The 57671-nt window shown below is 39.2% G+C and carries 59 protein-coding genes and 3 pseudogenes (2 of these 62 only partly in view); 22 read left to right on the top strand and 40 right to left on the bottom strand.

Going from position 1 to position 57671, the window contains the following annotated elements; all coding sequences use genetic code 11:
* Both GLW08_RS12370 and GLW08_RS12365 read right to left on the bottom strand, forming a co-directional pair.
* Positions 1 to 14 carry the 5' portion of a class I SAM-dependent DNA methyltransferase gene (locus GLW08_RS12370; RefSeq protein WP_160848949.1) on the bottom strand. 709 nt of this gene lie to the left of the window's left edge, so 14 of the gene's 723 nt are visible here — the first part of the coding sequence; the start codon lies at positions 12 to 14; the stop codon falls past the left edge of the window.
* Positions 4 to 468 (bottom strand): GNAT family N-acetyltransferase, encoded by a 465-nt coding sequence (locus tag GLW08_RS12365; protein WP_160848948.1) that lies wholly within the window; start codon positions 466 to 468, stop codon positions 4 to 6. The genes GLW08_RS12370 and GLW08_RS12365 overlap by 11 nt, the downstream gene beginning before the upstream one ends.
* 143 nt (positions 469 to 611) lie before the next feature.
* Here GLW08_RS12365 and GLW08_RS12360 point away from each other — a divergent pair, with 143 nt between their 5' ends.
* Positions 612 to 1049, top strand: coding sequence for an SRPBCC family protein (locus GLW08_RS12360; protein WP_160848947.1), 438 nt, complete (start codon positions 612 to 614; stop codon positions 1047 to 1049).
* A gap of 940 nt (positions 1050 to 1989) precedes the next feature.
* On the opposite strand, the gene nhaC is transcribed toward GLW08_RS12360, so the two are convergent.
* Both nhaC and GLW08_RS12350 read right to left on the bottom strand, forming a co-directional pair.
* Positions 1990 to 3417 carry a Na+/H+ antiporter NhaC gene (gene nhaC / locus GLW08_RS12355; protein ID WP_160848946.1) on the bottom strand — a complete coding sequence of 476 codons (1428 nt, stop codon included), beginning with the start codon at positions 3415 to 3417 and terminating at the stop codon, positions 1990 to 1992.
* 305 nt (positions 3418 to 3722) lie between these two features.
* Positions 3723 to 3956 (bottom strand): S-layer homology domain-containing protein, encoded by a 234-nt coding sequence (locus GLW08_RS12350; protein WP_160848945.1) that lies wholly within the window; start codon positions 3954 to 3956, stop codon positions 3723 to 3725.
* Positions 3957 to 4018: 62 nt separating this feature from the next.
* Here GLW08_RS12350 and GLW08_RS12345 point away from each other — a divergent pair, with 62 nt between their 5' ends.
* Together GLW08_RS12345 and GLW08_RS12340 are read left to right on the top strand one after the other, a co-directional pair.
* Positions 4019 to 4327, top strand: coding sequence for a hypothetical protein (locus GLW08_RS12345; protein WP_160848944.1), 309 nt, complete (start codon positions 4019 to 4021; stop codon positions 4325 to 4327).
* Positions 4328 to 4352: 25 nt separating this feature from the next.
* Positions 4353 to 4871, top strand: a complete 519-nt coding sequence (locus GLW08_RS12340; protein WP_160848943.1) for an MFS transporter — start codon at positions 4353 to 4355, stop codon at positions 4869 to 4871.
* Positions 4872 to 4968: 97 nt separating this feature from the next.
* On the opposite strand, the gene GLW08_RS12335 is transcribed toward GLW08_RS12340, so the two are convergent.
* From GLW08_RS12335 to GLW08_RS12320, 4 genes are all read right to left on the bottom strand, one after another.
* Positions 4969 to 5517: a thioredoxin family protein gene (locus tag GLW08_RS12335; protein ID WP_160848942.1), complete on the bottom strand. Its 549-nt coding sequence runs from the start codon at positions 5515 to 5517 to the stop codon at positions 4969 to 4971.
* Positions 5518 to 5527: 10 nt separating this feature from the next.
* On the bottom strand, positions 5528 to 6160 hold the full coding sequence (locus GLW08_RS12330) for an SDR family NAD(P)-dependent oxidoreductase (protein ID WP_337193935.1): 633 nt from the start codon (positions 6158 to 6160) through the stop codon (positions 5528 to 5530).
* A 177-nt stretch (positions 6161 to 6337) separates the two neighbouring features.
* Positions 6338 to 8269 (bottom strand): endonuclease MutS2, encoded by a 1932-nt coding sequence (locus GLW08_RS12325; protein WP_160848941.1) that lies wholly within the window; start codon positions 8267 to 8269, stop codon positions 6338 to 6340.
* A 710-nt stretch (positions 8270 to 8979) separates the two neighbouring features.
* A complete protein-coding gene (locus tag GLW08_RS12320) occupies positions 8980 to 9561 on the bottom strand; it encodes a YdcF family protein (RefSeq protein ID WP_160848940.1) in 582 nt (193 codons plus the stop codon).
* Between the two features lie 217 nt (positions 9562 to 9778).
* Between GLW08_RS12320 and GLW08_RS12315 the strand changes: the two genes are divergently transcribed.
* Together GLW08_RS12315 and GLW08_RS12310 are read left to right on the top strand one after the other, a co-directional pair.
* Positions 9779 to 11155, top strand: a complete 1377-nt coding sequence (locus tag GLW08_RS12315) for a YjiH family protein (protein ID WP_160848939.1) — start codon at positions 9779 to 9781, stop codon at positions 11153 to 11155.
* A 74-nt stretch (positions 11156 to 11229) separates the two neighbouring features.
* Positions 11230 to 12546, top strand: coding sequence for an aspartate aminotransferase family protein (locus tag GLW08_RS12310; RefSeq protein WP_160848938.1), 1317 nt, complete (start codon positions 11230 to 11232; stop codon positions 12544 to 12546).
* Positions 12547 to 12967: 421 nt separating this feature from the next.
* On the opposite strand, the gene GLW08_RS12305 is transcribed toward GLW08_RS12310, so the two are convergent.
* Positions 12968 to 13597, bottom strand: coding sequence for an NUDIX hydrolase (locus GLW08_RS12305; RefSeq protein WP_237458419.1), 630 nt, complete (start codon positions 13595 to 13597; stop codon positions 12968 to 12970).
* Positions 13598 to 13688: 91 nt separating this feature from the next.
* On the opposite strand from GLW08_RS12305, the gene GLW08_RS12300 reads away from it, so the two are divergent.
* The 7 genes from GLW08_RS12300 (at position 13689) to GLW08_RS12270 (ending at position 21148) form a co-directional block, all read left to right on the top strand.
* Positions 13689 to 13934, top strand: coding sequence for a hypothetical protein (locus tag GLW08_RS12300; RefSeq protein ID WP_160848936.1), 246 nt, complete (start codon positions 13689 to 13691; stop codon positions 13932 to 13934).
* Between the two features lie 227 nt (positions 13935 to 14161).
* Entirely contained in the window at positions 14162 to 15118 is a 957-nt protein-coding gene (locus GLW08_RS12295) for a glycosyltransferase family 2 protein (RefSeq protein ID WP_160848935.1), read from the top strand.
* Positions 15087 to 15473, top strand: coding sequence for a GtrA family protein (locus GLW08_RS12290; protein WP_160848934.1), 387 nt, complete (start codon positions 15087 to 15089; stop codon positions 15471 to 15473). The genes GLW08_RS12295 and GLW08_RS12290 overlap by 32 nt, the downstream gene beginning before the upstream one ends.
* Positions 15474 to 15486: 13 nt before the next feature.
* Entirely contained in the window at positions 15487 to 18111 is a 2625-nt protein-coding gene (locus tag GLW08_RS12285; RefSeq protein ID WP_160848933.1) for a YfhO family protein, read from the top strand.
* A gap of 438 nt (positions 18112 to 18549) precedes the next feature.
* Positions 18550 to 19398, top strand: coding sequence for an alpha/beta fold hydrolase (locus GLW08_RS12280; RefSeq protein WP_160848932.1), 849 nt, complete (start codon positions 18550 to 18552; stop codon positions 19396 to 19398).
* A gap of 204 nt (positions 19399 to 19602) precedes the next feature.
* On the top strand, positions 19603 to 20373 hold the full coding sequence (locus GLW08_RS12275; RefSeq protein WP_160848931.1) for an SDR family NAD(P)-dependent oxidoreductase: 771 nt from the start codon (positions 19603 to 19605) through the stop codon (positions 20371 to 20373).
* A gap of 31 nt (positions 20374 to 20404) precedes the next feature.
* Complete coding sequence (locus tag GLW08_RS12270) at positions 20405 to 21148, top strand: SDR family NAD(P)-dependent oxidoreductase (protein ID WP_160848930.1); 744 nt, start codon at positions 20405 to 20407, stop codon at positions 21146 to 21148.
* 57 nt (positions 21149 to 21205) lie between these two features.
* Here the strand turns inward: GLW08_RS12270 and GLW08_RS12265 are convergent, their stop codons facing one another.
* Positions 21206 to 21961 (bottom strand): alpha/beta hydrolase, encoded by a 756-nt coding sequence (locus GLW08_RS12265; protein ID WP_160848929.1) that lies wholly within the window; start codon positions 21959 to 21961, stop codon positions 21206 to 21208.
* 184 nt (positions 21962 to 22145) lie between these two features.
* On the opposite strand from GLW08_RS12265, the gene GLW08_RS12260 reads away from it, so the two are divergent.
* Positions 22146 to 23174, top strand: coding sequence for a zinc-binding alcohol dehydrogenase family protein (locus tag GLW08_RS12260; RefSeq protein ID WP_160848928.1), 1029 nt, complete (start codon positions 22146 to 22148; stop codon positions 23172 to 23174).
* A 78-nt stretch (positions 23175 to 23252) separates the two neighbouring features.
* Here GLW08_RS12260 and GLW08_RS12255 read toward each other — a convergent pair whose 3' ends face one another.
* From GLW08_RS12255 to GLW08_RS12240, 4 genes are all read right to left on the bottom strand, one after another.
* Positions 23253 to 23903, bottom strand: a complete 651-nt coding sequence (locus tag GLW08_RS12255) for a hypothetical protein (RefSeq protein WP_160848927.1) — start codon at positions 23901 to 23903, stop codon at positions 23253 to 23255.
* Positions 23904 to 23986: 83 nt separating this feature from the next.
* Positions 23987 to 24628: a YpjP family protein gene (locus GLW08_RS12250; RefSeq protein ID WP_160848926.1), complete on the bottom strand. Its 642-nt coding sequence runs from the start codon at positions 24626 to 24628 to the stop codon at positions 23987 to 23989.
* 112 nt (positions 24629 to 24740) lie between these two features.
* Entirely contained in the window at positions 24741 to 25310 is a 570-nt protein-coding gene (locus GLW08_RS12245; RefSeq protein ID WP_160848925.1) for a histidine phosphatase family protein, read from the bottom strand.
* Between the two features lie 147 nt (positions 25311 to 25457).
* Positions 25458 to 26300 carry a LysR family transcriptional regulator gene (locus tag GLW08_RS12240; RefSeq protein WP_160848924.1) on the bottom strand — a complete coding sequence of 281 codons (843 nt, stop codon included), beginning with the start codon at positions 26298 to 26300 and terminating at the stop codon, positions 25458 to 25460.
* Positions 26301 to 26367: 67 nt separating this feature from the next.
* Here GLW08_RS12240 and GLW08_RS12235 point away from each other — a divergent pair, with 67 nt between their 5' ends.
* Positions 26368 to 26988, top strand: a complete 621-nt coding sequence (locus GLW08_RS12235; protein ID WP_160848923.1) for a YczE/YyaS/YitT family protein — start codon at positions 26368 to 26370, stop codon at positions 26986 to 26988.
* Positions 26989 to 27334: 346 nt separating this feature from the next.
* Here the strand turns inward: GLW08_RS12235 and GLW08_RS12230 are convergent, their stop codons facing one another.
* Positions 27335 to 27712, bottom strand: coding sequence for an FAS1-like dehydratase domain-containing protein (locus GLW08_RS12230; RefSeq protein WP_160848922.1), 378 nt, complete (start codon positions 27710 to 27712; stop codon positions 27335 to 27337).
* A 250-nt stretch (positions 27713 to 27962) separates the two neighbouring features.
* Here GLW08_RS12230 and GLW08_RS12225 point away from each other — a divergent pair, with 250 nt between their 5' ends.
* From GLW08_RS12225 to GLW08_RS22430, 3 genes and pseudogenes are all read left to right on the top strand, one after another.
* The gene (locus GLW08_RS12225) at positions 27963 to 29906 is read left to right on the top strand and encodes a BglG family transcription antiterminator (protein ID WP_160848921.1); all 1944 of its coding nucleotides are present in this window, start codon (positions 27963 to 27965) and stop codon (positions 29904 to 29906) included.
* Between the two features lie 135 nt (positions 29907 to 30041).
* Positions 30042 to 31434, top strand: a pseudogene (locus tag GLW08_RS12220) (PTS fructose transporter subunit IIC); the annotation flags it as partial.
* 116 nt (positions 31435 to 31550) lie between these two features.
* Positions 31551 to 32012: pseudogene (locus GLW08_RS22430) on the top strand (PTS sugar transporter subunit IIA); the annotation flags it as partial.
* Between the two features lie 210 nt (positions 32013 to 32222).
* On the opposite strand, the gene GLW08_RS12215 reads toward GLW08_RS22430, so the two are convergent.
* The 3 genes from GLW08_RS12215 to GLW08_RS12205 are packed head-to-tail and all read right to left on the bottom strand — an operon-like array spanning position 32223 to position 33076.
* Complete coding sequence (locus tag GLW08_RS12215) at positions 32223 to 32417, bottom strand: hypothetical protein (RefSeq protein ID WP_160848919.1); 195 nt, start codon at positions 32415 to 32417, stop codon at positions 32223 to 32225.
* A gap of 8 nt (positions 32418 to 32425) precedes the next feature.
* Positions 32426 to 32617 (bottom strand): hypothetical protein, encoded by a 192-nt coding sequence (locus tag GLW08_RS12210; RefSeq protein ID WP_160848918.1) that lies wholly within the window; start codon positions 32615 to 32617, stop codon positions 32426 to 32428.
* A gap of 36 nt (positions 32618 to 32653) precedes the next feature.
* Positions 32654 to 33076, bottom strand: coding sequence for a GNAT family N-acetyltransferase (locus GLW08_RS12205; protein ID WP_160848917.1), 423 nt, complete (start codon positions 33074 to 33076; stop codon positions 32654 to 32656).
* A 115-nt stretch (positions 33077 to 33191) separates the two neighbouring features.
* Here GLW08_RS12205 and GLW08_RS12200 point away from each other — a divergent pair, with 115 nt between their 5' ends.
* Complete coding sequence (locus GLW08_RS12200; RefSeq protein WP_160848916.1) at positions 33192 to 34445, top strand: MFS transporter; 1254 nt, start codon at positions 33192 to 33194, stop codon at positions 34443 to 34445.
* 57 nt (positions 34446 to 34502) lie between these two features.
* The gene (locus tag GLW08_RS12195) at positions 34503 to 34868 is read left to right on the top strand and encodes a hypothetical protein (RefSeq protein ID WP_160848915.1); all 366 of its coding nucleotides are present in this window, start codon (positions 34503 to 34505) and stop codon (positions 34866 to 34868) included.
* A gap of 131 nt (positions 34869 to 34999) precedes the next feature.
* Here the strand turns inward: GLW08_RS12195 and GLW08_RS12190 are convergent, their stop codons facing one another.
* From GLW08_RS12190 to GLW08_RS12170, 6 genes and pseudogenes are all read right to left on the bottom strand, one after another.
* On the bottom strand, positions 35000 to 35800 hold the full coding sequence (locus GLW08_RS12190) for a helix-turn-helix domain-containing protein (protein ID WP_160848914.1): 801 nt from the start codon (positions 35798 to 35800) through the stop codon (positions 35000 to 35002).
* Positions 35801 to 36822: 1022 nt separating this feature from the next.
* A pseudogene (locus GLW08_RS12185) lies at positions 36823 to 37005 on the bottom strand (DUF2716 domain-containing protein); the annotation flags it as partial.
* Between the two features lie 133 nt (positions 37006 to 37138).
* Positions 37139 to 37273: a hypothetical protein gene (locus tag GLW08_RS22155; RefSeq protein WP_272917084.1), complete on the bottom strand. Its 135-nt coding sequence runs from the start codon at positions 37271 to 37273 to the stop codon at positions 37139 to 37141.
* 40 nt (positions 37274 to 37313) lie between these two features.
* Positions 37314 to 37817 (bottom strand): hypothetical protein, encoded by a 504-nt coding sequence (locus GLW08_RS12180; RefSeq protein ID WP_160848912.1) that lies wholly within the window; start codon positions 37815 to 37817, stop codon positions 37314 to 37316.
* A 203-nt stretch (positions 37818 to 38020) separates the two neighbouring features.
* The gene (locus tag GLW08_RS12175; protein ID WP_160848911.1) at positions 38021 to 38497 is read right to left on the bottom strand and encodes a GNAT family N-acetyltransferase; all 477 of its coding nucleotides are present in this window, start codon (positions 38495 to 38497) and stop codon (positions 38021 to 38023) included.
* Positions 38498 to 38630: 133 nt separating this feature from the next.
* Entirely contained in the window at positions 38631 to 39011 is a 381-nt protein-coding gene (locus GLW08_RS12170) for a DUF4440 domain-containing protein (RefSeq protein ID WP_160848910.1), read from the bottom strand.
* 378 nt (positions 39012 to 39389) lie between these two features.
* Here GLW08_RS12170 and GLW08_RS12165 point away from each other — a divergent pair, with 378 nt between their 5' ends.
* Entirely contained in the window at positions 39390 to 39572 is a 183-nt protein-coding gene (locus GLW08_RS12165) for a hypothetical protein (RefSeq protein ID WP_160848909.1), read from the top strand.
* Positions 39573 to 39831: 259 nt separating this feature from the next.
* Here GLW08_RS12165 and GLW08_RS12160 read toward each other — a convergent pair whose 3' ends face one another.
* The 6 genes from GLW08_RS12160 to GLW08_RS12135 form a co-directional block, all read right to left on the bottom strand.
* Complete coding sequence (locus GLW08_RS12160; RefSeq protein WP_160848908.1) at positions 39832 to 40401, bottom strand: TetR/AcrR family transcriptional regulator; 570 nt, start codon at positions 40399 to 40401, stop codon at positions 39832 to 39834.
* 7 nt (positions 40402 to 40408) lie between these two features.
* Positions 40409 to 41812, bottom strand: a complete 1404-nt coding sequence (locus tag GLW08_RS12155) for an efflux RND transporter permease subunit (RefSeq protein WP_160849021.1) — start codon at positions 41810 to 41812, stop codon at positions 40409 to 40411.
* A 3-nt stretch (positions 41813 to 41815) separates the two neighbouring features.
* Positions 41816 to 43321 (bottom strand): MMPL family transporter, encoded by a 1506-nt coding sequence (locus GLW08_RS12150; protein ID WP_160848907.1) that lies wholly within the window; start codon positions 43319 to 43321, stop codon positions 41816 to 41818.
* A gap of 470 nt (positions 43322 to 43791) precedes the next feature.
* Positions 43792 to 44571 carry a nucleotidyltransferase domain-containing protein gene (locus GLW08_RS12145; RefSeq protein ID WP_160848906.1) on the bottom strand — a complete coding sequence of 260 codons (780 nt, stop codon included), beginning with the start codon at positions 44569 to 44571 and terminating at the stop codon, positions 43792 to 43794.
* 221 nt (positions 44572 to 44792) lie between these two features.
* Entirely contained in the window at positions 44793 to 45668 is an 876-nt protein-coding gene (locus tag GLW08_RS12140; RefSeq protein WP_160848905.1) for an SMP-30/gluconolactonase/LRE family protein, read from the bottom strand.
* A 107-nt stretch (positions 45669 to 45775) separates the two neighbouring features.
* Positions 45776 to 46840, bottom strand: a complete 1065-nt coding sequence (locus GLW08_RS12135) for an AI-2E family transporter (RefSeq protein WP_160848904.1) — start codon at positions 46838 to 46840, stop codon at positions 45776 to 45778.
* A 178-nt stretch (positions 46841 to 47018) separates the two neighbouring features.
* On the opposite strand from GLW08_RS12135, the gene GLW08_RS12130 reads away from it, so the two are divergent.
* Positions 47019 to 47522, top strand: a complete 504-nt coding sequence (locus tag GLW08_RS12130; RefSeq protein ID WP_160848903.1) for a ferritin — start codon at positions 47019 to 47021, stop codon at positions 47520 to 47522.
* Positions 47523 to 47692: 170 nt separating this feature from the next.
* A complete protein-coding gene (locus GLW08_RS22150) occupies positions 47693 to 47824 on the top strand; it encodes a hypothetical protein (RefSeq protein WP_272917083.1) in 132 nt (43 codons plus the stop codon).
* 73 nt (positions 47825 to 47897) lie between these two features.
* On the opposite strand, the gene GLW08_RS12120 is transcribed toward GLW08_RS22150, so the two are convergent.
* The 10 genes from GLW08_RS12120 to GLW08_RS12075 form a co-directional block, all read right to left on the bottom strand.
* Positions 47898 to 48095 (bottom strand): hypothetical protein, encoded by a 198-nt coding sequence (locus GLW08_RS12120; protein ID WP_160848902.1) that lies wholly within the window; start codon positions 48093 to 48095, stop codon positions 47898 to 47900.
* Positions 48096 to 48489: 394 nt separating this feature from the next.
* Positions 48490 to 49776: a phosphopyruvate hydratase gene (eno, locus tag GLW08_RS12115; protein WP_160848901.1), complete on the bottom strand. Its 1287-nt coding sequence runs from the start codon at positions 49774 to 49776 to the stop codon at positions 48490 to 48492.
* Between the two features lie 16 nt (positions 49777 to 49792).
* Complete coding sequence (gpmI, locus tag GLW08_RS12110) at positions 49793 to 51340, bottom strand: 2,3-bisphosphoglycerate-independent phosphoglycerate mutase (RefSeq protein WP_160848900.1); 1548 nt, start codon at positions 51338 to 51340, stop codon at positions 49793 to 49795.
* Positions 51333 to 52094 carry a triose-phosphate isomerase gene (tpiA, locus tag GLW08_RS12105; protein ID WP_160848899.1) on the bottom strand — a complete coding sequence of 254 codons (762 nt, stop codon included), beginning with the start codon at positions 52092 to 52094 and terminating at the stop codon, positions 51333 to 51335. Before tpiA ends, gpmI begins: the two co-directional genes overlap by 8 nt.
* 72 nt (positions 52095 to 52166) lie before the next feature.
* Positions 52167 to 53333, bottom strand: coding sequence for a phosphoglycerate kinase (locus GLW08_RS12100; RefSeq protein WP_423808615.1), 1167 nt, complete (start codon positions 53331 to 53333; stop codon positions 52167 to 52169).
* A gap of 298 nt (positions 53334 to 53631) precedes the next feature.
* Positions 53632 to 54639 (bottom strand): type I glyceraldehyde-3-phosphate dehydrogenase, encoded by a 1008-nt coding sequence (gene gap, locus GLW08_RS12095; RefSeq protein ID WP_160848898.1) that lies wholly within the window; start codon positions 54637 to 54639, stop codon positions 53632 to 53634.
* A 37-nt stretch (positions 54640 to 54676) separates the two neighbouring features.
* A complete protein-coding gene (locus tag GLW08_RS12090) occupies positions 54677 to 55705 on the bottom strand; it encodes a sugar-binding transcriptional regulator (protein WP_160848897.1) in 1029 nt (342 codons plus the stop codon).
* A gap of 148 nt (positions 55706 to 55853) precedes the next feature.
* The gene (locus tag GLW08_RS12085; RefSeq protein WP_237458418.1) at positions 55854 to 56102 is read right to left on the bottom strand and encodes a glutaredoxin family protein; all 249 of its coding nucleotides are present in this window, start codon (positions 56100 to 56102) and stop codon (positions 55854 to 55856) included.
* A gap of 8 nt (positions 56103 to 56110) precedes the next feature.
* Complete coding sequence (rpoN, locus tag GLW08_RS12080) at positions 56111 to 57379, bottom strand: RNA polymerase factor sigma-54 (RefSeq protein ID WP_160848895.1); 1269 nt, start codon at positions 57377 to 57379, stop codon at positions 56111 to 56113.
* Positions 57380 to 57631: 252 nt separating this feature from the next.
* On the bottom strand, positions 57632 to 57671 hold the 3' end of the coding sequence (locus GLW08_RS12075; RefSeq protein WP_160848894.1) for a hypothetical protein. Its footprint extends 119 nt past the window's final position; only the last 40 of its 159 coding nucleotides appear in the window; the start codon falls outside the window, past its right edge; its stop codon occupies positions 57632 to 57634.

Raw genomic sequence — 57671 nt, 5'->3', positions numbered from 1 at the left:
CCTCTATATTCCATAAGATTCCTCCTTCTGTAGCTGTTTTACCAAATGATACCTGGATTGATCTACTTCCTCCAATTGATAACCTAGATTTTTATATAAGGTGATGGCGCCTTTCCACTCTTTATTGGTCTCAACTCTAAGGTAAACCATTTGTTCAGTCCTAGCTTTCTTTTCTAAGTAATTCATCATCTCTCTTGCAAAGCCCTTACCTCGAAATGACTGTAATACCGACACTCTTACCACCCTACCTGAATGATTCCCTTCTCTTCGTAATCCACCTGTGCATACCGTTAATCCATTATATTTCATGATATAGAGAAAATTGTCCTCAAAATCATAGAAAGCTAAAGGTTCATGAATATCAGGGTTCAACGTTTCATCTATATAACCAAAATGCTCAAACATGCCTTGTAAGATAATCTGCTTTGCCATATACTGCGTTAATTCCGTAATAGGAAATATAGCCATTTTTATAACCTGCCCCTCCCCCTCACCTATCCATTAGTACGTCTTGTTTTACAAAATATTATTCTTTTCTTACCATTAAGTAATAGTAGTAGTCATTTATATTCATAAAAATAAAGCATAACTTCTGGGAGGATCTAATCAACATGGGTAGTAACATCCATATTGAAAAACATTATAACCATTCTATGAAAAAGGTGTGGTTTGCACTAACCAATCGAGCTGCACTTGAAAAATGGTTCACGAAGCATAATTTACACTCAAACCTAGATGAATTAGAACCGGGTGATACATTCACTTTCATCTCAACACCAAAGCGTTCGTGGGACGGTATGATGCATTGTGAGGTCAAGGAAATTAACAGACCTTATAAACTTATTTATACGTTTGGTGGAGACGCTTTCAAAAAGAAACCAAGTGTCGTGACCTGGACACTCATTGAAGAAGAATCTGGCACGACATTAAAGCTTGATCACTCTGGCTTTGAAGGTCTACAAGGATTTTTTCTCCGCTTCCTTCTTCAATCAGGATGGAAAAAAGCCTTAAGTTCAGATGAGTTTATTGAAGCCATGACGATGTCTTAGATTGATTTTGATCGTTTTGTTTTCTGTCCTTTCATACTATCCTTAATTGTAATTGTAAATGTCTTCCTGTATTTTCACAAAACTTAAGTTATATAGTGCCGTTTATATTTCATTATCGCCCCATTATCTTGAAGACTTGGATTCGAGATATATTCAAAAGGTAATGGGTCCGATACTTGAAAAGTGGAAGGGGGTTACGGTGAAGCAACTCGCTTTCCTACGGGCGAGCTGGTGAGCCTTCTCAGTTGCTTTGCTCCCTCCGGGGTCTCACCAACCTCTTTCTCCCGCGGGAGTCTCGTAGTTCCCCTTCACCCCAACCTGGTAATGGCTATCGGACTCGCGGCCAAATGTTGTATGTCTGGGTAGATTATAAGGACAAATAAAACTTTATTTTTTACAAATAGCGAACTAATGTCCATTAGCTTTCTTGCCTCAGAATTTTTTGTTATGAACCAATTGTTATACTAGAACTTACTAGGGTGTAGACCGTCAGAAGATATTCAAATATCTCAACCTCTCTCTAAGTTCGCTATGTTTCCGTTGCTCCCAATACTAGCAAAGGTGGCCTGGAACAAGGAGACTCCCGCCGGAGAAAGAGGTAGGCAAGACCCCACAGAGCCCCGATTTTTGGGCTCGAGGAGGCTTGCCAGCTCGCCGGCAGGACGCGAGTTGTTCCACGGCCACCTTTATTCTAACTAAATCTACGGAAGCATCCCTCTTTCAGGATTACCAAATTTATCTCAATTTCAAGTCTTCAAGATTATGCCTCATTATTTTGAATAAGGGTACCACCATAATTAGTTGATTCAAAAATCAACATGAAACTTTAACAGAGCCAAATAAAAAAAGAGTACACAACATAGTTCGTTGTGTACTCTTTATCCGCTTAGACTTAATAATTACATGCTTATTAACTCGTAAGTCTTCTTAACTGAAAGAATCAACCTGAAGTGTCCATACCGTCGTTCGGAGCATGGTTCTTCTTATCCTGCATCTTTGTTTTGACAATGGAAAAACCAATCAATGCAAATATAATTGAAATAATAGGGGTGGCCAGGTTAAAGAAAGCATAAGGTACATAAGAGAGAGTCTCTACTCCTAAGGTACCAGCTACAAATATCCCACCTGTGTTCCACGGAACAAGTACGCTGGTAACAGTCCCTCCATCTTCTACAGCACGAGAGAGATTTTTACGATGTAATCCTTTCTCTGTGTAAGAATCTGCATACATGCGAGCTGGAATGATAATAGATATATATTGTTCGGCCATCAATACATTCGTACTAAATGATGTTAAAACTGTGGTTGGAATCAGAGCACGTCCTGAACGAACAAGGTCGACCATTCCATCCATCATACGTTTCAGTATTCCTGTACCTTCCAACACTCCTCCAAAGATCATCGCCACTATGGTTAGAGAGATGGTGTACATCATACTACTCAACCCACCTCTATTTAATAAATCGCTAATAAGCTGATTCTCCGTTTCTATTGTGTAACCATCATATAGAGAAATAACGGCTGTCCCTATTGCATCACCTTGTATAGCGATTTGGCATAAAAAACCCAAAATAACACCAATGCTGAGAGAAGGAAGAGCAGGTATTTTAAATAAAACTAAAACAATAACAGCCACAGGTACAAGTAATAACCAAGGTGAAATCAGAAAATGGTTTTGAAGACTTTCCATAATTCCTTCAATCTTCCCGTATTCGAAAGCGTTTACAGAGAATTGTCTCCCAAGTACCGCAAACACAATAAATGCAAATATATAAGCAGGTACTGTGGTATAAAGCATATGTTTAATGTGCTCAAATAAATTTACATTGGCTATTCCAGAAGCTAGGTTCGTTGTATCAGATAAAGGAGACATCTTGTCCCCCATATATGCACCTGAGATAATGGCTCCAGCAATCATTGGTTCTGGAATGCCCATGCTGATTCCAATCCCCATCCCGGCAACACCAATAGTAGCCATTGTAGACCATGAACTTCCAATGGATAAAGCTACAATAGTACATAATAGCATAATAGAAACCAAGAAAAAGCCCGGAGATATGAGCTTTAATCCATAATAGATTAAACTACCAACAACCCCTCCACCTATCCAAGATCCTATAATCAAACCTACTAAAATGAGAATGACAATTGCCGGTAATGATTTATGTATGCCTGTGTAATAGCTCTGCTCAATCTCATCCCACGAATAACCATAAATTAATGCTATAACAGATGCTGAAAAAGCTCCCAGTAATAGCGGGATGTGAGGAGCCCCTTCATATTTAATAATGGTGAATCCCATTCCAATGATCATAATAACCAAAGGTAATGTAGCCACTACTATGGGCATCTCTCTTTTTTTTGACATAACCTTTCCTCCTTATAACCTTTAGTAGATAAAGACCTATGTTCAAATATATCTGATAGATTCCTTCTATTCAATCAATTCTGAAAAATTAACTAAATCGAACTACATTTATAACTTTTCTTAGCTTTATCTATAAAAAATTTGCCGAGTGGCAAGCCTTTAGGCTCAGACAGAGGTTTGGTTGCACTTATACATACTACTTTCAAATTTCATTGACGTCGAACTACTTCACTTCTAAAAATGTTACTTTTTCAACGTGCTAAAAAATCCTGCTACTTTTATTAGTAGCAGGATTTTCTACACGTTTATTTTAATACATTCTTCAAACGATGTAATACCGCAGCTGCTTGATTTCGTTTGGCCACATCTTTTGGTGCGAACTGTCTGTTGCTATATCCTTTATAAAGACCCAGTGCGTGCCCTTTTAATACTTTGTCATGAGCCCAAACAAAGGCACCTGTATCTTTAAATACTTTCTCATCTGATACTGTTACTTTTTCATCTGATACAGATTCATATGCTCTAAGTCTACTGCTCATAGTTATATCCCATCAAATGAACTGTTACCTTTCCAAGAGATGAATAGCGAAAGCGGTAGATAATGACTGTAGCAGGTCTAGAAAGAGCTAAACAACGTGCTATTGAAGCACCTGAAACAGCATTTATGAATGACACTGAAAACCCAAAAGATTGGAACCATATTTCAGCGCAACTTGAAGTCAAAATATCAGAAGAAAAATTTAAAAAATGGGTTAGAAAATATCAGGATTTACTCGAGGAATTACAATATATGAATGAGGATTCTGAACATAGTAAATGGTTTTATGTATCAACATTTGGATTCAATATAGTTGAGCCTTACTTTAAATCTAATAAGAAAGCTGAAAATACTAATGATACGAAGGAGTAAAAAATTCTTTAAAGAGCTTGCAAAGTTGATATTGATATTACTTATTTCAAATCTCGCATTTCATATTTCAAGATTCATGGCAATGCCATTTATGGCTATCTATTTCAGTCAAAAGCTAGACTTAACTCCAGCAGAGGTCGGAGTCCTACTTGGTATTTCACCTTTAAGTTCATTAAAATTTAGTGTTCCAGGTGGTAGGCTTGGTGATAAAATAGGGGTTTATAAAATGTATCCCTTAGCTATGATAACACCTGCAATTAGCTTAATCGGAGTCGTCTTATCGGGAAATGTATGGGTTATAGGTTTTTTTGAAATTACAGCAGGGGTAGGCTGGACATTATTTAATTCTTCTAGTAACGCCATCTTGTCACTACACACTCCTGAACATCAAACAGAAAAGGTGTTCAGCTATAATTACTGGGTTGTAAACCTAAGTGGTGTTCTTGGCCCTTTAATTGGAGCCACAGTGGCGAGTGCTGGTTCTTCTGGACTTCCTATTATTCTTTTTGCTGCAATTTTACATAATGCCTCTTATATGGAATAAGATATCTCATAAAAAATTAGCACCACCCATAAACACAGCTTTACAAAAATTCCTCACAACAAAGCTCCCAGTAAACAAATACTGGGAGCTTTACTTATTATTTTAGCGTCGACTTAATACTATTATACACATGGGACCATAGTTCCTCGTTTTCCCGATACGCTTTCGTTAGAAATAAAATCATCTCTTTTTGCTTTTCCTCAAAAATAGGATTATCTTTGCTTGGTAGGTTTTCGCGTCCGTTGTCTACGAGTTGTTGTAACTCTGGAGCACGAGGGCCCCAAACAGCAACTTCCTCCCCTTTTTCATTGATAAAGATAAAAATGGGAATGGCACGAGAGGAACCATTTGTTAGGTATTGGTCCATCAATTCCAAATTCTCATCTCTATTGAGTAATCGTACATCCATATTCGTCTGCTCGGAAATTTTTAATAGAATAGGAATGTTTAACATCGCATCCCCACACCAATCTTCCGTGAGAACAACTACTCGAAGATTCTGCTCTTTTACCTTGTCAAAGAAACGTTGATCTTCTGGTAACGTAAAATGATTATATACGTGCATCAAGTTATCTTGGTTCTTCGTCATGGAACTTACGTATTCCTGTGGTGTCATACCTTTATCGAACCATTCGTTCAAACTCATTCCGTTCACCTCATTCGTCTAGTAAGTCGTTTACATGGTACACTTGTCCGTTCTCTAATGATTGTTTAAATAAAAGTTTTCGTAGAGCCTGAGCAACTACATTCGTGTCACGCAGCATTCCCTTTTCCTTTAATTCTTTAAACTTGTCTACATCAGCGAAGGCGTCTTCAGAAGAAGAACGAATATCTTCCTGCATATCTGTATCCATTACACCCGGACTAAACGCAATGGAAGTATGAAGACCATTTCGTTGTTCCTGTTCACTTGCAGCTGTTTCTGTGAAGTAGTTCAATCCTGCTTTTGTACTACCATACACACTCCAGCCATACACAGACCTGTTGGCAGCACCAGACGTAATGTTCACGATTGTTACAGGAGTCTCACTCACTTTATTATAGAAAAGATTCGTAATGAGCATAGGGGCAATGAGATTAACATGCACATGTTGAACAACTTTTCCTGATTCTAAAGCACCTACATGATCAATCGGTTCTACAACTCCTGCATTATTCACAACGTAAATACCTTCAGGTTGATTATCGCGTATATGGTTTATGATGAGTGTGAATACACGCTCTAGATCTTCAACCGATGATAAATCACAAGCATAATGTGTATAGGAAACCTCATTTTTCTTGGCTATTTCCTTTGTGCAACAGAAGCCCCTAATCCTTTTGAGACACCAGTTACTACCGCATATTTCATGTTATCCCTCCATACATTTCGCTAATCTTCCTATAATGAACGTATCATACCTATTTTATGATACCTAATAAAAGAGCCTATAATGAGGGTACCCCTCTTCTAGGCTCTTCATGCTTCAATCTTCTTCTTCTAACGTTACCCCTTCTACATGCTTACGATCTAATTGTTTCCGTACTTTTCGATATTCTTTAGATTTGAAGATGATATCAAAATCATAATCATCTGGATATAAATCTCTAGCAGGTATATGCAATTGGATGCGCTTGTGGTTTAGTGTTTGTTTTTCTCCTTTAATTTGAACAAGATAATTTCCCTTTTTATCTGGTCCTTTATAGACAATGCCAGTCTCACCTGTAGCTAGAACCGTAACGTTATCTCCCATATCATAGTGAGGGATGCGATCCTCCAGTTTTGCTTTTTCTTTGGTTGATGATTGTCTTGCATATCGATTCACCGCAACTTGTTTTGCCAAATCACTTTGCTTTGTATCTGTATCTGCTGATGAATAAGATGCATCTTCTTTATACGATATGGAATGAGCCTTTTCAATAATCGCAGGGTGCATCCCTAGTTTCAAAGCAATTTGGAAAGCCTGACTTTTTCCCGTCGTATCTAACAACAATCGGTACGTTGGGCGTAAGGTTTCTAAATCAAACTCCATCGAACCATTGAGAAAGCCTTCTTTTTCCTCTGCAAAATCCTTCATTTCATTATAGTGCGTGGTCGCAAAAATCGTTGAACCCTTTTGATACAGTTGGTCTAATATGGCTGTCGCAAGCCCCATACCTTCTGTAGGATCTGTTCCAGAACCTAATTCATCTAGTAAGACTAAACTATGGTCATTCGCTTCCTGCAGTATATGAATGATATTCACCAGTCTAGAGCTAAACGTACTCAGGTTCTCTGTAATACTTTGACCATCTCCAATGTCGACAAAAATATCATGAAATAAATGGAGAGAGCTTCCCTTTTCTGCGGGAATATGCAATCCCACCTGCGTCATAAACGTTAACAGCCCAATCGTTTTTAATGTAACAGTTTTACCTCCCGTATTCGGTCCTGTAATGACTAGTGCATATTGGTCAGATCCTAGATACACGGTCAATGGGACAGCTTGATCACCAAGGAGTGGATGTCGAGCTTCTTTCAGGTCAATTGTATAGTCTTCATTTATAGTGGCAGGCGCAGCGTTTAGTTGCTTACTATAATGAGCCTTAGCAAAAATGACATCATATTGATGCATCGTTTCAACAGCCACACTCAGCTCATGCTCTCGCTCTAATACAAGTGCAGTTAAATAATAAAGCACCTGCTCCACCTCTCGCTCTTCGGCTAAGCGAAGCATTTCTAATTCTTCCTGCATAGTTGTAATCTCTTCTGGTTCAATGAAAACCGTAGCTCCTGAAGCAGACGAGTCAATGACAGTTCCTTTCACTTTCGTTCGGTAGCTTGATTTAATAGGAACGACAAAGCGACCATTTTTCTCAGCTACAACGGTTTCCTGCAAATAGGTGGATAGCTTTTTAGACTTGGCGAGATGATGGATTTTGTCTTTTAACTTGGTTAGCTGCGCGTGAATTTGTTTGCGTAGTTTAGCTAGCTCCTTCGATGCATAATCATCTACCTGCCCGTGCCGAATACAACTTTGAATATCAGCTTCCAAGTCACTCAGATCTTCAATTGAATCTGCATAGGTAGCAATCGTCGGAGCAATATATCCTTTATCCTTCATAAATCGCTTTAATTTGGAGCAATGGTCAAGAAATGATACTAGCTTCTTGAATTGATCCGGTCTAATAAACATCCCCTTCTTGCCATACTCCAACATTCCTGTTACATCATCCAAACTATGAATTGGGACACTTGAACTTATATCTAATATTTGTACCGCTTCACTAACCTCTTCTAACCAACGATCAATTTGTTTTGTATGAAGAGACGGCTCAAGCGATATTATCGTTTCTTTTCCTTTACTCGTTAATGCATAGTGGGCAACTTCATTTAATACCCAATCGCATTCTAATGCCTGAAATGCATATTGATTCAATTTCAGTTCCTCCTATTTTATACATATCATTTTATAAACTCACCGCACGGCAAGCCTTGGGGCAGACAAAAGCCTAGTTACTTTATTTAATAAAAAAAGAACAAAAGCGCAAGCGCCCTGCTAGCGACGTACAAACTGGACGGCTCCGTATGAGATAAAGGAAACACGAAGAGCGCTAGCGATTCGATGTTGACTTATCGTAAGGAGGAGCAGGAATTTTGCTAGTCGCTGGGCGCTGGAGCTGGACGTGGCCACTTCTTTTTTTAGTTATACACAAGCATTGAATTTTATAATTTCCTAGTGTATGAAATAAAAAAGCTGCAATGAATGTGATCATTGCAGCTTAGCCTAGGCGATTCATTATTCAATCGCTTGGTTGGTACGCGACTCTAGTTATGAATAAGGCGGGATAGATATCCACCCTTATTTCTACCAGAAGACAAAAAACGCTATGACACATATGCCATAGCGTTTCAGTAACCCAATTTGCTTTGCTATGATTCATTGTTCTTAACTACTCAAAAAAGTGTATAACAAACCCAGCTTACCTTGCAGTAAGCTTTTGCACTTTCTTGAGACCGTATTAAATTACGTGTTAGTTAAGAACAATAACCTTCATAAAACATACTCCTTGGATTGAGAGTTGATTGAATAATGATTTGTCTTTATTTCTGTTTTTATCATACTGTATTGCTTCCACAATTGTCAATTCAACGTATAAAGGAAGCTGCCTCGTACCCTAAATAAAACGCCCATTCTCTAAGGAAAAAAGGCACCTTCGTTTCGAGGCTTTTATACTTTGAAGTCTTTGTAGGGGAAGCGATTGCGTCCATATTTAGATTATGGGCCATTGCTAAAGCTCGTTTGGTATGAAAAGGATCACTAACGATTGTATATGAGTCTATTTTTGATGTATCCCCTTTTGACTTTGCGTTTTTTAAATTTTCCTCTGTGATTGTGGAGGATGTTTCAATCACAATATCACTTTCAGGAACCCCATGCTCTATGGCATACATTTTGGCAACTTCCGCCTCTGCATAGGCTGCTCCTGAACCTTTCCCACCTGTGAAAACGAGCTTATCAACATAATCGTCTTTATACAACTTCAATCCATGTTTAATCCGCTCTTCAAATACAGGGGAAGGGTCATCATGATAGGCTGCTGCCCCAAGGACAATAGCCGCATCGGTATGTTCCGGAGGATAGTTCGTGGAATACGTCCACATCGAATAGCCAGAATACAGAACGTAAGCGAACATAGCTAGCAATAGAAAACCAAATATTTTTTTCATTTCTATCCACCTTCTACCTTCCTATACAGTTCCTCTATCAAAACGTATCACAAGATAAAGAATGAAAACAACTATTTACGGTTATCCACTGCTCCATTAACTATATTTTACATAAGTAATAGATTCATCATTTTATTTAAAACTTCCATTGCATAAAAAATCATAATCATGTATATTTATCAACAACAGTAATTAGACGTACAGGAGGTTTATACAAATGAATGAAGAAACAATAGCCCACCATTCCTCACCAAAGAAATCCATAGTAGAATCAGGTCACTTAAAATTTCTAATCCCTTCCATTATTGGGATTCTACTATTCTTAGTCCCTCTCCCTTTTCAAGGAAAAATTACAATAGGAGTAGGGATATTAGCTGAATCTGTTCAAGGACTACTATCTAGTCAACTACCAGCGATTATGACAACATTGATTCTTGTTTCTTCCATTCTAGCTTTAGTGCAAGTAACGATGAAGCCTGCTTGGATGGACAAACCAATCCTCCAGCAACTTTTCTCGATCTCTCCATTGTGGACGAGCTTGCGTTTACTAGGAGCGTTATTGGCCATTTTGACCCTTTTCCAGTTAGGACCGGAATGGATTTGGTCTCAGGCAAGTGGAGGTACCGTTTTATATTCCTTAATCCCTGTACTTACGACATGGTTTTTGTTCGCAGCTCTGTTAATGCCATTCTTAATGGAATTTGGTTTGATGGAATTCGTAGGAACACTATTACGTAAAATTATGAAGCCACTATTCACTCTACCAGGCCGTTCTTCTATCGATGCCACTGCATCATGGATGGGAGCAGGACCTGTAGGTGTTTTAATTACGACACAACAATATGAACAAGGTTACTATGACAAACGGGAAGCATCTGTCATTGCGTCGAACTTCTCGATTAACTCTATTGCATTCAGTCTTGTTGTTATTAGCTTTATTGGACTTGAGCACTTATTCGTTCCATTCTATTTTTCCATTACGATAGCTGTTATCGTGGCAGCAATTATCATGCCTCGTATTCCACCACTATCTTTAAAGAAAAAGACGTATCATGAACCAGTTGGGAAGCAAATCTCTGAAGATGTGCCAGAAGGCAAGTCCATTATGAAATGGGGCACGGAACTTGCTGTATCAAAAGCAAACTCCGTTAACAGCTTGGGCTATGTATTTAAAAAAGGATTTACGAACGTATTAGACATTTGGTTCGGCTTATTGCCTATTGTGATGGCACTCGGTACAGTAGCACTGATTCTAGCTGAATTCACGCCAATTTTCACATGGTTGTCTGCTCCTATCGTTCCCGTGCTACAATGGATGAACATCCCTGAAGCCAGTGCAGCAGCACCAGCTATGATTGTAGGTTTTGCAGACATGTTCCTACCAGCCGTTATCGGGAAAAATATCGAGAGTGAATTAACTCGTTTCATCATCGCTGGCGTATCGATTACACAACTGATTTATATGTCTGAAATAGGCGTCCTTTTATTAAAATCCAAAATCCCAATCAAATTCTGGGAACTTGTCGTTATATTTATCCAACGTACGATTATTACACTACCAATCATTACACTAATGGCACATTGGCTTTTATAATGAACAAAAGCGCAAGGCGCGCATTTAGACGTGGCTAAAAGAAGAAGTACTATTACCCGCAAGGAGGACTAGAAATGGAGTGGCAACATCTATATAACAACATGAGCGATTTTCTCGCTCCAACTATGGCAAAAGACTTTCCTAACTTACCTGTAGAAAAAGAAGAAGGCTGCTACTATTACGGAACGGATGGTAAACAATACCTTGATTTTAGTTCCGGGATTGCGGTAACAAACGTCGGGCATCGTCACCCGAAAGTCGTGGATGCAGTCAAAAAAGGAGCAGACGAATTGTTGCATGGTCCTTCTGGTGTCATTATGTATGAATCGATACTGCAATATGCAAATGATCTTGCTGAAGTACTTCCTGGTGACTTGGATTGTTTCTTCTTCGGTAATAGTGGTACCGAGGCTGTTGAAGGAGCTATTAAATTAGCAAAACATGTGAAGGAACGTCCTTATGTCATTTCCTTTACCGGTGGTTTCCATGGTCGTACGATGGGAGCACTTGGTGTTAGTACTTCGAAGAGTAAATATCGTAAGTTTATGCAACCGAATGGATTAACGTACCAGCTACCTTATGCAGATGTGAAAGGTTGTCCAGAGGGTGAGGATGTTGGCGAATATTGTGTGAAACAACTCGAGAAAGACGTCGAGAATTTATTCGAGCATCAAGTTACACCTGATGAAGTCTCTTGCATGATACTGGAACCCATTTTAGGCGAAGGTGGATATATCATCCCTCCGAAAGAATGGCTTCAAAAAATACGTGAAATCTGTGATGAATATGGTATTCTATTAATCTTTGACGAAGTACAAACAGGCTTTGGACGTACTGGTGAATGGTTTGCTTCCCAAGCACTTGGCGTTGAACCAGACATTATGGCGATCGCCAAAGCCATGGCATCCGGTCTTCCACTAGGTGCAACCGTTGCATCTAAAGAATTAATGCAGCAATGGCCACTTGGATCTCATGCGACAACGTTTGGCGGAAACCCATTAGCATGTCGAGCAGCCGAAGCTACCCTTGAGGTATTAAAAGAAGAGAACCTTCCTCAAAACGCAAAGGAAGTGGGAGCATATGCTACCGAACGCCTTCATGAGCTAAAAGAAAAACACGAATCCATCGGTGATATCCGCTCCATAGGATTATTGATTGGAATCGAAGTCGTCGATCCTGTAACCAAACAAGCAGATGGCGATGGGTTAATGAATATACTGGAACTAGCTTTAGAAAAAGGAGCACTGTTCTACTTCTGCGGCAACAAAACAGAAGTCATCCGCATGATTCCACCACTCTCCATTACAAAAGAACAAATAGAAGAAGGCATTACGAAGCTAGATGAAGCTTTAACCTTGCATGAAGAAGGATTGAAGAGTAATCAAGTGTAATGGAAGAACAAAAGCGCCCGGTTAGCCACGTAAATGCTGCGGCCTACACGATGTAGGTTCGTTCGATTCCGTAGGAGATAAAGGCAACACGAAAACATGCGTGATTCGATGTTAACTTATCGTACGAGGCGAGGGAAGCATACTAGTCGCTGGGCGCTGGAGCTGGACGTGGCCACTTCACTTTATCAAAGTTATCCACAAACTTAACCCATTTATAGTTTCCTAGACGATTAGAAAAGCGAACCCTTTAGTGGGTTCGCTTTTTTGCTTGAATGAATTGCAAGATATGGGTGAGTTTCCCCTCGATATGCGTAGCTTCCAGTGGGATATGCGTGAGTTCTACCTCGATATGGCACTGGTCCTCTCTCTTTACAATCCAGTTCTACCTAAAATCCAGGAACCACATCAACGCCGATCCCCCCTACTTCCACTTTTCCTCCAAACAATCGTACATATCCTGAATAATCTCTTGATAATACTCCTTACTATGTGGAACGAAGGCGTCTCGTCCAACACTCTCGTCTAATTCTTCCGCTTTGCCCTCTTCGTCTACTACAAACCCTGTAATCTTGATTTGGTCGACCTTTTCTTCCCATAACTGATTAAATTCACTCAATTCTACTTTTATCATACCTGATACTTCTTCTTGTTGTAGGGTGAAGTCGTGAATATCTTTTTCACAAAAATAGATAAATACATGAGCAAATTCTCGATCGACAAAGTTCCCGAGAGTTACTGGGTCGATTTTGATTCCTCCTGAGTACAACTCATCAAAAGAAACGTACAAGCCTAGTTCCTCCTCCACTTCTCGCACACCGTCCTGAAGTGTTTCGTGTGAAAGTAAATGGCCTGCTGCTGTAATATCGAATAAGTTTGGAAAATCTTGTTTTGTTGAACTTCTTTTTTGTAAATAGACATAAGGCTTCCCATCTTCGACACTTACAAACCAGCACTGAAAAGTTTCGTGCCACAGGCCTTTTTGGTGGACTTCTTCTCTAGATGCAACACCAGTTTCTTGTCTATGCTCATTAAATACTTTTAACGTTTCCATATTCATCTCCCTTAGAAGCAACCTATTTTTTTCAATATTTCCTTATATCTATTATAATGAAAACAAATCCATCTGTAAGGAGGTAACTACTATGTATCCGATTCTATATGGCATTATTATTGTCATCTCCATTGCTTCGCTAATAGGCACTCTTTATGTAGGAAAAGTTGTAAATAAGACTTCTGACAAATATGCCAAAGAAGGTGACAAAGGGGAATCAAATCTAACATCTCAAACAAATGTAAAACATAATTCAAGTATTCAAATGTTATCGATCATTTATATCATTTTTTTCATCCTAACGATTATCTTTATTGCTTTTCTTCTCATCTTATAGATTCCCCATGACGTTATGATAAGGTCCATAGCACTAGACTCTAGCATCTATTACCTAACCAGTGTCGAACCAATTTATGAAGGAAGTCCTTTTTCCGATAATCTATGATTAAAGAATAGTAGATTCGGGAAGGATGTAGAGGTAAAATAGAATGAAGAAACTTTTTTACCATTTTTATACAACACATTCCTGTTTCATAAACTGGAGATAATCTGGAGGTATAGAGTATGGATGGATCGTTAATTTCCTTAATCCTCCCCTCATATAACGAAGAAGAAAATATAGAACTGATTTATGACTCAATTCATAAGGATATGTCCCACCTTGACTATGATTATGAGCTCATTTTCATTGATGATGGTAGTGCCGATAAAACCCTAACATCTATTCAGCAGCTAGCAGCTACCTACCCTCGAGTAAAATATATATCGTTTACTCGTAATTTTGGGAAAGAAGCAGCATTACTAGCAGGGCTACAAAAAGCTAATGGTGATGCTATTATTATTTTGGATGCAGATCTTCAACATCCGAGCCACCTTATCCCTGAGATGATTCAGGGGTTTGAAGAAGGATATGATCAAGTTATCGCTCGCCGCAATCGAAATGGTGAGTCAAGAATACGAAAAGGCCTCACTACGATGTTCTACAAAATCATCAATATGTTAGTTGATGTAACCTTGCAGAATGGCGTGGGAGATTTTCGTCTACTCAGCAGAAACGTTGTGAATGATGTCTTGAAATTAAGTGAGGCCAACCGCTTCTCAAAAGGTCTATTTTCCTGGGTTGGGTATGAGGAAAAAATTATTAATTATGAAAATGTGTGTCGCCAGGCCGGAGACTCGAAATGGTCCTTTTCGAATCTCTTGAACTATGCCATTGACGGTGTCGTCTCCTTTAATACGAAGCCGCTTCGCCTTTGCTTATATACAGGGTTACTCATATTGCTATTGTCATTAGGTTATATAACTGTCATGTTCATTGAAGTTATACGTACTGGCATCGATGTCCCTGGTTATTTTAGTACCATTTCAGCGATTCTTTTCCTAGGAGGAGTACAGCTCGTAAGCCTTGGTGTGATTGGAGAATATATAGGTCGCATCTACAATGAAGTAAAACAACGCCCACACTATCTTATAAAGGAAACGAATATACATGATGCAAATGATCAGATCTCTCAATACTGAATTAACGCGCTTTATTATTGTAGGAGGAATGAATACCGTCAATTATTATATTGTCTTCTTATTCCTCCACAACATTCTACACCTTCATTATATGGTGTCACACATTACTGGATTTCTCATAAGTTTTGTTATTTCCTTTTTTCTGAATACATATTTCACTTATAAAGTAAAACCAACCCTTTCCAAATTTCTAAAGTTTCCATTGACGCAAGTGGTGAATGTCTCCACCTCTTCCTTACTAGTATTTATTTTTGTAGATGGCTTCGGTTGGAATAGTAATATAGCCCCAATCGTAGCTGTTTTTTTCACAGTACCCATTACCTTTATCGTTACAAGTAAAATATTAAAGCAATAAATGGTGGTCTCTAATGAACAAACGTAAACTCTTATCCCTTCTATTTTTTAGTCTGGTTATTGCCACGCTTTCTCATCTGTTTTTCTTACAACAATGGATGGAAGGCAGTTATATGGCTGGACCTAATGATGGATTGAATCAAATGCTCCCCTTTAAACAATTGATCTATGAAAACTATACAAGTGGCAACTTCTTTTACTCACTTGAGTTTGGGTTTGGTGGAGGTTTTTTCGGTCAGCTCGGCTATTATTTTTCAACGAACCTCTTTTTTATACTTACAATCATAGTTGTGTACTTGCTTGAGGTTCTTCATATCATTGACTCACCAGATGTATTGTTTTGGGCTCAAGCTACCATATTCACTAGCATTATTCGAATGTCTCTCGTCATCATAGCAACGACTATGGTATTTCGTTATTTCTCTATCAGGACGATCCCAGCTTTTATAGGAGCATCTCTTTATGGAGCTAGTGTCATTTATTTTCGACACGTCACCTACTGGGAGTTTTTTGCTGATGCCTTTCTGTTTGTACCGTTACTTGTATTTGGTATAGAAAAAATCATCCGCGAACAAAAGCCAGGCTGGTTTATTATTGCGATTGCCGCCATCATTTTCAACAACTTTTATTTTGCCTTTATTAATCTGTTATTTGTCGGCATATACATACTGATTCGCTGGTTCATTCCGTTACAAAAGAAGGAAACTTCTAAGCTTCAACAAATAAAGCAATTTGGCATATCAGGGTTACTTGGTTTCGGAATCGGTTCGATAGCGTTTGTACCGACCATCTATGCTTACTTTCAAAATTACCGGCCGGCTTTTAATCAAGAACGACCTCCTATCGACTTTTCTGATAATATGTTGCTCGATAGTCGTACGTTTTTGCTATCTACTGTTGTCGTGCTATTCCTGTTCGTATTCTCCTTGTATAAGCATCATCTGTTTCGATTTTTTGCTGCCTTAACGTTATTGTTTATTCTTTTTCATTTCAGTCCGTTTATGGGTAGTGTCTTTAATGGATTCTCCGCTCCAAGGCATCGATTTGAATACCTCGGCTTTTTTGTGGCTGGAGGTATGGTAGCTGCTGGAATACAGCTGAAAGATTACATAAAGAGAAGACACATCCTCATTTCGATTCTATTAGCAGTGCTAGCTTATGGAGCATTTGCCCTGCTTGATCAAAGCTATGCCATCCGAACAATATTTGATCAATACATGTTGGTTCAAACGATTATCGTTATAGGAGCTTTTGTTTTCATCAGTGCCTACAAACGAAAAATATGGCTTTCAGCATGTGTCATCGTCTTACTAGCTAATGCAGGTATGATGAATACGTATCAGTTTGACAAGCTTTATAAAGGTGGAGAAGTAGAAAAAACAACCAAAGAATACATTTTGAGTGGTGGTTATCATTCCTCAGAACAGCAAAAATTAATTAATCGCATCCAACAACAGGACAAGTCCTTTTTCCGTATCGATTGGAAAGGGACGGATGATCGAAACAATGTACCTATCATTCAAGATTTCAATGGAACCAGTGTCTATTCTAGTATTTTAAATCGAAATGTTTTGTTCTGGTATTATGAGAAACTTGAGATAGATATGAAACAAGAAAGTATCAGCCGCTATTCGGGATTTGGCAATCGCGCCAATTTGTATAGCCTACTACGCGGTAAATACATCATCACTCAAAAAGAGCCAGACCGGAACATTCCATACGGATTCAAACCATATATGGAGAGCGAAAACTATCAGGTCTATCGTAATACGAACACCCTACCTTTCGCTCGTACGTCTAGTCAGATATATAATGAAGAGTCGATGGAAGATCGCTCCATGGTTGAAAGAGAGCACGCAATGCTTAAAGGAATCATTTTGCCTAACGTTCAGACAGACCACCCTACTCTGACAGCATTACCCAACCTAATGGATCAAGCTGAAGTAGAAGCAGTCGGGGGTACGTATGAAAATGGTCAGTTACATATTACCTCCGAAACAGGTGGAATTAACATCAATTTATCCTCCTTACCAAAAGAAGCGAATGATCTATACGTTTCGTTTCATCTAAAAAATAACGTGAAAGAGGCGCCATGGTTTCCACTTCACGTGAACGATTTCCGAACGTCGAGAAAATCTCGTGAATCGTTTTATCGAACTGGGAAAAATGATATAACCATTCGCGTACCAAAAAATCAACAAATGGCGATTCGTGTCCCTGAAGGTAGTTACACGCTTAACGATCTAGAACTATATCATCAAGATTACTCCGTATTAGACCAGGCAGCACAACAAAGAAATGGTCAGCCACAGAAAGTCTCAGTGAACGGAAATGACATTACCATTCAGTTGAACAATGAGCAGAACGACCAGTTCTTGACTATTCCAGTCCCCTATGAGAAAGGCTGGCACGTTAAGGTGAATGGAGAAACGAAAGATATACGCAGGGCAAATTATGCCTTTTTAGGTGTGGAGCTAGAAAAGGGTGAAAATACAATCTCCTTTACGTATTACCCACCTTATTTCAAGTTTCTTGTTATTACATTTCTACTGTCACTATTCCTATCAATCGGATGGATGATACAAAAGCGCAAGCGCCCGGTTAGCGACGTACTAACTGGACGGCTCCGTATGAGATAAAGGAAACACGAAGAGCGCAAGCGATTCGATGTTGACTTATCGTAAGGAGGGGCAGGAAGTTTGCTAGTCGCTGGGCGCTGGAGCTGGACGTGACAAAAGCGCAAGCGCCCGGTTAGCGACGTACTAACTGGACAACAGTGATTTAGAGAAGGTTCGATTAAGATCGCTGCGTCACGCAGCAACATCGAATCCAACCTACGTCGTGTAGGCCGCCTATTCTGCGAAGAAAATGTTTATCGTTAACACGTGTCCCATGTAAAAATAATCCATGTCATTCGTACTGAAACCTTTGTCCCGACTCAATCGTCAGTATAGTAGAAATATAAAAATATTCTTAAAATGACGATTGCATACGGTGGGGGAATAGTGAACCTAAAAGCTTAGTTTCAGCGAATCCAAAATACCCGATAGGGACTACTTACAAAGGTGGAGATACGGATGTGGAAACAACAACTGGTTGAAACGAACAGAGGAACATTTGAAGTATTTGTAAAGGGAAGCGGCGAACCACTATGTATTACTCATTTATGTACGGAATTTAACAAAAATGGATATGACTTTGCTGAGCAATTTTCAAATCATTTTCAAGTATTCCTTGTAAATGTAAAAGAAGCAGGTAACTCATCGAAGGTTGAATCAGAAGAAGAATTAAGCATGGAAGAGACCGTTAAAGATTTAGAAGCGATACGAGAGCATCTAAATCTTACATCATGGGCATTTGCCGGTAATTCAACAGGTGGAATGCTAGGCCTAACCTATGCAGTACACTTTCCTAACTCGTTAACCAAGATGCTAGTTGGAGGAGCTGCAGCTTCCAATGACTATAAAGATCATCCAGATAGTATCTATTCTCAAAAAAACGAGCACTTCACGAAAATACAAGAAATCTTGGAAACCTTGAATGCTACAGGTAGTCAATTAGAAGAGAAAGCACAGGCAGAAAAGGAATGGACACTTTTATCCCTCTTCCGCCCTGACTTATACACGTACTATTACGCATCTTCATCAAATAATGCGCAAATTGTGCCAAAACGATTAAACTATTATATTTCTAAAGAGTTACCAACCTATTGCGTAAGACAATCCTTACATGATGTACAAGTACCAACCTACATTTATTGCGGGCAATTTGATACGCAATGCCCTGTTCAATACTCGCAAGAAATCTTTAACCGACTTCCTAACTCGGCTTTATACATTTTTCAAGAGAGCAACCATGTTCCTTATCTGGAAGAAAAACCTCGCTTCTATGATTTAGTGATAGATTTTGAAAAACTAGCATCGTAAAAATATATCCTTAACGAAAAGTAATGCTGTATCACTTTATAAGTGGTACAGCATTACTAATTTTTATGGTGAATACCCTTCACGCCAAGTCCTCACCCAAAGGTGATCACTAGCCCTCGTTGGAGATAGTTGATAGGTTTTATTGCTTTGCTATAAAGGAATACACCAAATGGGAAGAATTATCAGAAAAGGGAGTGTTTCACATTGGCACGTTTACAGGATAAAGTAGCAATTGTGACAGGTGGTAGTGGGGAAATCGGTAAAGAAGTAGCCCGAGCGTTTCTAAGAGAAAAAGCGAAAGTAGCTATTGTCGATATAAATCAAGAAGCTCTCCAAGAGGCTAAAGCAGAACTAGAAAATCCTGATGAACTAATAACGATTCAAGCTGACGTTTCTAAAGAAGCAGACGTACAAAACTATGTTCAAGAAACACTCGACCGGTTTGGCAAAGTTGATGTATTCTTTAACAATGCTGGCATTGAAGGCGAAGTAGCACCAATAACCGAACAAAGCGTTGAAAATTTTGAAAGCGTTCTATCCGTGAACGTATTGGGTGTGTTCCTAGGATTAAAACACGTCCTTCCAACCATGATGAAAAATCAATCAGGAAGTATCATCAACACCTCCTCCGTTGCAGGCTTGATGGGCAGCCCAGGCGTCTCTCCATATGTTACTTCTAAACATGGGGTTGTAGGTCTTACGAAAACAGCTGCACTTGAAGCAGCTAATGATCATATACGAGTGAACTCCATCCATCCTTCTCCAGTAGAAGGTCGAATGATGAGATCTCTAGAAGAAGGTATGAACCCAGGACACGGAGAAGAAGTTCATGAGCAACAAACTTCCGCTATCCCATTACAGCGTTACGGTGAAAGTACGGATATAGCAAATTTAGTTCTATTTCTAGCTTCCGATGAAAGTAAGTTTATCACAGGAAGCCAGTATCGCATTGATGGTGGAATGGGAGCGTCCTAAAAGATAACAAGAATGAAAGAGAGGAATTCTGATGACGTTAAAAAATAATGTAGCAATTGTAACTGGGGGCTCTAGTGGTATTGGGGAAGCAACCGTTCGTGAATTTTGTGACCATGGTGCAAAGGTAGTTATAGCGGACTTAAATGAACGAGGGCAAGAACTAGCCAATACGTTACAGGAGGAAGGATTTGAGACTCTTTTTGTGAAAACTGATGTTACAGCTGAAGAAGATGTCCAACAATTGATCCACCAAACGGTAGATACATTTGGTTCGGTTGATATTTTATTTGCGAATGCTGGTATTGGTGATGCTACCCCAGCACACGAACTATCCTATGAAAGCTGGAAGAATCTATTAGATGTGAACTTAAATGGAGTTTTCTTAACAAATAAGTATGCCATTGATCAGATGTTAGGCCAGGAAACAGGTGGAGCAATTGTTAATAACGCTTCTATATTAGGTCACGTCGGCCAACCTGCTGTAACTTCCTATGCTGCTGCGAAGGGTGGCGTTGTGAACTTAACCAGATCCTTAGGTGTAACCTATGCGAAGAATAACATCCGAGTGAACGCAGTATGCCCAGGTTATGTAGAAACAGCAATACTAGAAAACGCAGACGAAGAAACGGTTCAAAGTTTAGTCGGAGCTCATCCGATAGGTCGTCTTGGTAAACCGGAAGAAATAGCAAAAGCTGTTCGTTTCCTCGCCAGTGACGATGCTTCCTTCATGGTAGGAGCGAACATGCTAGTAGATGGTGGCTACACTGCTCAATAATACTCTGTTACAGAAAAAACCTCCAAGTGGAGGTTTTTTCCCCGATTAACACTAAAGTTACTTTAAATGATTTGTTGTCATCCAATCGGTAATAAAAGAAGTGGTTTGATTGATCTGAGTGCCTTCAGAAATCGTAGCTTTTTGATCACCTTCTTGAAAACCATAGCTTCCAAATTGACTATGATTCCCTCCACTTAGTTCATGATACGTAGCCGTTTTCGGAACGTATTGCTTTCCTTCTTCAAGTTTTTCTATATTCATGATTCCATCGTTTGACCCTATAATGGATAGGACAGGCATAGATGTTGAAGCAAGACTCCCCCCCTCATCCACATAAGAGGCTAGTAAAAATAGGCCCTCAATGTCATTTTGATGGTTGGAAGCAAATCGACCTGCCATTGCACCACCAAGCGAGTGTCCACCAATAATATAGGATTCATGATTTTGTTGTTCGATAACTTTTTCAGCCTTATTAATTCCTAATACTGCAAGGTCGAGTGGCATTTTGACAATATACGTAGGATATCCTTGTTTCGCTATACCCCGTGCTAGAGGGGCATAACTCTCAGGCTCAACAAGACCTCCAGGATAAAAAATAACACTAGTTCCTACCGAATCAGTCGGTTGAAATAAAATCCAATCTTCTTGGGAGGTAATAGATAGCTCGTCAGAAGGACTCATTGCTTCAATCGCACGATGGGATGCTTCATATGGCTGCAAATATACATATGCTGTAAACCCAAGACAAATGAGCAAAGCCAGCACTCCAATAACGACTCGCCTTACCCATTTCTTCTTTTTACGTTGAACCATCTCGCATCCCCTCCCTACTGTTATATTTATTATACATCTCGGAGATACTTAGGTCGACGATAAGTACGTTTATTTAAGAGGGAAATCCCCCCTATTGTTAAACCATAGAGATGTTTGTCCCCCCACGAGATGTGGAATTTTTGAAAGGACATGACTATAATTGAATGAAAAAAAGGATGATAACATGAGTAATGATATGAAAGCGGTCGGGTTGTATAAACACCTCCCTATTTCAGAGGAGGAAAGCTTGATTGATGTAACTGTACCTACACCTAAGGCTTCGGGACATGACATACTTGTTCGAGTAAAAGCCGTCTCTGTAAATCCTGTTGACACAAAAGTTCGTGCCAATGGAGAGGAGGAAGACGAACCAAAAATACTAGGTTATGATGCAGCGGGTATTGTGGAAGAAGTTGGAGATGATGTGTCGTTATTCCAAGTAGGAGATGAAGTGTATTATGCAGGTTCCATTGCGCGACCTGGATCTAATAGTGAATGTCATCTTGTTGATGAACGAATCGTAGCTCAAAAGCCTTCTACATTGACTTATCAGGAAGCTGCTGCTTTACCATTGACGACACTCACATCTTGGGAAGCCTTATTCGAACGTTTAAACATTCCATTTAACAAAACAGCTAACCAAGGTAAATCCATACTCATCATTGGGGCTGCTGGAGGTGTTGGTTCCATTGCTACACAACTAGCTCACTTGGCAGGTTTAACTGTCATTGGAACCGCCTCAAGGGAAGAAACAATTACATGGACAAAAAATCGAGGAGCAGATTATACGATCAATCATCATCACTCGTTTGGTCCACAACTAGAAGGGCTTGAAATGAAGGAAGTGGATTATATTTTCTGCTTAAATTCTACTGCCCACCACTGGGACGAGATGGTTAATGTTATCAAACCTCAGGGCAAGATTTGTAGTATTGTGGAAACAGATGAAAATTTAAATCTCTCAGCTTTGCAACACAAAAGCGCCACCTTCGTTTGGGAATTTATGTTTACCAGATCCCTTTTTCAAACAGAAGATATGATCGAACAACATACCATCCTATCTCATGTTGCCAAGCTAATAGATGAAGGAGACATCAAGACTACATTGACTCAAACCTTAACTGGGTTGAATGCCAGAAACCTTAGGCAGGCACATGCAACGCTAGAAAGTGGAAAAATGATTGGCAAACTTGTTGTGGAACAAGAAGAGTAAAGTAAATCCCCCAGAGATTAGCTGAATCTCTGGGGGATTATTTTTGAATGTAAGAGAACAACAATCTATTTTCTTTATTCATGAAATTGGTAGAATACTAGTAGACTTCACACCTCTTGAAATAACATATCCAGGATCGGAGAGAGCATATACCATTCCGAAGAGCGCATATGCGGGATGCATGAGAGCATATACCATATCGAAGAGCGCATATCCAGGATCAAAGAGAGCGTAAACCATTTCGAAGAGCGCATATCCAGGATCGGAGAGAGCATATACCACTCCGAAGAGCGCATATCCAGGATCGGAGAGAGCATATACCATTCCGAAGAGCGCATATCCAGGATCGGAGAGAGCATATACCATTCCGAAGAGCGCATATCCAGGATCGGAGAGAGCGTAAACCATTTTGAAGAGCGCATATGCAGGATCGAAGAGAGCATATACCACTCCGAAGAGCGCATATCCAGGATCGGAGAGAGCATATACCATTCCGAAGAGCGCATATCCAGGATCGGAGAGAGCATATACCATTCCGAAGAGCGCATATCCAGGATCGGAGAGAGCATATACCATTCTGAAGAGCGCATATGCGGGATGCATGAGAGCATATACCATATCGAAGAGCGCATATCCAGGATCGGAGAGAGCATATACCATTCCGAAGAGCGCATATGCAGGATCAAAGAGAGCATAACCTATCTCAGTGTGAGTAAAGTTAGTCTCCAAGATAATGAAGCTACTATTTATGATCAAAAACATAAAAAAACACGATTTATCTCTTAAAAGATAAATCGTGCTTATAGCTCTTTTTATGCCATCCATTTCGGTGGGGTATTTTTATCCCAGTAAATCTCTCCGATTGGATGATGTTGTTCGAAATTGTCTTGGCTTAAATGGTAATGAAAATTAAACCAGTGGCCCTCTCCAGGACGATTATCGCGTCTTACATGGAATTTAGCCACATCTTGTTTTGCTTTGTGGTCATAAAGATTGAAGATTTTCTCCCCATATCCTGGGCTTGCTAGTTCTGTTATTTCATAGTAAGGTACTTCTTCTTTACTAGCTTCTACCAATAATTCTTCCACCACTTGCTCAATACCTGGTAGGATTTGAGTTGTGAACTCGTCTTCTACTTTATCATAGATTTTCGGCCCTAATTTCGTAACGGTTTGTTCTTTTGCCTGTTCAGTGATCGCACTGATAAAGTAATCGCTTTCGTTATTTTCATCACTTGATTCATCACTTGATTCATCATGAAGCGTGATTTCGATATCATCTTCATGCTCGTCTTCTTCATTCGTTGTAAGCCGACCTTCATTTACGCCCTCATTTGAGGAGTCAACTTTGTGTTTCTCGGCCGCTTCTGTATCCAATAAATGGACAGGGTTATACATTCCGAGAGTTACAATTGTAATAAGAATGACGGAGACTTTTCTCATCCAAAGTTTCATACTAACAATCTCCCTTTTATGTATTCCCTTTAAATTTTACCACGTTTTTGATGGTTGTCTAGACAACATCCCAAATGTTAATGAAATTGTAATCTTTTTAACGTGAATGACGTTACTGTAAATGATTTGTACAGTTATATAGGTCCCCTTTCCAACCTTGCTCAGTAGCTTGCAAGATGGTTAGAGAATTATTTCGAAGTGCTTCCACCATTTGAAAATCAGGCTGCAACTCATGCAACAAATGCTTAATTAGAGCACCATGACTAACGATAAGCACATGCATGTCTTTATGCTGTTGGTGAATTTGTTTAAAAATAGAAAGTGCTCTAGAAACAACCACATCCGCACGTTCTATTCCAAGATCAAGCTCTCTCCAATTGGGTCCCCATTTTTCGATACGCTCTTCTTCTGTCGTTCCTTCAATCAAACCACCAATTGCTTCACGGAGTCTAGGGTCCTGTCTCACCTCTACACCAATTTTTTCTCCAATAATTTCAGCTGTTTGAGCAGCTCTTGCTAGATCGCTAGCATAGATGAAATCCCATCGTTCTTCTGCTAGTCTATCGGCAAGCTTACGAGCCCCAAGCTTCCCTTCTTCATCTAATGGAATATCTGAACTCCCCTGTGCTCTTCCCTCTTGATTCCATGCTGTACTACCATGGCGTACTAGTCCAATCTTCATCTACCAAACACCCTCTCCCCATGATTTGTGTAAAATCTACACCTTTCCTCTTCTATATATAAAACAGAAAACCTTTTATAACCTAAGGTTATAACACTATTCCTTTTGAGTATTACCTAACATCATTACATCCACGTTATGCTAGTACTAGAAGGATTCATTCGATAACTTATCAAAAAGAAAATCAAGCATAGAAGGAGTAATGGCATATAAATACATGTCTCGTTTTAGAGGGCGCCCTTTTATTGGTAAAAACGTAACACCACGATACTCGATTTGTTTCGCCATCATTTCTGGTAAATATGCTATACCAGTTCCAAGCGAAACAATACCAGCCATTGCCTGATAATGCGTTTCTAGAACGTCACTTTTAAATTGATTCTTAGCCATAATATGTTGGAGCTTTTCATGGAGAGAAGTCCCTTTCGGCGGTATGATTTGTTTTTGTGTGAAACACTCTTCCAATGTGACAGAAGACTGCGAAGCAATAGGAGAATTAGACGGTATAGCTGCCAAGAATTCATCTTCAAATAATAACGTAGAAGATAATCCTTTTACAGATGGTATATCTTGAACAATGGCAGCGTCGATTTCATTCGCTTTTAACAGAGGAATTAAATCCTGACTATCATCCTCTATGGCTGTTACTTGGAAGTTCGTGTATTCAAGTTTATGATAATGCTTATGTAAAAAATAGGAGCTAAGTAACGGGGTTGATCCAAATCGGATAGTATCATGGTTTTGATATTGATGTACGACATGGTCGAGTTGATTCAACAAGGGCTCAATATCACGATACAAGGATAATCCTTTCTCTGTTAGCTCCAAGCCTTTAGCAGAACGCGTAAACAAAGGAAATCCCATTTCTTCTTCCAACAACTTCATTTGTTTACTAAGAGCTGGTTGAGAAACATATAGTTTTTTGGATGCTTTCGTATAACTTCTCTGTTTGGCAATTTCGATAAAATAGTTCAGTTTATGTAAGTTCATATCCGAGTCTCCTTCGCCCTTACTATAACTACTGGTTATAGTAAAATCAACTTCTGGAGGTGTCACCATGCTACTAAAGAAAATGCTGATTTATTTAACTGGAATTACCATCACCTATTTCGGAACCGCCCTCGTTGTTAAGTCAGCTCTAGGTGCAGGATTCTGGTCAGCATTGTACGTTGGCCTTAGTGACTTTATTGGACTAACAGTAGGTTTTTGGTTCGCCTCTTTCCAGTTTCTCATTGTGCTCGTGAATGCCTATTTGAAGAAACAATCCATTGAATGGAGCGCTATTGTTCCGATTATCATTGAGAGTGTCCTCTTTACATTCTGGCTCGAATTTGTTCTTCAAAATCTAAGCCTGACAGACGCGTTTATGCTTACAAAAATTAGCGCCTTTCTATCAGGTATGATCTGTGCAAGCTTTGGAATCGCATTATATATCCAAACAGGCTTCACCCGCGCTCCTGTTGATGAACTATTCTTAGCCATTAGTCAACGATTCAAATTAAAAATTGGATTAGCACAATCCTTAATTGCATCAACAGTAACCCTCATTAGTTATCTCATTGGAGGACCTGTTGGCATCGGTACAGCTCTGACTATATTTATATTTGGACCTTGCATCCAATTCTGGTATAACCGACTTTCTACCGTCTCTGTCCGTTATTTTTCTGAAGCTAGATAAGCGCTCCCTCACATAGGAGCGCCTTTTTTATTAGGTAGCGGGCAATAAAAATAACTTACTAAGTATAGAAGCCACATCCAGCTTCAGCGCCCAGCGACTAGTATGCTTCCCTCGCCTCCGTACGATAAGTTAACATCGAATCACGCATGTTTTCGTGTTGCCTTTATCTCAAAAAGATCAAAGGGGAAGTTCTTGGTTGAAGAAGGTTCGATTAAAATCGCTGCATCGTGCAGCAACATCGAACTGACCTACATCCTATAGGCCCACCTCACGTAGCAACATCGAACCAACCCACGTCGTGTGGGCCGCAGCATATACGTCGCTAACCGGACGCCCCGAGCTTTTGTTAATGACGTATAATCCCATAACTTGTCCCTTTTAACACTTCTTTCCCCTTTTGATTCCGGTAAACAGATTGCACTTCGACGTTTTTGTATCCTTCCACTTCTTTCACCTTTGTAATGGTAACTTCACACGAAATCGTATCACTAGTAAAAACAGGACGAATATATTCCATCACCATTTCTCTAGCAATATAATGCATGTCCCCGCCTATTTTTGTGCCAATACTAGCTGTTAACAGACCATGGACCATTACTTCCCCTTCTTCGTTACGCTCCATATGATGCCTTCCCTTATCACCCGTAATTTCAGCGAACTGAAGCACCTCTTCCACAGTAAACGAACGCTCCCAAGTGAAAACATCACCTTGCTTGATTTCCATATGTAGATCCTCTCCTATTATAAAATGTCGAAACCTTTACTATACTTATTCTACGAGCTTCCTCCGTGGCCTTTTTTTGAAGGAGATTTCGTACAGAAGGGAAGACTACTCTTTCAAGCATGATATAGGAACGTTTCTTACCATTGATTATTGCCTTCCGGTAGACTTGCCCACAAATCCTCCCTACAATCTCCTTGTAAAATATGATATAAGTTGATAAGACCATGTTCCTACAAAAAGGAGTAACGATATGAACTCGATCCAAACGAAAATTTTGTTGTTTCTGCTTATGCACCCAAATCAATACATATTAGTGCAAGAGCTAGCAAATGAATTTGATTGTTCCGAAAAGACGATTCGCAATCATATGAAACAAATCGAAAACTATATACATACAGAGGCAGCTTCCATTATTCGAAAACCTGGTTACGGTGTTTTTTTACATATCGATAACGAGGAAGCATCCAGACTTTATAAAGAGTTATCTGAGAGTAACCCAATGCAAGAACTCGATGAAGAATCAAGAAAACTGCATATGGCTTACAAGTTATTAATGGAAGACAAAACGCTAACGATTAAAGGCCTTTCGTCGACTTTTTTCGTATCAAATAAGATTATCAAAAGGGAATTGGACTCGATTGCTTCTTGGCTTGAAGGCTTTCATTTAATCTTATCATCCAAGCAAAAAATTGGTCTTACGATAGAAGGTACGGAAAAAGACAAGAGAGCTGCTTTAGCTCGCTTACTAGCTTTCCAGAAAGATGAGGAAGAAACGAACAGCTTAATGATGGAGAAGCTCTTTTCCAGACAAGAAATCTCTATCATTCGAAATGCACTCGAGAAGTTTCAGAACAAACATCAGCTATTTTATGCAGATGAAACAGTCGAAGGACTAATCCTTCATATTTTATTTACGATTAAACGGATAAAGTTGAGTAAATCTATACACTTGAGTAAGGAAGAATTAACGAACCTTCAGAACAAAAAGGAATATCAATGGACGAAAGAGATGTTGGAAGAATTAGAGAAACCATTTGTCATCCACTTCCCTGAACATGAAATTGCCTATTTAACGCTCCATATTCTAAGTGGCCGATTACGATATGGAAGTACTGCTTCTGTGTCGCAAGAAGACGATACGCATCCATTACTCCATCATGTCATGGACACATTGATGATGAAGCTAAGCAGCATATTTAGCATTAATTTTCACACGGATAAAGATTTAAAAGCTGGCTTGGAGACTCACTTGCAAACAACTCTAAAGCGACTTGATTACGGTTTTGACGTACCTAACCCAATGCTTGATGACATTAAGAAAATGTATCCTTATTTGTTCGATCAACTGGTATTCGCTTTAGAAGACATACAGGAAACTCTTCCAGCTTCGATTCCTGAAGAGGAAATAGCCTTTCTTGTTCTTCATTTTCAAGCTTCGATAGAACGTTTATCTTCTCAAAAACAGCGTAAAAAGAACATTCTCATTGTCTGTCACATGGGAATGGGGATGTCTCAGCTATTGCGTACAAAAATAGAAAGGCAATTCCCTGCCGTTCATGTTATTAGCGCCATCTCTAAATCGGATGTAACCAGTTATCTCAAGCAAAATGAGGTAGATTGTATCGTTTCAACCACCTCGATTTCTGTGGAAAACACACCTTCTATAGTGGTATCCCCTCTACTAGAAGAAAAAGACACAGAGCGTTTACAACAATTTTTTCGCAGACCTAATGAATCAAGTAAAAAAAGGCGAGAAGGATCCATTTTGCTTCAATACACAAGTCCGTTCTTGCTATTTCTTCATCAAGAAGCCAATCATCGCTACAAAATCATTGAACAATTGGCTAGAACATTACAAGATAAAGGCTATGTCCAAAAAGAGTATATCGAAAGCTGCATTCAACGGGAGCGATCCGCGTCGACGAATATTGGTGGGCTTTTGGCTATCCCCCACGGAAGCCCTGAATACGTTAATCAATCATCGATTGCCATCGCAACGTTAAAAGAACCAATTGAATGGGGAACAGGCACGGTGAAAATGGTTTGTCTACTCGGAATCAGATACAACAACCAAGCAGAGGCTAAGCAGCTTTTTGAGGAGCTATCTTCATGGAGCGAATCTCCTGCCGTCATTGACTCCTTAACAAAAGAGCAAGACGTCATGTCATTTCTTTCTTCCTTAAAAAATATATAGGGAAATGTTGTAAATGACAGTTTTTCCACAGTCTCCGGTAATGAAAGCGCATTATTCATTCCCTTTTCGTTGCTATACTTACAATGTAAACGATAACAAAGACAAAACGAAAAATACACGAAGGGGGAAGAACTCATGAAATTGTTAGCCATTACCTCATGTCCAAATGGCATAGCTCACACGTACATGGCAGCAGAAAACCTCCAAAAAGCTGCCGAACAATTAAACGTAGAAATAAAAGTGGAAACTCAAGGGTCTATCGGCGTAGAAAATGAATTCACGAAACAAGATATACAAGAAGCAGATGGAATCATTATCGCAGCCGATAAAACCGTAAACAAAGAACGTTTTGTTGGAAAGAAAGTTATTGCCGTAGGTGTTCAGGAAGGAATTAATTCTCCTGAAAAGCTAATCAACCGTATGATTCAAGGAGAAGCTACCGTTCATCAGGGAAGCTCAGAAAGTGAAGCATCTTCAAACAACGAAGAAAAAGATACCCAAAACCCATTTTATCGCCACCTAATGAATGGTGTATCCTATATGATTCCATTCATTGTAATTGGTGGACTGTTAATTGCTATTTCCTTAACATTAGGAGGCGTTTCGGAAGCTGGAGGCATTAAAATACCAGAGGATTCTTTTTGGAAAACCATTGAAAGCATAGGTGGAGCATCCTTTTCCTTCATGGTACCAATCCTTGCCGGTTTTATTGCTTATAGTATTGCCGACCGTCCTGGACTAGCTCCTGGTATGGTTGGAGGTTACATTGCCACACATGGTAGCCTTTATGGAAGTGAAGCAGGAGCAGGATTTCTTGGCGGTATCGTAGCCGGTTTTCTAGCAGGTTATGTAGCACTTTGGATTAAAAAGATTAAGGTACCTCAAGTTGTACAGCCAATCATGCCAATCATTGTGATCCCAGTATTGGCGTCGCTCGCAGTTGGCCTTATTTTTGTGACACTCATTGGAGCACCAATCGCACAGGTTTTCGTTAGCCTTACAAGCTGGCTAGAAGGCATGCAAGGAACAAGTTCTGTATTGCTCGCTCTTATCCTTGGTGGAATGATTGCCTTTGATATGGGTGGACCAGTCAACAAGGTAGCATTCCTATTCGGCTCAGCGATGATTGGCGAGGGTAACTATGAAATCATGGGCCCAATCGCAGCAGCTATCGCCATCCCACCTATCGGAATGGGATTAGCCACATTCATCAATAAGAAAAAGTTCGCATCCACTGAAATTGAAACAGGAAAAGCCTCCTTCACAATGGGTCTCTTCGGGATTACAGAAGGCGCCATACCATTTGCCGCACAAGATCCATTCCGTGTCATTCCAAGTAACATGGCCGGAGCTATGGTAGGTGCCGTCATAGCCATGCTTGGAGGGGTTGGAGACCGCGTTGCTCACGGAGGACCAATCGTTGGAGTGCTTGGCGCAGTAGATAACGTCTTCATGTTCTTCGTCGCTATTGCCGTAGGTTCCCTAGTTACAGCCTTTACTGCGAACCTCTTGAAAAAAGATGTTACAGAAAGAGAAGCTACTACTACCAGCGGAGAAGAGCAAACGTCAACACCAGTGGAAGATAACACAAAAGAGCAGGAATCTGAGAAAGCAACTCCTTCGAATAAGGAACAGGAAACAGAAGAAGTAACGAAGCTAGTTGATATTACTAGTAAAAATTTAATTGAAACAGAATTGCAAGGAACAAACCAAGATGAAGTCATCGATGAAATGATTGAACGGTTAAATGAAGAAGGTGTTGTGCAATCAAAAGCTGATGTAAAAGAAGCTATCCTGGCTCGTGAAGCAGAGAGCACAACAGGAATCGGCATGAATATCGCCATCCCACACGCTAAATCGAATGCTGTCACGAAACCAAGGGTTGTTTTCGGCATTAAGCAAGACGGAGTAGATTGGAATAGCTTTGACGACACACCAGCTAAGCTCATCTTTATGATCACCGTTCCAAAAGACAGCCAAGGTGACCAGCACCTAAAAATCTTACAGATGCTATCCCGCAAACTGATGGACGATGACTATCGTGAGAAATTATTAAACGCTAAAAATAAAGAGGAAGCTTATCAGTTATTAGAAAGTGTACAATAGGGAGTAATGTAAGATACAACATCTAAAGAAGCATAGACAGATTTGCTTCATCTACTACAAAAAGCCGAAACGCTAGAATGCTAGTGTTTCGGTTTTTTAATACACTGTATTCATAGTTTTAATGTGTTCTCCTCATCCTATGTCAATAATACAATTTCACTATGTAAAAAGGTATTCGCCTTCTCTAAACAAATAGGAATGCAAACCACCTTATTCATCCTTTAACAAATCAATAAGATACCGAACTTGGGTTATTAACGTTGTTAGAAGTAAAATGATTACAGTACCTAAAGAGAGTATTGTAGCTTGCAGATATCCACCTCCACTAAAAAATCCATTACCAAACATAAAAATAAAGAAACTCATCACTAGCGTGCCAATAAACGTTTTAACATATTTCCCCACAAATTTCCCTACCTTTTACTGTCTACTTCTTTTGCTCTCACAAATCTGACAAACCAATAAAGGAAGATCCAAGGCAGCACAAATTTTGTTGCCCATTGAATCATAATAGGAAGTAGCACACTGATATTCACACCTATTACTTCAAGTATGATAGAAATTACAATCAAAATAAAAATACCTATAGTAATCTTCTTAACCATTATTGCCTTCCTCCTACTATGTGATAACGAGGTTGACTATACTAATCTCTTCACCAAATAATACTGACTATGTTCCCTTGTTGGAAACTCATCTATTGAACCAACAACTTCATACCCATATTTTTGATAGAAGTCCGGTGCCTGGAAGCTAAATGAATCTAATTGAATTAGAGAGCATTGGTTTTCTTTTGCCACTGTCTCTATATGATGTAATAACTGCTTACCGTATCCCTCTCCCCTAAGTGATTGATCTACCCATAAATTATGAATATGTAAGTGATACCAAAAGATCTTTCCAGTGATTCCGCCTAGAATTTCTTCCTTTTCATCTCTAACGATAAAGCTAATATGCTTTACTGGATGTTTCACTTCCTCAGGTAGATTAGCTAGATTATGCTCAATCACCTTTTGCCTAATGTAATCACTATCTTTTTCGTTCCACTGTTGAGTTATTTTCATATTATCCTCCGTTCATAAACAGGATTACTTGCCTACAAGGAACCCTTGCTTACGTTTATATTGATATTTGTATATTATAATTTACAATAAACGTTAAGGAAGGAGAAGGAAAACGATGACATTTTCAGAGTTTAAGCAATTTCATGTGAATATTAAAATCCGGATGATCGCTTCGTTTGTTACGGATGTAGCCGAAATGAGTATTTTCCCTTTTATGGCTATTTATTTTTCCAACAAGTTAGGAGTGACATGGGCGGGCGGAATTTTAACGTTTATCACTATCGTATCTATTATCTTTAGTATGTACGGAGGTTTTTGGGCAGATCAGTTTGGCAGGAAAAAAGTGATGGTCGCAGGTTACATATTTCAGACCGCGTCCTTTTTTATCATAGCCTTTGCTAATTCACCATGGCTTGAATCGGTATGGCTTACATTTATCATGTTCTTCCTGTTAAGTATCTCAAGCCGATTTATAGATCCCGCTTCAGAAGCCCTCTTAATTGATGTTAGTTCAGAAGAAGAACAGCCCACGATGTATCAATTCATCTATTGGTCTACCAACGTGGCCTTCGCGATTGGTATCGTTCTTGGAGGTTTATTCTTTAACACGTATACATTTGAGCTATTTTTAGGCTTTGCCATTTTATCTATATTCACGCTTACATTAACGCTAGGATGGATTCAAGATCACTATGTACCCAACAACATTAGAGATGAAAAGAAAAAAGGAGTTCTTTCAGGCCTACTCTCCAACTATACAAATGTACTAAAAGATTCCCGTTTCATGGTTCTGTGTCTAGCAACATTACTCGTCCTTTCATTGGAATTTCAGCTATATGGCTTTATAGCCGTTCGATTAAATGAAGAGATCCATACGTCTCTATTAGGCTTTACCATTGATGGAGCCAGAATGTTAAGCATTCTTATCATCATTAACACAACGATTGTCATTTTCGCCTCTTCTATTATTGGAAAAACGGCACGTAAACTCAACTTAAAAACAGCTTTATTTATGGGCTTGCTCATGTACGTAGTAGGTTATAGTTTTTTAGCCTGGAACAACATCATGGTAGTGTTAGTGCTTGCGATGGCCATTGCCACAGTAGGAGAACTACTTTTCCAACCTATTCGTTCTACTTATGTGGCCCAGTTAGCTACGAAAGAGGCACGAGGTTCCTACAAAGCAGTCAGCGGTTTATCCATGGACGCTGGGCAAGTTTTAGGAAGTATAGGGCTCATGGTCAGTGCCTTACTATCGAACGGTATGATGACTGGGTTGTTTCTATTGATAGGTGCATTTGGAATGCTTGGATTCTATTGGTCTATTCAAGATACCAGATTAAAAGCCAGCGAAGAAGTTGCTTCATAAAAAGTGAATTGTTTCTCAACCCAAACATAGATTGCTAGTGAAAGCGTGGTGGTTCTCATGACACTGTCAAAGGTCATTACGGAAATCAATGGTGGAGGTTTAGCGTATTGCATTCTATATCTTATTTTGTTGATTATTTCCTCCATTTTGATTCTAATTCTATATCGCCAACAAAGGGGAAGGTATATATGGTTAGGGTTAATTATGCATGCCGCTATGTCCCTCTTTGTATCTGATACCATCATAAAATTCACATTCTTTCCTGATGGCCATTATATTAACTATGGTCTAGGAGGGGCGGCAATTAGATTTAATGCAAGTATGGTTTGTTCCATTTGCATAAGTTTTTTGCTCACTGTTGTTGTGTACTTTGAGGTAGTTGTTAAAAAACTAATACATGCAGATTATTCTTCCAGTTATTAATGTTACCGTCTTCATAAATGGTATAGTAACAAGACCGTGAAATATAAGATTTTGTATGAAACTTTACTTCTTTTGCGGTCCTTTATTTACAGTTTATTCAAGATTCGTGCCTGAAACTTGGTGACTTGATTTTAATACGTATTACAGGCACTACTCCTTCCACAACTATCTCTCTCTTCCTCCATTTCCCACAAACACTCTCGGTATAGATCATCTAATTTCTGTTTTACGATTCGACAGAAATAGCCAACAGGGTTATGTATTTCCTTTACCTTCATGGCAGAGAACATCGCTTTTAATGAATGAATACCTACCTCATGAAGTGTTTCTTCAGCATAGAGGCTTTCTAATGACTTAACTTGCGCTTTATAGGAACGATACAAGCGGTAGAAAAACTCCTTTTCTGGAATAAAGCAATACACCAACTGTTTAAATTCTCGATAGGAGTTCTTAAGATGGGAACCTTCCACCTGTAACGATTCTTTAGATTCTTTTTTATTTATGTTTTTAAAAGATAATGGTTCATCTTGCATTTCTGGTACTGAATCCGTTGATACTTCTGCGTTTTCAGCTTCCTTTCTGTGTGTCACATTCCGTGTGACAGAAGGGTTAATAATGTATAAATTTGCCCCATTTCCTCCACGTTGAAGGCGCATATTTTCAAGGCGTGTAATAATGGAAAGATCGACTAGCTTATTCAATACTCGAATCACCGTTCTTCTGCTTTTCCCAATTAAAGAGGCAATCGTATCATTTTTTAGATACGCCACCCCTGGATACTTACACGCATATCGGGACAGAAGATGAATCATCTCGATCTCCGTATCTGATAATTGATTCCCATGCTCCGCAACCTGAGACTTGATGGCTTTATTCATTTCTACCTTGGTTTCAAATGGTTGATGTTTGATTGCTAAACTTACATAATTCATTTCTCTCGACTCCTATACTATAACGAATTAGTTTCCTTCGCTTTAGTAATCGCAAGGGGTCGATGGGTTGGTGTCTATCATTTATAAATTTCATTGAATCACTTAGACGTGTTTCTCTCATCACCAAAAAATTTCTTTTTTGCAACTATGAGTTTAAGAATTCCCTCTTCCCTTTTGTATATAGTATTTAATTCAAGTATGAAAAAGGAGCTTAAAGTATAGTAAATAATTAAGACGTATATTCGTATGGTTGTGTAACACTTATTCTTATTAAATGATAAAGATTGTTAAGACTAGAATCAGTAAACTCCCGATAAAAGAGAGTATAATTTTTCTTTCATTAGCAATACTGTTTTTTTAACTCTATGAATTAAACTCAAAACAATAAGATTAAATATAAAAAGGAAATAATAAACAATCAGATAGATTCCCCAACGAACATTTTGTAAGACTTCACTTAAGGGACTCACAAAAAAAGCACTAATATATATTATTAGAGATATAACCAATATAAAAACCAACAAAATATGCATCTTATCCCATGCTGGATGACTTAGAAATGTAGTACTCTTCCTTGATTGAAGAAATAAAAATAAATTAAACCCTCCCAGTACTAACACTAGAAAGAGTATAGTCATAAACATAGGGCCCACAGTATCAACAGGTGATCCTCCTATTGGAACCGATATACTTTGATTAAATGTTTCGGCTAGAAAGGGTAGAATTCCTAATAGTATTAATATGATAATTTGCAAATAAGTCCAACGAGAAAAAAACATCGTTCTCACTCAATCCTTTTTTATTTTCATTTAATATACATACGTATTTCTCATAAGAAAGTTTCAGATGGAATTATCATCGTACTCATTTTCTTACTCACAAGAAATCCTTATTTATGATTCGACCCGAATCATGAAGATATGAATTCGAGATAATCACTAATTAGTTGTTCAACTAAAGCATCCGATAGTTGAATATCATTAATGTTGCCAATCAAGTGCTAGTATATATTCATCTTTTCAAGTATTATTTTGAAAAATAAGTAAAGCTTTTTCTTCAAGTTCCTCATATGTATCCAAATCTTCAGACTGAACGAAGTAATATGAAATATCGTATGTAATATAAGGAGATGGTACTTTGAAGGATGGAAACTCTGAAATACAGAGTAAAACCCAATTTTTCATTTCAAGACCACCTAACTTCATTTAACATAAGCACCAATTATCTTAATAACTAATTATCATACTCCTATATATAACTCTTATCATTTTAATCAGAAAACAGGATTAATCTTGATTAAGCCATACTTCTTTAATTTTTCCCATCGAGTTTAACTTTTTAAAGCCAGTCTTCAACATCTTCTCCCATGATTTCACTTACTAAATTATAGTACCTCCAAAACATAAATTGACCTGTTCCATACCCTATATAGTAATTATCGTCTTTATAAATAAAACGAATTTCTCTGCCCAAATATACATCTTCAAGAAATTCATTATAGCTAAATAATCACCTAAATATCGCTAATGATTTGAGGATCATAATCTAATTTCATTTGAATGGTTTCTTGATGTTGTTGTCCATCAGTTGTTGTCCAATAGACAACCATAAAAGTTTTTCTTTCAATATCTTTGATACCAAGATTTTTATCAGGATAAAATCCCCCTCCACCTGCTTTTATAGGACCATCCTTAAACATTTCAGCATCAAAAGAAGACGTTGCTGACGGTCTTTCTCCATTTTCAAAAAAATCATAGACCTCTACTTTAACTCTCCCAGTTAATTCATTTGCTTCACCTAAAAATGCAACATTGTGACTTCCAGCCGTACCGTGTTCTCCCACACCTAACCAAGCAAGTTGATAATTTGTTATCTTCCATTTCTCGCCTTGACCACTCATTTTTAATAAATACTGAGTGTTATTTATGTTAGTAGGAAAATACAGCTTAACAACAGCAAAAGTAAGGAGGTTGGTAATAACTATTATTCCAATAGCCCATGTAAGCTTTAATTTCATGCTATTCCCCTCTTTCCGATAAAATTATTTTCAAGCAACTTCATCTCACAAACATGCCCTTTAAGATTATTTCTTTACAATCTAAATCAAATTTTAGCATATATATCCAGTAAATAACTCATCTCGTTATAACGAGAAAGACAAATAAAAAAGGGCTTTCCTTATTCCAAGAAAGTCCCCGATAGTTTAATAAGGTGATGTGATTATTCCTTACAAATCTTTTTATAAAAGATGAGGGTTGCGTTATCGTTTAACTTTTTGCTAGCTCCAGTTCTTTTATATCCCATTTTTTCATATAAATAGCAGTTTCTCTCTTCCTCCAAGATTGTTGCTAACTCCCAAGTGGTAGCTTGAGGGAACTGATCTTCAATTAACGTTATAGCCTTCTGTGCGACGCCTTTCCCTTGATAGGAAGGCAAAATAAACATTGGGCTTATCCAAAGTTTTACTTCTTCTTTTCGCAGTATGCAGATCGCACCTACAATTTCGTTATCAGCTAATATCTTGTAAAAACCACCGTTAGGATTATTTATCCTTTTCATTAATCTCTCAACAGATTCATTGGCGGGGCTAGTTTCATAATCTTTATACTTATCCAAAAGTGGCATAAAGGCTTTAACCTGAATATCAAAAATACATTGTGCATCTTTATCAGTTGCTATTTCTAGCTTTATCTCCATAATCACACCCTCTAAATAGTTTTAAGTCACACTAAAAAACGCATGACCTCCTTCTTTAAGATTACTTCTTCATTATGAAAGAAGCGACCGCTCTTATTCAGCAATCACACCCGTTAAGACAATAATCCTTTATTTAATTGGTGCTTTTAAGCACATCGCTTAATTGTAATGGAGATATTGTACCTTGGTGAAAAGATAATTGCCATCTACCATCTATAAGTTTCCATATGGAACTGCGAAGTGTATTCCGATCTCTAGTTTTATCAACTACAAAATAAGTGGATAAAACTACGTCTGATGATAACGGATAAATCTCGTGATTATGTAGGGACATTTCAGTCAGCACAACGCCAGATTCAATACATTCCTTTTTATCAAACATATAACCAGAACTACCTATTTCAAAGAAATCATCTGCAAGTATTTTATCTAGCTCTTCACGGCTTCTACGAACGTCAAGTCCTGTGTGTCTTACTTCCAATTCTTTTATATGTTCCTTTAAGTTTACATCCATAACTCTAACCCCCTATTTTGTTCTTTAATTTCGGTAGGCATCTTCAAATAACCTGCACGTTAGCTTAAGAAGATTTCTTCACAATCCAATTAAAATTTCACCATAATTAACCAATTAATAACCTATAATTATATAATCAAGACAAAAATAAAGCGCTAACCTTTTTTCAGGTTTGCGCCTTATTAAGGAAGACTTGAAGTTGAGATAATTTTAATAATAAATCTCTTAAAATCAATTGTCAGAATTTCATTACTACATAATTGTGTAACATAGAAAAGAATTTTTAAAAAAATTGTAATCCAATAATTTCTATATATCCTATATAATTAGTAAAAAATCGAATTCTGCAAATTCTTTAAGAGTTAGGAGTTGACCCCAATGTACGTAATTTCAAGAAAAGTAAGGGGAACTGAAGAAACCCTAAAAGACTCAAATAGCAATTCGAATAAAATCTTCCATAACTTCTCTAGCGCAGAAATCTTTGCTGAAAAACTTAACCTACATACCCATTCAGATAAAAAATGGTGTGTAAAGAAAGTTAGAAATAAAATTGAACAGTAGTTTAAAATAACAACATATCATGTGACTGATATATATTTAAAGCACCTTTATTCGGAAGACTTGATTTCAAGATAATTATGAATTTGCTCTTTTTCTCTAGCGTCCAAATTGGGAAAACTCAATATCGAGGTGAACTGGTAGAGAAAGTACTATTTTCCTATTGGCCCTTTTAAGGGGGATAGCACCAGCGAAGGTGTCATCACCCTAATTGCGACCTTTAGCTTGCTTCTTTCTTTACCTCCGTTCCTTTAGTTAACAATTAACTGGCTATAAAAGCGTTCAAAGAATTCACATATCTATTTAACAGTTCCTCTTTATTTTTTGCCGGGAGCTTATAATAAGGCACTTCCGATGGGAAAGTAAGGTTGCTGAGGAGAATGCCTCCTATTTGGTTGGCAAGGAGATTAGTATCCGTTTTATCTTCAAGTCTTGCGAAGTGTATATCCAACCCTTTTTTAAGTCCGTTATAAATAATAACCGGAAAATTAATATCTTCAACTAAATGGCCCATAAAACTCTCGGCTAGCAGTGTTTTGGCAAGCTTTCGATTTTTTGAGAGTGCCGTAAGCCGATCATCAAGTATGCGCGTTAAAAAATCCTCTGTCTTGGGTTCCTCTGCGAACTTCATTACTTTTGTATGGAATTCATTCTCGAGCGCTTTTTTCACCACGGTCTCAAACAGGTTCTGTTTCGTGGAAAATTTGCGGTAGAGCGTCACCTCAGCCACATCTGCTTCCTTGGCGATTTCCTGAGTTGTAGTCTGGAGAAACCCTTTTTTGATAAATACTTTGATTGCCGCATTCAAAATCTGGTCTGTTTTATCTCTCATATCTGTTTCACCCCATTACAGTATCCGATCCGCTTTCCTCGCCGCCCTTTAATTGCACAAATCGGTCAAGAAGTATCAAGATTGCAGGCAGGACGATAATCGTGCTGATAAGAGCGAAGGAAATGTTTACTAATGTCATCATACCAAAATTGCTCAAGATTACGAAATCAGAAACAAGCAATGCACTGAAACCACCTATTGTTGTAAAGGCTGAAGCAAAAATTGCCTTGCCGATCTTTTGGTTGGCTATCATGATTGCTTCCTGCCTCTCTGAGCCTTTTCGACGTTCCTCATAAAATCGTTCCATAATTAAGATAGTGAATTCCGTGCCTATGCCGATAATAAGAGCACCAAGAGTTGCTGTGAGCGGTGTATAGTTGATGCCAAACAAGTACATTATTCCCCCTGACCAGCCGACGATGAACAAAATCGGCAGTAAAGGAATAAATGCCTTAACCGGGTGCCGGTAAATCAACAGCAACACCATGAACACAAGGCCCATCCCCAGCAGCGTCATTTTGTATCGGCCTGTTGTCAGTGCAGTAACCATTTCCACGTCCAGAACCGATTTGCCGGTTACTATCGCATCGATATCCTCCGGCCTGTCTTGTGAAATATATGCTTTCATTTCCGTAATGAAATTCTGCAATTCTTCTGCCTCAAGATGCTCGATGCCGACATTCAAGATAGCACTGTCTCTATCTTTATTCACAAAAAGCTTCAACTGTTCTTCAGGCATATCGGAAAGAATGTCGGCTGTTTCTTCCTGATCTGGCATTTCACCTTCGTTTGCTTGCTTTAACAGAGCTGACAGTGAATTTGTATCTACAACAACAGAAGGGAAATCTTGTGGAAGAGAAGCAGTCAGTTCCTCCGTCCATCCCAGTGTCTCCTCATCAAGTACATTGTCAGTACTGTACATGATGGAAACCTGGTCGGTGGTGCCCAGGATATCACGAAGCCTGTGAATATCCTCCAGTTCCTGAGTATCCTGAGGCATAAAGGTTTCCACATCTGTTTCCACTCCTGTATTCAGATCTCCCCAAATGCCGGCAGTTGCTGTGACAATGGCTGTAAAAATGATCAGCCATTTAAGTTTTATGATCAAATTGGTGAGTATGCCAAATAGCTTCTCCACTTTTGAATGTTCACATTTTGCCTTACCATTCTTTTTTATTGATTTTATAAAAAAATGATCACGGGTAAATAGAATTGGAATCAGGATAAACAATCCGACGATGAAGCTGACCACCATGCCAATGGTCAACATCTTTCCGAAATCTTGTATCATTGGGACCGGTGACGTATACAAAGCTAAAAAACCCACTGCTGTAGCCAAAAGAGCTGTAAGTATGGCGGGTGCCATCATGGTTACGGTCTTTTTGGTACTTCTAGTGCTTCTGTTTTCCATCAATTATTGTTCCTCCCCTGTCATTTCCTCTGTAAATCTGCTCTGGAATTGAATAGCATAATCAATCCCGAGACCAATTAAAATTGGAAACACCGCCATTGAAACCATCGTAATCGGCACATTGAGCCATCCCATCAATCCTATCGTTCCAATTACTGCAATCATGATTATCACAAGCGGCAGTATGCGCCATTTTACCCGGAACACAATTCCGAGAACGAGAATCATAAACAAGATAGAAAGACCCATCATTTTTTGCATGCTTTTTTTCATCTCTCTACGGATTGAATCATCCAAGACCGGCTTGCCTGACACCATTGTGCTTATTCCTTCCATCGGATTCTCTTCCATGTAGTCCTTGACGAAGGCAACAAGTTCACTTTTATCGGCATCCGTTGCGTTACCAGTAAACTTGACCATGAATGTCATGTATTGACCGTCAATAATTATATCGTCAAACATACTACGAAGCGATCCGTTATCTTCATAAATCATTTGGTCGAGTGTCTCCTGTTTTTTCGGGATGCCAGGCGACATACTGTCAGAGTAGGTGATCATTTCACTGAGATTTTCACTCATGGAAACTAGGCTTTCTCCCATCTCTGCAAGCCCGTCTGCGAGTTCTTCCAGATCCTTTTGTTGCTGTGCCTGCTGTTCGCTCATTTTATTCAGCTGGCTATGTTGTCCTCTTAGTCCTTTTTCCAATCCCTGCAGGCCATTGATGGTATTTCTGGATACATTGGGAAGCTGGGCGCTTTGTTCGGAGGCGCTAATCATCTGATCAGCCATTTTATCTAGTTTCAGACCAACCTGTTTTAATTCTGATGCCTGTTTCTGCTGTGCCTGTCTTCCTGCAGCGGACTTATCAATTTTTTCCGTGTATTGCTGCAGTTTTATTGCAACATCCTTGAGTTGACTGCCCATCCTGGAATAACTGTTTATTAATTCACCTGTACCCTGCTCAAGTTTTTTCTGTCCTTCGACCATTTTACCGATGCTCTTTTCCATTTCGGAAAATTTCGACCCAAAATCCGGTAAGCTTAACTGGCTTGAAGCATCTTCTTCGATATTTGTACTGATTTCTTCAAGTTTTTCTCCCATTTCTGCGAGCCCATCAGCCATTTCCGTCAGGCCTTCTTCATATTTCTCCGCTTTTTTTTCGGATATATTTTGAACAACTGTATGGGGGCCGACGATTGAATAGATGCCATCTTGTGATCTTAACTGGCTTTCGAGGTCTTTCATATGCTTCAGCGTGTTAGGATTCAGCAAATCGGATTCATTTTCAACTTCATAAATCACAATTACCGATTCACCGCCAAACTCCTGTTCCAATTTAAGGTTATTCTGATAGACCTTTGTGTCTTCCTCAATAAGTGTGTTGTTCCCTGTTGCCATTTCCACCTGCTGTGCTCCGACGGCAAATAATAAAGTAGCGACTATTGTAAGCGTTATAACTTTAATTGGATTCTTTACGATCCTGTTTGCAATAATTTTCAGTACCCTCATTTGTCATCCCCCTTGTTTGTTACCAGTAACTTACACACCTTACATGAATGTTAGTAGTAACTTACATAAAATATATGAATGTTAGTGATAACTTACATAAAATATATTCTTTTTCTTTTCTTTTGTCAAACTTAATTCATTATTTTAGTTGATAAGGATAGACCTCTAAAAAATAAAAATGACTTTATTAAAAAAACTATTATATAACTTGCTATACAGAATGGCTTCCTCAAGATGAAATTTTCACTTATCTCGAATCCAAGCCTTCAACATAATGGCCCTATTCCTGAAGACTTGAAATCAAGATACCTGTAAGACGTATTGAATGAAAAATAGTGTTTTATTTTATCAAGCAATAATTGTTTCATCTTATTCAGCGTTCACAATTAAACTTTTACCTTCTTAAATATTCGTAAAAGCAGAGGAGTTAACCTCTGCTTTCTCTAATTTTAGCGTCATGTTTTGTCCAATTATTTCTCTGGAACTCCATTATATTGCTTTATCATCAACTCCAAAAAAGGTGTGGTTTGATTGTCCTTTTCAAAATGGGAAGCAATCCAATTAAACTCTTCTTGTAACAGCGATATGATTTTTTCAGCTGCTTTCTCGTGCAAGGAAGGAGTGACATGTTCATAAATCTCTTGAATGACTGTATATTTTTCGAAAGGTAGATGATGATGTATTGCTTTTAATCCGAGTTGAGAACGGTCTTTGGCGTAGTGGTATAGCATGACATTTGAAAGATTTTTCATTGCATACTGTAACATTTCAGAGGCCCATATATGATTGCCTCTTTCAGATGCTTTTTTAAATTGAAACAGGAACCATGCGACATCTATTACATGATCTTTGAACATCTCTTCTGATAGAGTCAACTTCTCTGTAGCTTCGTACTTCCTCATGATGTCTTCAGGATCATATAGCACAGAAAAGTAATCCTTATTTTGAAACGTTGCTTCCGTTACCGTAAACAAATCTATATGGAGCCAGTCCTCATAGATTGCGATAATTTGCGGGGCAACAATAAAAATGTCATCATAAAAAATAATATCTTTGTACGCTTTCAGGTGGTTTAACCGGCGAGAAAGAAAGGCTTCCTTCTCCTCCTCATCAACCATGCAGTATAAATCTACGTCCGAATGTTCGTCCTCCTCTTTCCTCCCCATCGAACCTTTCAAAAATATACTCTTCACACAAGGTTCTTCTTTCAAGCTCTCTACTATTTTTCTTACAGCAGTTTCCTGACGCATTTCTTCTCCCCCTAATCGGTTAAAGATAAATATTACGTCATTGTATCTAGTATTTCCATAAATTGCAATGCTTCTATTTATATGTTATCCCTGAATGCAATTTTCTGCTCCCCATCCCTTTCAAAACCTTACCTATTGAACCAATTTTATTTTCTAGAGTAGTATCTAACAAAAAATCTCACTTCCAGAGGTGGGGAAGTGAGATTGTATTTGCTATTTCTTTAGCCATTAAACCGATAAGTAGGAGCTCCTTTCACTCCAGGTTTCACTTTAAATAACCCACCAGCGTTTGGGTAGGTTTGTAGTTCCTCTGAGGTGGTTTCTTTTCTTGCCGTTGTAATATACAACTCGTCCAAATCCTCTCCTCCGAATGTACAAGAAGTAACATTTACAGCAGGAACATCGATAAATGCTAGTTGTTCTCCCGTTTCAGGATTCCATCTAGCTACCCCACCACCATGAAAGTAAGCAATCCAAAGCATTCCTTCTTCATCTATTGTCATGCCATCTGGAGACCCACTATCATTTGGGATTGTTATGACAACAGTTGGCTGATCAATAGTACCAGAATCCTTATCATAGTTATAACGAATCACTTGTTTTGTTGGGGTATCAATATAATACATATAGTTATACTCCATTGACCAAGCCATTCCATTAGATATGGTTACATGGTTTACTTTCTTCGTAATCTGATGGTTGGGATGGAGACAATAGAGACTTGCTGCTCCCTTTTCGGCATCCAAATCCATTGTGCCCGCCCATAACCTACCTGCAGGGTCACACTTCCCATCGTTAAAACGATTATTCGGCAAGTGGCGCTCAGGGTCATCGATAAACTCTAATACTCCTGTAGTCCAGTTAAGAAAATAAAGTCCACTTTGTAAACCTACTACCATCTGATGATCATGCTGAGTTGGTACTATAAAACCTACCCGCTCGTTCACAGGAAACTTTGTGTTCGTTTGGTTAGATGGATCATATGTGAAAACATGTCCTTCTTCTATATCTACCCAGTATAGGAGTTGATGCTGATCATCCCAACTAGGTCCTTCCCCGAGAGTAGCTTTGGCGTCGACGACTAATTCTACGTTCATTTGTGAAGTCCCCCTAATGTCGATAGTTGATAAAGAAAACTTGTCGAGTGGCAAGCCTTAGGCGCAGTCAGAGGCCTAGTTGCACTTATACATTCACCCTTTAGCTTTTAATTTCTTCTTAAAGTGTAAAATGAATAAAGATTTATAATCGTTACCTTCAGCACTGCATACAAAGGAATCGCAATCAGCATGCCAATAAAGCCATATAAAGCTGCAGCGACAATTAGTAATAAAATAATTGTTAGTGGATGAATATTTAATCGATTCCCAAGAACAAGCGGTGCTACCAGATTTCCCTCAAGCTGTTGTACAATTACTAGCGCAATAAGTACATATAAGGCCATTGCAGGGTCTTGGGTAAGAGAAATGACTAATGCTGGAATAATACCAATGATTGGTCCGAAAAATGGCACGACTGATGTAATGGCTACGAAAATGGCCAGGATTAACGCATAATCTAAACCAATGATTAAGTAGGCTATATATATTAATGCAGCATCTACAAAGGCAACCGTAATTTGACCAAAAATATATGCACTCAACTTTTCATCAATATTTTGTAACACTTTCTTTCCTTCTTCCACGTGCTTCTCCGGTATGAAATTCATCATAAACGGAACAAAACGATGATCATCTTTTAAAAAGTAAAATAATACAAAGGGGACAATCACGATGACCGTTGTCGCTCCCGTTATAGTGGATACTATCTGGGTGAGGTTTTCCCCTAATCCTTGAGCTAATCCTCCAAAGTAACTTCCTGCTTTTTGGCGAATGGTCTCTATGGATAACATACCCATATCATTTTGTTCGATTGTTTTTTCAGCTTCTTTTGTCATCTGCTTTAATTTTTCAGGTAACTTATTGGTTAAGTCAGATAACTGTGTATTAATTTTTTCCGCTAACAAGAGACTAGCTACATAAATCGCGCCTGCTATCACGCCAAATACAGTTAAGATTGCTAGTTCTTCCGGCATAAACTTAAATTTCCTTATCCATCTCACAAACGGCTTTAATACATAGTACAAAAAGCCCGCAATTAATATAGGGTAAAACAAAGTTCCAACAATAACTTTTATTGGGTTAAAGAAATGTAGAATGTTCAAAAAGTAGATCGCAATTAAAAGTAATATAAATCCGGTTATGTATTTAAAATATAGATGTTTCCACCACACTAGTTTTCCCTCCTTTTAATATAGGGGTCTTAATAACATTCCACAATTTCAGGCATCACTAACTTCAATATGTTGCAAAAGTAATAGTAGGAGCCTTTTGTTCATGAAAAACCTTGCAGAATAATTTTCGAAATGAAAAATAAAATGTATAAGTGACTTTACTTTCAGGGGTGAATATATGTTAAATGAACAAATTCTGAAGATGCTAAACAACTTAATCCAAATCGAGCATGTTTCTTCCACGTTATATTTAGCTATGGCAGCACACATGGCTAAAAAGAATTATACGGGAATGGCAAGCTGGTTACGAATACAGTCTGGGGAAGAGAGAACTCATATGCTCAGGTTAATCGATTACGTTACGGACCGTGATGGGACTGTTGAAATACAGTCTATGCCAGCTCAACCTACTGATTTCGGCAATCCTCTAGAAACATTTAAAAAGGTGTTAGAACATGAACAATTTGTTACGGATTCTTATCGTCAAGCTTATACATTTACCAACCAAAAGGATCAGCAAACAGCTGACTTACTTCAGCAATTTTTGAGAGAACAAGTAGAAGAAGTAGCCCAATCCCAAACGATTGTAGATCGCCTTACGATTGCTGATAATAACCCTGCTGCACTGTTAATTCTGGACCAAGAACTAGGCCAAAGAGCTGCTCCTACACCTGGTGCTTAAACAATAGTAGTGCACTATACGACCACACCCATCATTACGACACTATCATCACTTATGTTATCCTATAAGCGTTATGATGGAGTTACGCTCGACGGAACACGATTCGGGGATATCTTGATAAATTCCCGAACAGTACGTTTTACTTTAGAAGAATTAGGAACTATTTTAGCTTGCAATTACTGGAATGGCATGAGGATGATTCTGAGGTGTCTCCCTCTGATCGTGAGGAAATGCAATTGTTGTTGAACCGTGCTTTAGGGCGAGAGAATGCTAATCATAGTCGAGTTGCAAGTAAAAAGTAAACCATCGTTGGTAACGTTTCACTAGAATGAAACGATTCCAACGATGGTTTTCTATATAAGAAAGCCTACAATGTTATCGATTTCGAAACATGGCATACAGGAAGATGCCGACAAACGGTAAGCACAGCACCATTAAGAAAACCACCACCGGGTAAACAGCACCTTTATCCTTTTGCTTCGCATCTTTATACGCCCATACTGCTAAATAGATAGGGATGGCTAGTACAACAAGAATCATGATAAGGGTGAAAATAGGAATATTGCTTAGCATAGTGACCTCCACATCTATATCTCGTACAAATAAGTCTTAGCTCTTTCTTGATTTTATCATACTTGTTTACTATTCCATAAACGGAACAAAAGCGCAAGCGCCCGTTTAGCGACGTACAAACTGCGGCCTACAGGACGTAGGTTGGTTCGATGTTGCTACGTGACGTAGCGATTTTAATCGAACTTCCTCAAAATCCTTTTAAGATAAAGGAAACACGAAGAGCGGTAGCGATTCGATGTTGACTTATCGTAAGGAGGTGCAGGAAGTTTGCTAGTAGCTGGGCGTGGCCACTTCACTTTCTCAAAGTTGTCCACAACCTCAATCCGCTTATAATTTTCTAGACGATAAAAAAAAGCCTCTCTGACTTGCAGAGAGGCTTTTCCTATAAATAACCTTACTTATTAAGGTTGTAGAATGCTTTCTTACCAGCGTAAACGCCAGTGCCTGCTAGTACGTCTTCGATACGTAGTAGCTGGTTGTATTTTGCTACGCGGTCGGTACGAGATGGTGCACCTGTTTTGATTTGACCTGCGTTTGTTGCAACCGCAATGTCAGCAATTGTTGCGTCTTCTGTTTCACCAGAACGGTGAGAGATAACTGCAGTGTAGCCTGCTTCTTTTGCCATTTCGATAGCTTGGAATGTCTCTGTAAGTGTACCGATTTGGTTCACTTTGATTAAGATAGAGTTTCCAACGCCTTCTTCGATTCCGCGGCCTAGACGCTCTGTGTTTGTAACAAATAGGTCGTCACCTACTAGTTGAACACGGTCGCCAATGCGTTGTGTTAGAAGCTTGGTACCTTCCCAATCGTTTTCATCTAAACCATCTTCAATAGAGATGATTGGGTATTTGTTTACTAGCTCTTCATACCAGTCAACCATTTCTTCAGCAGTGCGTGTTACGCCTTCGCCTTTAAGGTTGTATTTGCCGTCTTCATAAATTTCAGAAGAGGCAACGTCCATTGCAAGCTGAACTTCTTCGCCTGGCTTGTAGCCTGCAGCTTCAATCGCTTCAATAATTGTAGATAGAGCTTCTTCGTTTGAACCTAGGTTCGGTGCGAAACCACCTTCGTCACCTACGCCAGTTCCATAGCCTTTATTGTTTAATACTTTCTTAAGTGCATGGAAAATCTCAGCGCCTGTACGTAGAGCTTCATGGAAAGTTGGCGCGCCAACTGGCATGATCATGAATTCTTGAATGTCTACGTTGTTGTCAGCGTGCTCTCCACCGTTAAGAATGTTCATCATTGGTACTGGAAGTTTCTTCGCGTTGAATCCTCCAAGATATTGATAAAGAGGTACACCAACAAAGTCAGCAGCTGCATGTGCTACAGCCATAGATACGCCAAGAATAGCGTTCGCACCAAGGTTACCTTTGTTGTCTGTACCGTCAAGCTCGATCATCACTTGGTCGATGATAACTTGGCGAGTAACGTCAAAGCCTAGTAGCTCTGGTCCGATTTTTTCGTTTACGTTTTCCACGGCTTGTGTAACGCCTTTACCTACATAGCGATTCTTGTCGCCATCACGTAATTCAACCGCTTCGAATTCACCTGTAGAAGCACCACTTGGTACTAGTGCTGTACCATAAGCGCCAGATTCGGTGTACACTTCTACTTCAACTGTTGGATTACCACGAGAATCTAATACTTCACGTGCATAAACGTCTGTAATATATGGCATGAATAACTCTCCCTTTTTATTGATCAGATTTTTTGATTAAGGATTGGCCTGTCATTTCTTTTGGCAATTCTACCTGTAGTAAATCCAGTAACGTTGGAGAAAGATCTCCTAGGATTCCTCCATGACGTAATTCGATACCGTCCTTTGTTACGATTACTGGGACAGGATTCGTCGTATGAGCTGTCATTGCTTTTCCTTCAGGTGTTGTTACTTCATCTGCATTACCATGGTCTGCAGTGATGATAGCATGTCCACCTTTCTCGGTAATTTTATCAATGATTTTTCCTAAGCATTCATCCACCACTTCGATTGCCTTAATCGTTGGTTCCATCATTCCACTGTGACCAACCATGTCAGGGTTCGCAAAGTTAAGGATGATTGCGTTTTGCTTGTCTGCATCAAGTTCCTTGAGCAGAGCATCGGTCACTTCATACGCACTCATTTCTGGTTGCAAGTCATATGTTGCAACTTTAGGAGAATCGATTAGGATACGTTCTTCTCCTTCAAATTCTGCTTCACGTCCACCACTCATAAAGAAAGTAACGTGTGGATATTTTTCCGTTTCAGCAATGCGCAATTGCTTCATGTTGTTTTGGGCAAGTACTTCGCCTACTGTGTTATCCAGATTTACTGGTTTGTAGGCAACGTAGCCATCAACGGTTTCACTAAAGTTTGTTAGCATCACAAAATGAAGATTCTGTGGTGCTTTGTCACCACGTTCGAATTCTCGGAAATCTTCATTTGCAAACGTACGAGAAATTTGGATTGCACGGTCTGGACGGAAATTATAGAAAATGATGGAATCTTCATCTTCCACCGTCGCACGCGGGTTACCGTCTTCATCTGTTAATACAGATGGAAGCACGAATTCATCATAGATTTCGTTTGCGTACGAATCATCTACAAGCTGGATAGGATCTTGATATGCAGGACCTTCACCGTAAACCATTGCGCGGTAGGCCTTTTCCACGCGGTCCCAGCGTTTGTCTCGGTCCATGGAATAATAACGGCCGGAGAGAGTAGCTAATTCTCCCACACCTAGTTCTTCCATCTTATTTTGAAGTGCTTCAATATATTGCTTGGCAGATTTCTGCCCTACATCACGTCCATCTAAAAATCCGTGTATATAGACTTTCTCAAGATTACGGTTGGCTGCCATTTCAAGCAATGCATATAAGTGCTCGATATGACTATGAATGCCGCCATCAGATAACAAACCGAATAGGTGTAATGCTTTATCATTTTGCTTCGCGTTTTCAATTGCTTCGATAAAGCGTTCATTTTCGAAAAAGTCGCCTTCTCGAATCGACATGTTCACGCGTGTTAAGCTTTGATACACAATACGACCAGCACCAATGTTTAAGTGACCAACCTCGGAGTTCCCCATTTGACCTTCTGGAAGGCCAACAGCTTCCCCTTTAGCAGTAAGCTGCGTATGTGGGTACTGATTCCAAAGACGATCGAAATTTGGTGTGTTCGCTTGTTTAACAGCATTTCCGTACTCTTCTTCACGCAGTCCATATCCATCTAGGATAATGAGAGCTGCTAAGTTGTTGTTACTCATGTTTGCCTGCCTCCACTAATTGTAAGAAAGAATCAGCTTTAAGACTTGCGCCACCTACTAGTGCACCATCAATGTCAGATTGGCCAAGTAACTCTTCTACGTTAGCTGGCTTCACGCTTCCACCGTACTGAACGCGTAGTCGGTTAGCAGCTTCTTCGTTCGCGTAGCTTTTCACAACGTTGCGAATGTGAGCACACATTGCATTCGCATCTTCAGCTGTTGCTGTTTTGCCTGTGCCAATCGCCCAGATTGGTTCATATGCAATAATGACATCTTGTACTTGTTCATTCGTTAAGCCTTCAAGTGCTTTTTTCACTTGTGCTTCTACGACTTCACTTGCTTGGTCGGCTTCACGTTGTTCGTCAGACTCACCAACACATACGATTGGAGTAAGGTTGTGTTTAAAGGAAGCATGTACTTTCTTGTTAACAGATTCATCTGTCTCAGCGAAAAGCTCACGACGCTCAGAGTGACCTAATACTACATAATCTACTCCGATGTCTTTTAGCATTTCTGGACTAACTTCACCTGTGAATGCACCACTATCTTCGTGGTACATGTTCTGAGCACCGATCTTCACGTCACTACCTGCTGCTTTTTGAACAAGTGGATGAAGATGTGTGAATGGTGCTACCACAACGGTCTCAACCTGATCGAAGGAAGGTACGTCACCTTTTACATCTGTAACGAAATCTTCAGCTTCATTTAAAAGTTTGTTCATTTTCCAGTTACCTGCAATCACTTTTTTACGCATGATGTCACCTCGTCTTTTCAATTTTTCAAACGTGTTAGAGGCTCTATGCCTGTCGTTCTGTTATTCAGTTGCTTACTTGTCGTTAAGAGCTACAACACCAGGAAGATCTTTACCTTCCATGAACTCTAGGGAAGCTCCGCCACCTGTGGACATGTGATCCATTTGATCAGAATAACCAAACTTCTCAACAGCTGCTGCAGAGTCACCGCCGCCAATTACAGTATAGCCTTCTGTTTGACCTAGAGCTTCTGCTACACCTTTTGTACCGTTAGCGAACGTTTCTAGTTCAAAAACGCCCATAGGTCCATTCCAGATAATAAGCTTAGAGTTTTTCACAATGTCGCTATACTTTTCGATGGATTTTGGACCGATATCCATTGCTTCCCAATCTGCTGGGATGCTATTGATATCTACGGTTTGCGTATTCGCATCATTAGAGAAGTCGTCTCCAACGATAACGTCTACAGGCATAACGAAATTAACGCCTTTTTCTTCAGCTTTTTTCATATATTCTTTCGCTGTTTCGATTTTGTCTTCTTCTAGTAAGGATTTTCCGATTTCATAGCCTTGCGCTTTCACAAACGTATAAGCTAGTCCACCGCCGATAATTAGATTATCTACCTTATCAATTAAGTTATCAATTACGCCAATTTTGTCTTTAACCTTGGCGCCACCAATAATAGCAGTAAATGGTCGATCAGGGTCTTGTAACGCATTTCCAAGGACACGCAGTTCCTTTTCCATTAGGTAGCCAGCTACTGCTGGAATGTGGTGCGCAATACCTTCCGTTGAAGCATGTGCACGGTGAGCAGCACCAAAGGCGTCGTTAACGTAAACGTCTGCAAGATTCGCAAATTGCTTCGCTAATTCTGCATCGTTCTTTTCCTCGCCTGGGTAGAAGCGAACATTTTCAAGAAGTAGTACATCGCCTGATTCCATCTGGGAAATCGCCTCGTCTACTTCGCTACCGTATGCTTCGTCCGTTTTGGTAACGGTACGGTCCATTAGGTTACTTAGGCGTTTCGCTACTGGATCTAGTCGTAGCTCTTCCACCGCTTCTCCTTTTGGTCTTCCAAGGTGGCTTGCAAGAATTACTTTTGCACCTTGTTCGATTAAATACTGAATGGTTGGAATTGCTGCACGGATACGAGTATCATCCGTTACTTCCCCATCTTGCATTGGTACGTTGAAATCAACGCGGCAAAAAACCTTTTTCCCTTTCACATCTACGTTTTGAATGGACTTCTTTTCATTCACGTTCACGGGAATAGGACCTCCTTTTTTATTACCTTGGAATGTGTTTTGTATTCCCCTGTATGTACGTTCCCATCTTTCCTTGATGAGCAAACGTGTAACAAGGATTTGAAACAGAAATGAAAAGATGCCGAAATGGTAAAGTTATGGTGTGCTTCCATTCTTTTCAACACTATTTCAAACAAACATCGCAAAGGAGGAGGTGTACTCCCCCTTCACTTTGCGATGGTCTCACTTATCTTAATACGATTTTCAAGGGAATAAATCCTGCTTATCTGTAGAATTAAACGCCCTGGTTAGCTAGATAAACAGCTAAATCTACACAACGGCTTGAATAGCCATACTCGTTGTCATACCAAGAAACAACTTTTACCATGTTGTCTTCGATTACTAGTGTAGAAGCTGCATCGATTGTAGAAGAAGCAGTGCTACCATTGTAGTCACTAGATACTAGTTCTTCTTCTGTATAATTTAAGATGCCTTTTAGTTCGCCTTCTGCTGCTTCTTTAAGAGCTGCATTAACGTCTTCAGCAGATACGTTTTGATCTAGTTCTGCTACAAGGTCAACTAGAGAAACGTTCTTCGTTGGAACACGCATTGCCATTCCAGAAAGTTTGCCATCTAGTTGTGGAAGAACTTTCGCTACAGCACTAGCTGCACCAGTTGTAGTTGGAATGATATTTTCAGCTGCCGCACGCGCACGACGATAGTCTTTATGAGGCGCGTCTTGGATTTGCTGGTCACTAGTATAAGAGTGAACAGTTGTCATCATACCGCGCTTAAGACCGAACTTCTCGTCAAGTACTTTAGCGTATGGTGCTAGGCAGTTTGTTGTACAAGATGCGTTTGAGATAACGTGGTGGTTGTCTTTGTCGTAGTCACCTTCGTTAACACCCATAACAACTGTAAGGTCTTCGCCTTTAGCTGGAGCAGAGATGATAACTTTTTTAGCACCTGCATCAATGTGCTTCTTAGCGTCTTCGCGCTTCGTGAAGCGGCCAGTTGATTCGATTACGATGTCAACGCCTTGCTCGCCCCAACTTAAGTTAGCTGGATCGCGCTCAGATAGAACCGTAATCTCTTTTCCACCTACTACTAGGTTTTTACCGTTCACTTGTACATCTTCTGCGAATGTACCATGTACAGTGTCATATTGAAGAAGATGAGCTAACATGTTTGCATCTGTAAGGTCGTTTAGTGCTACGATCTCTACTTCGTCGTTGTTCCAAGCTGCGCGGAATACGCTACGTCCGATACGTCCGAAACCGTTAATACCAATTCTGATTGCCATGAAAAATTCCTCCTTGAGCATTCTTGGATATTTTATATTAAAGGGAATTTCCCTTTAGTAACTCTTTTGCTGCACCTTCATCTGTGATAAGTACATTTGATTGTGCTTGTTGGAAGTAGGATGAAATTGCCTGGGCTTTTGACCGACCACCTGCTACCGCAATAACACAATTAGTATGTTGTAAATCTTCTAATTGGATTCCTACTGTGCGTACTTTGTGCACAATATCTCCTTGTTGGTTAAAGTAATAGCCAAATGCTTCACCTACTGCATTTCCATTTTGGATTGTTTCCATAACGTCTGAAGGAGTTTTCCTTCGTTCAGCCATCGTTATAGCATCACCGATTCCATGCACGATAATGTTTGCACCTCGAATTAATTCAAGTACTTCTTTCACAGAAGGCTCTCCAATAATGGATTGATAGGATTCTTCGCTAAGAGGATCTGGTACATATAGCAAACGATAGTTCCCATTTGCTTTCTTCGCCATTTCAGCACAAATCGTATTCGCTTGATTTTCTAGCTGTTCCCCTAGGCCACCTCTAGCCGGTACAAATAGACAATTTCTTGCCTTCTCTAATGGAGTCATCATTTCAGCTACCGCCGCTATCGTTCCTCCACCAGTAACAGCAATGGTCTCGTTCGATTTTAATTCTTGCTTCATGTATCGAACGCATGCCTTACCCATTTCCTGTTTCACCCATGAGAGTTCATCACTATTCCCAGGAACCACTACCACATGATGTAAGTTCAATTTATGTTTTAGTTGTTCCTCTATTTTTGTTACACCTTTTAGCTCTTTAATAAACTCACTGAGTTGAAATATAACTTGCTTGCCTTCATTTGTTAAGTGCATTCCCTTAGTAGTAACCTCAATGAAACCTTGCTCATGCATGAAATCAATTTCAGAACGAACAGTACGCTCTGCTATTTTCATATTGTCAGCAAGACTTCTTCTACCAATCGGTTCCATCAATTGGATGAAATGAAGAATTTCATACCTTCTTTGCATAACTTCCAATATATCAGGGAATAGTTTACTCTGTAAGTCTATTAATGCCCTCATGGTAAAGCTCCTTTGCTGTATGCAAGCCTCAGCGGGAGGTTTTTTGTCCCGCTATGACGTATTGTGTCCCAGAAGGAACAAAAAAATACGTTCAAGCTTACTTACAAGTTTATTGTAACAGTACCCCATTTCCCTTGCAACTAAGAGGTTAAGCATTTTTGCGATGTAAACGGTTTCTAATTAAATGTTCACTAATTTGCCCAAAATCCACTTCTTCTCCGTCGATTTCTACCACAGGAATCATTATTTGATATCGTTCTAATAAACGTTCATCTGCATAGATATCTAATTCTTTAACGGTAAAATCAAATTCCTCCTGAAGTCCCCTCAATAATCCTTTTGCATCATCACATAAGTGACAATCTTTTTTTCCATATAAAATAATCTCCTGCCCCATCTGTTCCTTCATCCTTTCTTTTTTCGTTCTGTAGAGGATGGAATACATAATTCTTTTCGGTATTTTGCCACTGTTCTTCTAGACAGGTAAATACCGAATTCGTCCTTAAGCCTCACACTTAGTGCTTGATCGGAGTGAGGCTTCCTTGCATCTTCAAGCTGTATCGATTCTTTGATTAACTGTTTGATCGCATAAGAAGAAGCTTCTTGCCCTGTTCGCATTTTAACACCTTGCTGAAAGAAAAATTTAATTGGATAAATCCCGTGCGGGGTTTGAATATACTTATTCCGAATGGCGCGACTAACCGTAGACACATGTAAGTTAACCTCATCTGCAATCTCACGCAAACGAAGCGCATGTACTTGCATAGGTCCTGATTCAAAGAATGATTCTTGCTTATTCACTATCTCCTCGATGATGGACAATACATTCTTTTTACGTTGTTCAATTGCCATTTGAAGCCACTCGGCATGTTTATATTTTTCATGGATAAACGCTTGAGCTTCTTGATTCTTTTCAGATAGGTGGACAAGTGATTCATCGATTACAATGGTAGGCTGGTTGTAGATAGAAAGTTCTACTTCCCATGTACCTTCCTTCTTATATATGTATGCATCGGGGACGATATAGTCCTGCTCGACAGGAGCAACTTGAAGACCTGGCCTTGGGTGGCAACCTTGGATCAGTTCCATTGCATCTTGAGTTTCATCCTTTGTACAGCCATATATTTCAGCAATGGCCTCCACATCTTGCTCTGCGACAAGTTGTAAGTTATTGTGGACCAAATCTATCACATTAGCGTCACATCCGAGTCGTTGTAACTGAAGCGAAATACTTTCTTGTAGCGACCAAGCACCAATACCTGCCGGCTCTAACGACTGGATGATTTGTATCGCTTGCTCAATCGTTTCTTGATTGGCCTGTATCTCTTTTCCCCATTCTTGAACATCAACATCAAAATACCCATGTTCATTCAAACTATCTATCCCATATACAACTGCGCGTTTAATATGTTCCTCCATAGGAATGTCTAAAAGCTGATCCTTTATATACGCATACAAATCTTGCTCTTTCTCCGGCACTCCTGAAACAGGATAGGCACTACCTGAAGAAGGAAGTTCCCCTTTCTTCCATTCTAAAAGAGGATTCTCCTCCACCTGTTTTTCTAAATATTCCTCTAACTCTACCCCATTATATTGAAGAATTTCGATAGCCTGACTTAACTTTTGTGTCATTTTCCAAGTAAGCTTTTGCTCTTGTGATAACTGTGGTTTCACCAATTTTCGCCCCTAATCATAAGAAAACGTTTACAACTATTATATCAAACTTTTTTGTTATTGGCTTTGTTAAATATGGCTGAAGAGAGTGCACAATCTCCCCATCATTCCGCTTATGCTTACTCACGATTAAGATTTGATCACTCCGAGAATTATATACTTTGATATGTGTGGATTCAATCTCGATTTGAAGGTTTCTCAGGTGTAGAGACAAGTTATCCTGAAGCAGAGTCATTTTCACTATTTCTAATTTTATAATGAAAATACTCCGTTTGCTTTTGGAGAATCTGAT

It is taken from the genome of Pontibacillus yanchengensis (assembly GCF_009856295.1).
GTDB lineage: Bacteria > Bacillota > Bacilli > Bacillales > BH030062 > Pontibacillus > Pontibacillus yanchengensis_A.
This window is presented reverse-complemented; position numbering and strand designations above follow the sequence as displayed.

Coding starts and splice junctions, on each gene's coding strand:
- GLW08_RS12365 (WP_160848948.1), bottom strand. CDS start 468: ATGGCTATATTTCCTATTACGGAATTAACGCAGTATATGGCAAAGCAG.
- GLW08_RS12360 (WP_160848947.1), top strand. CDS start 612: ATGGGTAGTAACATCCATATTGAAAAACATTATAACCATTCTATGAAA.
- nhaC (WP_160848946.1), bottom strand. CDS start 3,417: ATGTCAAAAAAAAGAGAGATGCCCATAGTAGTGGCTACATTACCTTTG.
- GLW08_RS12350 (WP_160848945.1), bottom strand. CDS start 3,956: ATGAGCAGTAGACTTAGAGCATATGAATCTGTATCAGATGAAAAAGTA.
- GLW08_RS12345 (WP_160848944.1), top strand. CDS start 4,019: ATGACTGTAGCAGGTCTAGAAAGAGCTAAACAACGTGCTATTGAAGCA.
- GLW08_RS12335 (WP_160848942.1), bottom strand. CDS start 5,517: ATGAGTTTGAACGAATGGTTCGATAAAGGTATGACACCACAGGAATAC.
- GLW08_RS12320 (WP_160848940.1), bottom strand. CDS start 9,561: ATGAAAAAAATATTTGGTTTTCTATTGCTAGCTATGTTCGCTTACGTT.
- GLW08_RS12315 (WP_160848939.1), top strand. CDS start 9,779: ATGAATGAAGAAACAATAGCCCACCATTCCTCACCAAAGAAATCCATA.
- GLW08_RS12310 (WP_160848938.1), top strand. CDS start 11,230: ATGGAGTGGCAACATCTATATAACAACATGAGCGATTTTCTCGCTCCA.
- GLW08_RS12305 (WP_237458419.1), bottom strand. CDS start 13,597: ATGGAAACGTTAAAAGTATTTAATGAGCATAGACAAGAAACTGGTGTT.
- GLW08_RS12300 (WP_160848936.1), top strand. CDS start 13,689: ATGTATCCGATTCTATATGGCATTATTATTGTCATCTCCATTGCTTCG.
- GLW08_RS12295 (WP_160848935.1), top strand. CDS start 14,162: ATGGATGGATCGTTAATTTCCTTAATCCTCCCCTCATATAACGAAGAA.
- GLW08_RS12290 (WP_160848934.1), top strand. CDS start 15,087: ATGATGCAAATGATCAGATCTCTCAATACTGAATTAACGCGCTTTATT.
- GLW08_RS12285 (WP_160848933.1), top strand. CDS start 15,487: ATGAACAAACGTAAACTCTTATCCCTTCTATTTTTTAGTCTGGTTATT.
- GLW08_RS12280 (WP_160848932.1), top strand. CDS start 18,550: ATGTGGAAACAACAACTGGTTGAAACGAACAGAGGAACATTTGAAGTA.
- GLW08_RS12270 (WP_160848930.1), top strand. CDS start 20,405: ATGACGTTAAAAAATAATGTAGCAATTGTAACTGGGGGCTCTAGTGGT.
- GLW08_RS12265 (WP_160848929.1), bottom strand. CDS start 21,961: ATGGTTCAACGTAAAAAGAAGAAATGGGTAAGGCGAGTCGTTATTGGA.
- GLW08_RS12260 (WP_160848928.1), top strand. CDS start 22,146: ATGAGTAATGATATGAAAGCGGTCGGGTTGTATAAACACCTCCCTATT.
- GLW08_RS12250 (WP_160848926.1), bottom strand. CDS start 24,628: ATGAAACTTTGGATGAGAAAAGTCTCCGTCATTCTTATTACAATTGTA.
- GLW08_RS12245 (WP_160848925.1), bottom strand. CDS start 25,310: ATGAAGATTGGACTAGTACGCCATGGTAGTACAGCATGGAATCAAGAG.
- GLW08_RS12240 (WP_160848924.1), bottom strand. CDS start 26,300: ATGAACTTACATAAACTGAACTATTTTATCGAAATTGCCAAACAGAGA.
- GLW08_RS12235 (WP_160848923.1), top strand. CDS start 26,368: ATGCTACTAAAGAAAATGCTGATTTATTTAACTGGAATTACCATCACC.
- GLW08_RS12230 (WP_160848922.1), bottom strand. CDS start 27,712: ATGGAAATCAAGCAAGGTGATGTTTTCACTTGGGAGCGTTCGTTTACT.
- GLW08_RS12225 (WP_160848921.1), top strand. CDS start 27,963: ATGAACTCGATCCAAACGAAAATTTTGTTGTTTCTGCTTATGCACCCA.
- GLW08_RS12210 (WP_160848918.1), bottom strand. CDS start 32,617: ATGGTTAAGAAGATTACTATAGGTATTTTTATTTTGATTGTAATTTCT.
- GLW08_RS12205 (WP_160848917.1), bottom strand. CDS start 33,076: ATGAAAATAACTCAACAGTGGAACGAAAAAGATAGTGATTACATTAGG.
- GLW08_RS12200 (WP_160848916.1), top strand. CDS start 33,192: ATGACATTTTCAGAGTTTAAGCAATTTCATGTGAATATTAAAATCCGG.
- GLW08_RS12195 (WP_160848915.1), top strand. CDS start 34,503: ATGACACTGTCAAAGGTCATTACGGAAATCAATGGTGGAGGTTTAGCG.
- GLW08_RS12190 (WP_160848914.1), bottom strand. CDS start 35,800: ATGAATTATGTAAGTTTAGCAATCAAACATCAACCATTTGAAACCAAG.
- GLW08_RS12180 (WP_160848912.1), bottom strand. CDS start 37,817: ATGAAATTAAAGCTTACATGGGCTATTGGAATAATAGTTATTACCAAC.
- GLW08_RS12175 (WP_160848911.1), bottom strand. CDS start 38,497: ATGGAGATAAAGCTAGAAATAGCAACTGATAAAGATGCACAATGTATT.
- GLW08_RS12170 (WP_160848910.1), bottom strand. CDS start 39,011: ATGGATGTAAACTTAAAGGAACATATAAAAGAATTGGAAGTAAGACAC.
- GLW08_RS12165 (WP_160848909.1), top strand. CDS start 39,390: ATGTACGTAATTTCAAGAAAAGTAAGGGGAACTGAAGAAACCCTAAAA.
- GLW08_RS12160 (WP_160848908.1), bottom strand. CDS start 40,401: ATGAGAGATAAAACAGACCAGATTTTGAATGCGGCAATCAAAGTATTT.
- GLW08_RS12155 (WP_160849021.1), bottom strand. CDS start 41,812: ATGGAAAACAGAAGCACTAGAAGTACCAAAAAGACCGTAACCATGATG.
- GLW08_RS12150 (WP_160848907.1), bottom strand. CDS start 43,321: ATGAGGGTACTGAAAATTATTGCAAACAGGATCGTAAAGAATCCAATT.
- GLW08_RS12145 (WP_160848906.1), bottom strand. CDS start 44,571: ATGCGTCAGGAAACTGCTGTAAGAAAAATAGTAGAGAGCTTGAAAGAA.
- GLW08_RS12140 (WP_160848905.1), bottom strand. CDS start 45,668: ATGAACGTAGAATTAGTCGTCGACGCCAAAGCTACTCTCGGGGAAGGA.
- GLW08_RS12130 (WP_160848903.1), top strand. CDS start 47,019: ATGTTAAATGAACAAATTCTGAAGATGCTAAACAACTTAATCCAAATC.
- GLW08_RS12120 (WP_160848902.1), bottom strand. CDS start 48,095: ATGCTAAGCAATATTCCTATTTTCACCCTTATCATGATTCTTGTTGTA.
- eno (WP_160848901.1), bottom strand. CDS start 49,776: ATGCCATATATTACAGACGTTTATGCACGTGAAGTATTAGATTCTCGT.
- gpmI (WP_160848900.1), bottom strand. CDS start 51,340: ATGAGTAACAACAACTTAGCAGCTCTCATTATCCTAGATGGATATGGA.
- tpiA (WP_160848899.1), bottom strand. CDS start 52,094: ATGCGTAAAAAAGTGATTGCAGGTAACTGGAAAATGAACAAACTTTTA.
- gap (WP_160848898.1), bottom strand. CDS start 54,639: ATGGCAATCAGAATTGGTATTAACGGTTTCGGACGTATCGGACGTAGC.
- GLW08_RS12090 (WP_160848897.1), bottom strand. CDS start 55,705: ATGAGGGCATTAATAGACTTACAGAGTAAACTATTCCCTGATATATTG.
- GLW08_RS12085 (WP_237458418.1), bottom strand. CDS start 56,102: ATGGGGCAGGAGATTATTTTATATGGAAAAAAAGATTGTCACTTATGT.